We start from the raw sequence: 57,671 nt of genomic DNA, 5'->3' as shown, positions 1-57,671 counted from the left end.
GCGCTCGGCTACGTCGGTGCCGCCCTCGCCCTGGGCGCGGTGGCGCTGCTCGTCGGCGAGTTCTGGCCCGACTTCACGACCGCGGCCCAGCTGGTACTGATCGCGCTGCTCACCCTCGCGCTGCTCGGCGCCGGCCTGGCACTGCGCAGCACGGCGCGCGCGCCGTTGCAACGGCTGGCGAGCGTGCTGCTGCTCGGCACCGTCGTCGGTACCGGCTGGTTCGCCGGCCTGGTCGCCGGCGACCTCACCCGCCTGGACGAGGCGCAGGTCGCCCTCGTCGTCGGCGCCGCCGCGTTGGTGGCCGCACTCCCGCTGTACCTGATCCGTCGCCGCGCACTGGCGCAGCTGGCGATGCTCGGCGCCACGCTCGTGGTCGTCACGGCCGCGCTGAACCTGCCGGCACTGCCGCCACACGCCGGCTGGATCGGGCTGACCGTCGCGACGGTCGGTGGCGCCTGGTTCGTCCTCGGCGCCGGCGCGTGGCTCGAGCCGCGTCCCGTCGCCGAGGTGGCCGGCGCGGTCGTGGCCCTGCTCGCCTGCCAGGCCCCGTGGGAAGGCAGGGAGTGGCTGCTGCTCCTCCTCGGGGTCGTCCTCGCCGGTGGGCTGGTCGCGCTCGCGGTGCTGACCGACGCGCTGCATCTGCTGGTGGTCGGCGCGCTCGGACTGTTCCTCCTGGTGCCGCGGCTGGTGTTCGCGTGGTTCGGGGACGCCATCGGCGGTCCGGCCAGCATGCTGGTCGTCGGCCTCCTGCTGATCCTGCTTGCGGTCGGCATCGGTCGGGCCCGCCGCGAGATCGGCGACGCCGACGTCGGCGGGGAGGTGCCACGATGAGCACCGTGCTCGAGCGTCCTGGCACGCCGACGCCGGAGACCGGTCGGCGCAGCATCGGGCTGCTGGTGCTGGCCGGTGCACTCGTGCTCGTGGTCGTGACGCTCACGGTCCTGTTCGGCCTCGAGCGCCCGCCGGCGCTGTCCGCGCTCGCCGACGAGCCGGACCCGGCGCCGCCGGCGGCCGTGGCCTGGATGGCCTGGGAGAACGAGGAGTCCTGCATCCACGTCGCGCAGCCGACCGGTCCCGTCGCCACACCCTGGTGCAGCCCGGAAGGGGCCGAGATCGCCGGCTGGACCGACGACGGTGACGTCCTCGTCCGTGTCTGGGACGGCGCGACGCGGCTGCGCTCCGTCGACCCGGCGAACGGGCAGGTCACGGGCCAGCATGCAGACACCACCGACGAGCCGCTCGGCGAGTCGGCCGCCGTCTGGACCGAGCGAGACGGCGACACCCTGATCGTCCACGACGCCACCACGGACGCGCAGGTCTGGCGGGTGCGTGCCCCCGACCGCTACCGGATCGAGACGTCGGCGTACGCGCCCGGCGAGGATTGGCTGGCGATGGTCGACACGGCCGGCCGGCTGCTGGTCGCCCCGAGCGACGGCAGCGTCCCGCCGCGGGTCTGGGCGTCGGACGTGCCACCGTGGCCGGGGGTCGCGTGGGAGGGTGGCGGCCGGACCGGTTGACCGCCCGTCGTGCTACCTCGACGTCACCGGTGCCATGCGCGCCGGTGACGTCGACATGGAGCCCACTGGACACCCGTCGCTACGCTCGGCGGGTCCACGCGCCCCGCCCCGTCTCGCCCGTCGGCCGAGTACCCGGGCGCGCGTCCTGAACCGTCCTCCCGGGGAGCACGACGCCGTGAGCGAGTTGCCGAAGGCCTACGACCCGGCCGCGGTCGAGCCGGAGCTGTACGACGACTGGCTGCGAGCGGGCCTGTTCCACGCCGAGCCCGACGGCTCCACCGTGCCGCCCCACGGCGAGGGTGCCCCCTACTCGATCGTGATCCCGCCGCCCAACGTCACGGGCTCGCTGCACATCGGCCACGCGCTGGACAACAGCATCCAGGACGTGCTGATCCGCCGGGCACGCATGCAGGGCCGCAACGCGGTGTGGATCCCGGGAACCGACCACGCCGGCATCGCGACCCAGAACGTCGTGGAGAAGCAGCTGGCCGCCGAGGGCACCGACCGGCACGCGCTGGGCCGCGAGGCGTTCGTCGAACGCACCTGGCAGTGGCGCGAGGAGTCCGGTGGGATGATCCTGCGCCAGCTGCGCAAGCTGGGCGCGTCCTGCGACTGGGAGCGCGAGGCCTTCACGTTCGACGACACCCGCTCGCGCGCCGTGCGCGAGGTCTTCGTCACCCTGTACGAGCAGGGCCTGATCTACCGCGGCAACCGGCTCATCAACTGGTGCCCCCGCTGCCACACCGCGCTGTCGGACATCGAGGTGGAGCACGAGGAGACGGTCGGCGAGCTGGCCCGCTTCCGCTACCCGCTCGTCCCGACCGACGCGGACCCCGAGCCCGGGTTCGTCGAGGTGGCCACGACCCGCGCGGAGACGATGCTGGGCGACACCGCGATCGCCGTGCACCCCGACGACGAGCGCTACCGCGCCCTGGTCGGCCGCCAGGTGCACCACCCGTTCCAGGACCGCACGCTGCCGATCGTCGCCGACGACTACGTCGACCCGGAGTTCGGCTCCGGGGCGGTGAAGATCACCCCGGCCCACGACCCGAACGACTACGCGATCGCCCAGCGTCACGACCTGCAGGTCATCGACATCATGGACGACGCGGCGGCGCTCACCGACGTGGTGGGGGAGCGCTTCGCCGGCCTGGACCGGTTCGACGCCCGCCGCGAGGTCAAGACGGCTCTGGACGAGCTGGGGCTGCTGGTCGGCGTCGAGCCGCACACCCACGCGGTCGGCCACTGCGAGCGCTGCAAGACGGTCGTCGAGCCGCGCCTGTCGGACCAGTGGTTCGTCGCCGTCCGCCCGTTGGCGGAGAAGGCCGCCCAGGCGATCCGCGACGGCCGCACCGTGTTCGTGCCGGAGAGCCGCACCAAGCCGTTCCTGGAGTGGCTCGACAACCTGCACGACTGGTGCATCTCCCGCCAGATCTGGTGGGGGCACCGCATCCCCGCCTGGTACGGACCGGACGGGCAGATCGAGGTGTCGCGCACCGACCTCGACCGCGAGGGCTGGGTCCAGGACGAGGACGTGCTCGACACCTGGTTCAGCTCGCAGCTGTGGCCGTTCACGACCATGGGTTGGGAGGGACCGGACACACGGACCCCGGAGTTCGAGACCTGGTTCCCGACCTCCGTGCTGGTCACCGGCTACGACATCAACACCTTCTGGGTCAGCCGCATGCTGATGATCAGCCTGTGGCTGCACGACGAGGTGCCCTTCCGGGTCGTGCACAACCACGGACTCGTGCGCGACGAGTTCGGCAAGAAGATGTCGAAGTCGTTCGGCAACGTCATCGACCCGCTCGACCTCGTCGACAAGTACGGCGCCGACGCGACCCGGTTCGCGTTGCTGCGCTCGGCCGCGCCCGGCACCGACGTACCGATGGCCGAGGAATGGGTCGAGGGCGCCAAGCGGTTCGCCAACAAGCTCTGGAACGCCGGCCGGTTCGCCCTGAGCAACCTCGACGGCACCCGGCCGGACGAGCTGCCCCCACCGGCGTCGTTCACGCTGGAGGATCGCTGGATCCTGTCGCGGTTGGAAGCCGTCCGGGCCGAGGTCGATGCCGCCTACGACGCCTACGACTGGCCGGTCGTGTCCCGCACGCTCTACCACTTCGCGTGGGACGAGCTCGCCGACTGGTACCTCGAGGCCGTCAAGGTCCGCCTCTACGGCGACGACCCGGCCGCGGCGGAGGTCGCGCGGCAGGTGCTGGCCGTGGTGCTCGACGACCTACTGCGCCTGCTGGCCCCGGTGATGCCGTTCGTGACCGAGGCGCTGTGGCGGGCGCTGACCGGCGCCGAGGGCGGCAGCCGGTCGCTGATGGTCGCCCCCTGGCCGCAGGCGCGTGCGACGGCCGACCCGGAGGCGGAGCGCGACTTCGCTGTGCTGCAGGACCTCGTCACCGAGGTGCGCAAGTTCCGTTCGCAGAACGGCATCGCGCCCTCCGCCCGGTTCGCGATCACGCTGGCGACCCACCAGCGGGCCGTGATCGAGGCGCAGGAACCGCTGGTCACCGCTCTTGCCGGTTTGTCCGAGCTGCGCTTCGTGGACGCCCTCGAGGAGCGCGCGGGTACCTCGACGATCGTGTTCGCGGCCGGCAGCGCGCAGGTGGAGCTGGCCGGACTGATCGACGTCGCGGCCGAACTCGGGCGCCTGGAGAAGGAGCTCGCGCGGGCCGAGGGCGAGCTCGCCCGGGTCGAGGGCAAGCTCGGCAACACCGCGTTCGTGGAGCGTGCGCCGGCCGACGTCGTCGCCCGCGAGCAGGCCCGCCGCGAGGACCTGCACGTCCAGATCGGACAGCTGCAGGAACGGGTCGACGCCCTCAGCGCCATGTCCGACTGACCCCCGGGTGACGGCCTCCGGACGGGTTGACCGGTCGAGCTACCCACCCGTAAGTTACGGCGACGTAGCTTTCGTCGACCGGAGTCGCGCATGGCCACCGCCCGTCTGACCGACCGAGACCTGCTGTCCGAGCTCGAGCCGGTCGCGGAGGCCGAACTCCGCCGCCACGAGCAGATCGCGGACGAGTGGTTCCCGCACGACTACATCCCGTACTCGGTGGGGCGCGACTTCGACAAGGATCCCTGGACGCCGGACCAGTCGCGGCTGACGGGGGTGGCCCAGATCGCGTTCGAGGTGAACCTGCTCACCGAGGACAACCTGCCCAGCTACCACCGCGAGATCCACGAGCTGTTCGCGCACGGCGACGGCGCCTGGATCAACTGGATCCACCGCTGGACCGCGGAGGAGGGCCGGCACTCGATCGTGCTGCGCGACTACCTCGTCGTCACGCGCGCGCTCGACCCGTACGAGCTCGAGCGCAACCGCATGCAGCAGGTGATGACCGGCTACGACCGCGACGGCAAGGACACCCTGCGGGGGATGGCCTACGTGTCGTTCCAGGAGCTCGCGACCCGCATCAGCCACCGCAACACCGGCCGCTACAGCGACGACCCGGTCGCGGACCGGATCATGGCGCGGATCTCCAAGGACGAGAACCTGCACATGATCTTCTACCGCAACCTGCTGTCGGCCTCGATGCGTGTCGACCCCTCGGCGGCCATGGAGGCGATCGCGGCCGAGGTGATGGGCTTCGAGATGCCCGGCAGCGGCATGAAGGACTTCCAGCGCAAGGCGGTGCAGATCGCCAACGCCCAGATCTACGACCTGCGAGTCCACCACGACGAGGTCGTGTGGCCGCTGCTGCGCCACTGGAAGGTGTTCGAGCTCGAGGGCCTCGACGCCGCCGCGGAGCAGGCCCGCGAGCAGCTCGCCGGCTTCCTCGAGGGCCTCGACCAGCTCGCGACCCGGCACGAGGAGAAGCGGGCGGCACGGGCGGCACGGCAGGCGGCCGCACGCGCCTGACGGCGACGCGCGCCGCCAGCTGGCGGCGTGCAGCGACGGGCATACGACACGGGCGGTCACCACCGGCAGCCCGGCCCCGGCCCGGTCGGCGGTGCACTCGGCAGCCACTAGCCTCGATGGGGTTGGCACCCGACACCCGAGGCCCGTCCTTGCCACCGACCGATCCCGCCTTCGCCCGCGCCCTGGAGGCGCTCGGCTCGCGCGGCCCCGGCCGCATGGTCCCCGACCTGTCCCGGATCACGCGCCTGGCCCAGATGCTCGGCGACCCGCAGCTGGCCTACCCCTCGGTGCACGTCACCGGGACCAACGGCAAGGGCTCGGTCGTGCGGATGGTCGGGGCGCTGTGCTCGGCCGCGGGCCTGTCGGCCGGCACCTACACCTCGCCGCACCTGCAGACCGTGCGCGAACGGCTGTCGCTGGCCGGCCGCCACATCTCCGAGGCCCGGTTCGCGGCCGTGCACGACGAGGTGGCCGTCCTGACCGACCTGCTCGACCAGGCGGCCGTGGAGGCCACCGGCCCCGACGCCGACCGGGTCACCTTCTTCGAGCAGCTGACCGCCATGGCCTACTGGTGGTTCGCCGACGTCCCGGTCGACGTCGGCGTCTTCGAGGTCGGCATGGGCGGGCGCTGGGACGCGACCAATCTCGTCCGCGGCGACGTCGCGGTCATCAACGAGATCGACGTCGACCACCCGCAGCTCGGCGGCACGCCGGTCGAGGTGGCGCGTGAGAAGGTCGGCATCATCAAGCCCGGCTCGCACGTCGTCTCGGCGCGCCAGCACCCCGACGTGGCCGACGTCGTCGAGGCGACCGCCGCCGAACACGGCGCCACGCTGTGGTGGGCTGGCCGTGACTTCGAGGTCGTCGACCGCAGGGTGGCCGTCGGAGGCCAGCTGCTGACGCTGCGGGTGGGGGAGCGGCTGCTCGACGACGTGCTGCTGCCGCTGTTCGGCGAGCACCAGGCCCGCAACGCCGCCCTGGCGCTGGCGGCGTTCGTGGGTTTGACCGGCGACAGCTTCGCGGCCATGGACGACGACGTGGTCCGTCACGGCCTGGGTGCCGCGGCCGTGCCCGGTCGGCTGGAGATCGTCAACCGGGAACCGACCGTCGTGCTCGACGGCGCCCACAACCCGCACGGCGCCGAGGCGTCGGCGGCGGCGCTCGGCGAGTCGTTCGGATTCCGCGAGCTGATCCTCGTGGTCGCCTGCCTCGAGGACAAGGACATCGCCGGCATCCTGCGGGCCTTCCGTGACGTCGCCTCGCACGTGATCGTCACCCACGTCGACAGCCCCCGGGCCGCCAGCCTCGGCCACATGCGGGACGCCGCCGAGGAGGTCTGGGAGGGCACCGGCACGCCGGTCGAGGTGGCCGACGACGTCACGTCGGCGCTGGACCTGGCCGAGGCCGTCGCCGGCGAGTTCGACGGGATCCTCGTGGCCGGCTCGCTACACACCGTCGGGGCGGCGCGCGACCGCTACCTACCGGTCGTGGACAGCGGTGACGAGGTGGTGCGCGAGCCCGACGACGAGGACGACGACGCCGACGGCGGGCTGGCCGCGGAGGCCGACGAGCTGTCGGCGCTGCTGGCCGACGACGACGCCCTGCAGGAGGCCCTCGACCGCCTGATCGACGAGGACCGCTGACCGCCCGGCGCGGCGCGTTGCCGGGGGCCCTCGACTTGTGGCCGGGGGCGCCGCCGGGCAACCTGCCCCGCCGACCCACCCCCGCCGCCACCTCGGCGGTGTCGCGCTGCCCTTCTTCTTCGACCCAGGAGCCTCCCGTGGCCAACGAACGCACCCTCATCCTCGTCAAGCCCGACGGCGTCCAGCGCGGCCTCGTCGGCGAGGTGATCGCCCGCATCGAGCGCAAGGGCTACACCCTCGAGGCCCTGGAGCTGCGCACCCTCGCGCGGGCGACCGCCGAGGAGCACTACGCCGAGCACACCGACAAGCCCTTCTTCGGCGAGCTCGTCGACTTCATCACGTCCGGCCCGCTGGTCGCCATGTGCGTCGCCGGCGAGGGCGCCATCGCCGGGATGCGCACGCTGATGGGCGCGACCAACCCGCTCGAGGCCACGCCGGGCAGCATCCGTGGCGACTTCGCCACCGTGATCGGCGAGAACATCGTCCACGGTTCCGACAGCGTCGACAGCGCCAAGCGCGAGCTGGGCATCTTCTTCCCCGACCGCTTCTGAGGCCGGCCGGGCCGGCGCTCGCGGCGCCGGGCCCCGACCCCGATGCGTGCATCCTGACACGCCCGAGCGGCAGGTCCGGATGCACGCATCGCCGTTTTCCCCAGCGCCGCGCGTGCCCGATCCGCCGTCGCGCACGCCGTGCGGCAGGCTGCCGCCCGCCACGCGACGCCGACCACGACGGGGGAACGGATGAGTACGACATGGGCCGTGGGTGCGCCGGACGGACGGGTCGGGGAACTGGCGCCCTGCCTCGCGTGCGGGCCCGACCCGTTCGTCCCGGGCGACCGTCAGCGCATCGCGGTCACCAGTCCGGAGACCGCCGCCGACCTGCTGGTGCCACGCGTCGCCTTCCGCGACCGCGAACGCTGCGTCGCCGCGTTCCTCGACACCAAGCACCGCGTCCTGCGGGTGTCGACCATCAGCATCGGCTCCGTCGACCACACGTTCATGTCGCCCAGGGACGTCTTCCGCGATGCCCTGCTCGCCAACGCGTCGGCACTGGTGCTCGCCCACAACCACCCGTCGGGCGACCCGGAGCCGTCCCGGGACGACCAGGCGGTGACCCGGCGGCTGGCGCGCGCCGGCGAACTGGTCGGGGTGCAGCTGCTCGACCACCTCGTCGTCGGTGGGCCGGACTGGGTCAGCCTCGCCCGCAGGGGCACGATCTGACGGGTTCCCGGCGCGGCCCGGACGGACGGGACGCGCGCGGCGCCGTCACCGGGACGCGGGTCCTGCCGGCAGGTGTTAGCATCCTCGCGGCCCGCGGGGCGTACGCTCGGTGCGTGCGTCTCGGAGTGGCACACGGCTCCCGCTCGCCGTCGGCGTCAGCGGCCGTCGCATCCCCCTGATCCCCCGAGCCCGGCAGGTCTCCCCGTGGCTGCGAACATCGGCAACACCTTCCAGTTCCTCGGTCGCGACATGGCCGTGGACCTCGGCACCGCCAACACCCTGGTCTACGTCCGGGGTCGTGGCATCGTGCTCAACGAGCCCTCCGTGGTGGCGATCAACACCAAGAACGGTGCGATCCTGGCCGTGGGCGCCGAGGCCAAGCGCATGATCGGCCGCACGCCGGGCCACATCATGGCGATCCGGCCCCTGAAGGACGGCGTCATCGCCGACTTCGACGTGACCGAGAAGATGCTGCGCTACTTCATCCAGGCGGTGCACAAGCGCCGGTTCCTGGCGAAGCCGCGCGTCGTCGTCTGCGTCCCGTCCGGCATCACCGGGGTCGAGCAGCGCGCGGTCGAGGAGGCCACCATCCAGGCCGGCGCCCGCGCCGCCTACATCATCGAGGAGCCGATGGCCGCGGCCATCGGCTCGGGCCTGCCGGTCCACGAGCCGGCCGGCAACATGGTCGTCGACATCGGCGGTGGCACCACCGAGGTGGCGGTCATCTCCCTCGGCGGCATCGTGACCAGCCAGTCGATCCGCATCGGCGGTGACGAGCTCGACGACGCGATCATCTCCTACATCAAGAAGGAGTACTCGCTGATGCTCGGCGAGCGCACCGCCGAGGAGATCAAGATGGCGATCGGCTCGGCGTTCCCGCTGGCCGACGAGCCGCATGCGGAGATCCGGGGCCGCGACCTCGTCTCCGGCCTGCCGAAGACGATCATCGTGTCCGCCGACGAGATCCGGAAGGCGATCGAGGAGCCCGTCAACGCCGTCATCGACGCGGTGAAGAACACCCTCGACAAGACGCCGCCGGAGCTGGCCGCCGACATCATGGACAAGGGCATCGTCCTCACCGGCGGTGGTGGGCTGCTGCGGGGCCTCGACGAGCGCCTCAAGCACGAGACCGGCATGCCCATCCACATCACGGAGAACCCGCTCTCCTCGGTCGCGATCGGCTCGGGCAAGTGCCTCGAGGAGTTCGAAGCCCTCAAGAAGGTGCTGATCTCCTCCTCGCGTCACTGATCCGCGCCGGTGTTCCAGCGTCGACGTGCGCGTGCGCTGCTCGTCGTCCTCGTCCTGCTGTCGCTGGTGCTCGTCACCGTCGACTTCCGCTCGGGTGACGACGGCCCGCTCGACCGCCTGCGGGGCGGGCTGACGGCCGTGCTCCGCCCGATCCAGGACGGGCTGGTCACGCTCGTGCGCCCGGTCGGGGACGCTGCCGGCTCGGTCGCCGACCTCTTCCGTGCCCGCTCGGAGAACGAGCGGCTGCGCGCCCAGGTCGACGAGCTGCGCGAACGGCGGCGTTCGGTCGCCGACGTCGAGCGCGAGAACGAGGAACTGCGCGAGCTGCTGGGCATGCGCGAGGGGACCGGCGTCGAGGCCGTCGCCGCGCGCGTGGTCGCGCTCGGCCCGACCGGCTTCGAGTGGACGGTCGTCATCGACGTCGGGACCGACGACGGCGTCGAACGCGACATGCCGGTCGTCAACGGCGACGGTCTGGTCGGGCGCGTCATCCAGGTCGAACGCAACGCCGCCCGGGTGCTGCTGGCCATCGACCCCAACTTCGGTGCGCCGGCCCGCCACGCCGCCAACGGCGAGACCGGCACGGTCATCGGCCGCGGGGGTGACCCGATGCTGTTCCAGCCGTTCGACCCGGAGGCGCAGATCGAGGTCGGCGACGAGATCGTCACCTCCGCATACCAGTCCGGCGCGTTCCCCGGCGGCATCCCCATCGGCAGCGTGGCCTCCGTCGGTGAGGTGACCGCCGGGCTCGTCCTCGACGTCCAGATCCAGCCGTTCGTGGACTTCACCCGCATCCACCACGTGCTGGTCGTCACCAGCGAGCCCGTCGTCGAACTGCCGCCGTTCGAACTGTCACCCGACCCGGAGTTCACCCCGCCACCCGGCCCGCCCACCGCGGAACAGGACGAGGGCGACGAAGACGACGACGAGGCGGACCCGGACGCCGACGGGTCCGACGGGTCCGACGGTGACGACGCGGAGGCCCAGGCCGACGACGAGGACGGCACGTGATCCTGCGCGTCCTGGTCGTAGGACTGCTCCTCGTCACCGCCGCGGTCCTGCAGACCGCCCTGTTCCCGTTCTTCACGCTGGCCGGCTTCCGGCCCGACCTGCTGCTGCTCGTGACGCTCGCGGTCGGCCTGCGCGACGGCCCGCTGGCCGGGCTGCGCGTCGGCTTCGCCGCCGGCCTGCTCACCGACCTGCTGGTCAGCGAATCACCCGTCGGGCTCGCCGCACTGGTCTACACCGCCATCGGCTTCACCGTCGGCCTCGCCCGCCCCTACCTGGCGCCCGAGTCCATCACCGCACCGGTCATCCTCGCGTTCCTCTCCGGACTGCTCGGCACCGCCGCCTACGGGGTCGTCGCGCTCCTGCTCGGCGAGGACCGCACCACCCCGCTGATGCTCGCCCAGGCCTCCGTCGCCGTCGCGCTCTACAACACCCTGCTCGCCCCCATCGTCCTCGGCGCGGTGCGCCGCCTGTCCGACCGTTTCCCTTTGAGCGGCCCCGGCGTGCTCGATTGATTCTGCGGCCGGTTCCTTACCTGGGTGTGCACTCTTCCGCGCGCATGGTCGATTCGAACCGTCACCGGCCGCGGTCGGTGTCGCCGATGGCGGGAATGGACACGCGGGCCCGTCACCGGCCGCGGTCCGTGTACCCGGTGGCGTTCAGCCAGGCGCAGCGTTCGGCACGTGGGGGCGAACCGTCACCGGCCGCGCCGTGAAATCTCCGTGAAGGCCGGGGGACGTCGGCGTGCGGCGGGGAACACCGGCCGTCTGCGGTGCGTTTGATCCCCGCTGGTACCGTTCGTGTCGCCGGTCACGAACCGGTCAGCGGGCCCGCGGGTCAGCTCCATCTCCTGCACGCTTTCGCACCCCTCCGTGAGCCGCATGGCGAACAACGACTCCTCGCCCGCACTGCGCCTGACGTTCCTGACGGTCCTCGTGATCGCGCTGTTCGTCGCGCTGTTCTCGCGCCTGTGGTTCCTACAGGTGCTCGCCGGTGACCGCTTCGCCGAGCTGGCCGACGGCAACCGGCTGCGGACCGTCTTCGTCGAGGCGCCCCGCGGCCGCATGCTCGACCGCGACGGCGACGAGCTGGTCAAGAACCGTCCCGCGCTGACCATCAGCGCCGACCGCCAGCTGCTGCTCGACGGCAACGGCGAACCCACCGACGAGACCGCGGAGAAGGTGCTCGAGCGGCTCTCGCAGCTGCTCGACCTCGACCGCGAGGAGATCGTCGGGAGGATGACGAGCCAGCACTACAGCCCGCTCGGCCACATCCCGATCGCCTTCGACGTCACCGAGGAGGTCGTCTTCGCGGTCCGCACCCAGCAGGAGCTGTTCCCCGGCGTCATCGCCGAGGTCCTGCCGGTGCGCACCTACCCGCACGGGCAGTTGGCGGCCCACCTCGTCGGCTACCTCAACCAGATCAGCCAGGAGGAACTGGCCGACCCCGCCTTCGCGGACTACCGCGGCGGCGAGCAGGTCGGCCGCACCGGCCTGGAGAACGTCTACGAGGCCGACCTGCGCGGCCGCTCCGGGCGCCGCACCCTCGAGGTGACCGCGCGCAACACGGTCGTCGACGTCGTCCGCGAGACCGAGCCGCAGCCCGGCAACGACCTTGTGACCTCCCTCGACCTCGACCTCCAGCAGGCCGTGGAGACCCTGCTCGAGGACGGCATCGTCGCCAGCCGCGAGGACATCCACACCTACAGCGGCCGCAACCTGCCGTCGGTGGCCGGCTCCGCGGTCGTGCTGGAGGCGCAGACCGGTCGCGTGCTCGCCATGGCCTCCTACCCGACCTTCGACCCCAGCGAGTTCGTCGGCGGGCTGTCCACCGAGTACGCGCGCTACCTGTTCCCGAACCTCGCCGAGGGCGACGAGGACACCCACGCGCCGATGCTCAACCGGGCCATCCAGGGCGAGTACCCGCCCGGCTCGGTGTTCAAGACCGTCACCGGCGCGGCCTACATGGAGGCCGGGCTCGTCGGCCCCAACACGCCGGTGGACTGCCCGGGCAGCTACTCCGTCGGCGGGATCACGTTCCGCAACTGGAACCCCGCCGCCGAGGGGGCCATGGCCCTCGACCGGGCGCTGATGCGCTCGTGCGACACCTACTTCTACGAGCTGGCCTACCGCCAGTGGCAGCGCGAGCAGAACCAGGACGAGCCGGACGAGATCCTGCCGCAGGTCGCCGAGCGCTTCGGCTTCGGCAAGCGCCTCGGCATCGACCTGCCGTCGGAGCTCGCCGGCCACATCCCCAGCCGCGAGCTCAAGTACAACAACTGGCTCGAGCGGCGCGACCTGTGGTGCGCCCAGGCCGAGGAGGCCGAGCCGGGCTCGTACCGGCGGGCCGTGCTGGAGGACAACTGCACCTCCGGTGGCACGTGGCGTGGTGGAGACGCCGTCAACACCTCCATCGGGCAGGGCGAGATCCTCGTGACGCCGCTGCAGATCGCGGCCCACTACGCCGCGATCGCCAACGGCGGCACCCTCTACCAGCCGCTGCTCGGGCGGCAGGTCGTCACGCCCACCGGCGAGGTCGTGCGCGAGATCGAGGCGGAGACGATCAGCGAACTCGACCTCGACGACGCCGAGATGGCCGCGATCCAGCGCGGCCTGCGCGACGTCGTGATGCACGAGCGCGGCACCGCCCACGGCGCGTTCACGCGCGGCACGCCGTTCCCGCTCGACGAGATCCCGGTCGCGGGCAAGACCGGCACCGCCGAGCTGAAGCCGAAGGTGCCCTACGCCTGGTTCGCCGCCTACGCCCCGGCCGACGACCCCGAGTACGTCGTGGTCGTCAACGTCGAGGAAGGCGGCGGCGGCTCACAGACGGCCGCGCCCATCGCCCGCAACATCTTCGAGCACCTGTTCGACATCACCGACGCCGAGGACGCCGAGTTCGAAGCCGGCGACGCCATCTACGACTGACGGGAGGGGGTGAGCATGGAGGTCGGATTCGGCCAGGACCGCGCCGAGAAGATGATGCGCGAGCGCGTCCAGGCCCGCTGGATGGACGCCTACGCGCCGGTGAAGCACCTCGACCCGATCCTGGTGCTCACCGCCCTGGCGCTGACCGGCCTCGGCCTGGTCATGATCTACAGCGCCAAGCTGGCGGCCCTCCAGCAGCAGGGCCTGCCGTCGACGCTGTACGTCAGCCGGCAGCTGATGGCGCTGGTGCTCGGCATCGTCGTCCTGGTCGGGGCCGCGGTCATCGACTACCGCCATCTGCGCAGCTACGCCGCGGTGCTCTACGTCGCGTCGCTGGCGTTCCTGGTGCTGGTGCTCACCCCGCTGGGCACGGCCCGGGGTGGCTCGCAGCGCTGGATCGTGCTGGGCGGCTTCCAGCTCCAGCCCTCCGAGGTCGCCAAGGTCGCCGTCCTGGTCGCGGTCGCCGCCTGGATCCACGAACGCCGGGGCGAACCGTGGCTGCCCACGGTCGGGATCTCCCTCGTGCTGACCCTGCTCCCGATGGGACTGGTCTTCCTCCAGCCCGACCTCGGCACCTCGATCGTGTTCGTGTGGTTGCTCGCGATCCTGTTCCTGGTGGGCAGCGTGCCGGCCCGCTACCTGATCGCCCTGGGGGCCGCCGGCATCGGCGCGATCGTCTTCGCCCTCACCCAGGACCTGCTCGACCAGTACCAGCTCAACCGGCTGACCGCGTTCGCGCGCGCCGGTGACCCGAGCCTGGACCGCACCCTGCGGTTCCAGACCGAACAGTCCGAGATCGCCATCGGCTCCGGGCAGGTGTTCGGCAAGGGCCTGTTCCAGGGCACGCAGACCGCGCTGGCGTTCGTGCCGGAGAACCACACCGACTTCATCTTCACGGTCGTCGGCGAGGAGTTCGGTTTCCTCGGCGCCAGCGTGGTGCTCGCCCTGTTCCTGATCCTGATCTGGCGTGGGCTGCGGATCGCGGTGCTGTCCAAGGACCTGTTCGGGACGCTGCTCGCGTCGGGCGTCGTCGCCATGCTGGCCCTGCAGGTGTTCATCAATGTGGGCATGAACGTCGGCATCATGCCCGTGACCGGCATCCCGCTGCCGTTCGTCAGCTACGGCGGCACCTCGCTGATCGTGTGGTTCGGCCTGATCGGACTGCTCCTCAACGTCCACATGCGACGGTTCTGATCACTTGACCGCCACCCGACTGCCGACGGAGCCCCCGCGGTTCCGACTGTCGAGGACCGCGCTGGCCGGCGGCTTCCTCGGCTTCTTCGTGTCCGGCGGCGTGGCCGCGCTGTACGGCCCGTCGGCGCCGGCGTTCCGACGCCTGTTCGACGTCAGCGAGTTCGTCTCCGGCCTGCCCGCGTCGGTCCACCCGCTGGCCGCGATGGTGGGCGTGCTCACCTGGGCCGCCGTCAGCCGGCGTGGCGGCCGGGCACGATTGCTCGGACTGGGCGTGGCCGTCCTGGGCGTCGGCGGGCTGGCGGCCGCCGCCGCACCGTCGATGCTGCTGGTGCTGGCGGCCACCGTCGTGCTGGGCGCGGGTTTCGGGTTGCTGTCCAACGGCATGAACTCGGTCTATCCGCGCGACACCGGCCGCCGCACGCCGATGGTCGTCGCCTGCATGCACGGCGTCTTCGGGGTCGGTGCCGTCAGCCTGCCGCTGCTGCTGTCGGTGGCCGGCCACCGTGTGGCGTTCGCGGTCGTCGGCGTGGCGGCGCTCGCCGCGATCCCCTTGATGAGGACCACCTCGACGCCGCCGCGCCCCGCCATGGACCCGATGGGCCGGACGGCGCCGCGCCGGCACGTCGTGGCGTTCTCGCTCGTGTTCGGCCTGTACGTGGCCGCGGAGGCGGCCACCGCCACGTGGCTGGCGACCTACGTCGAGTTCCGCGGCTGGGACGCGGGCGCCGCGGCACGGTGGACGTCCGGGTTCTGGCTGGCGATCACCGGGGGGCGGTTCCTGTTCGCCCTGGTGCTCGCGCGCGTGCGTCCCGGCCGTCTCGTGCAGGTCGTCCTGCCGCTGGCCGCGATCGCGCTGGCGCTGGCGAGCGTGCCCGCCCTGGCGCCCTACGCGTTCGTGGCCGCCGGCTTGTGCTTCGCGCCGGTGTTCCCGACCGCCATGGTGTGGCTGCCCCGGGCGCTGCCGGACGCGGCCGGTGCGACCACCGCGGCGGTGCTCGCGGCGCTGGTCGGGGCCAGCGTCACGCCCTTCGTCGTCGGGGCCGTCGGCTCGGCGCTGGGGCTGGCCACGATCCCGCTCAGCCTGGCGGCCGTGGCGCTGCTCGCCAGCGGCGTCGCGCTGGCGATCGGCCGGCGCTTCGGGCCCGGCTGACGGCCGTCCGGCGATCGGCACGGCCCCGGCGTGACGGGCGCGTGGCCGGCCGCGTGCGGCCCGGGAGGCCGTTGGTACGCTGCCACCGACGTTCGGACCCCGGCTCCGTGGCGCACGTCGCCGACACCCGGGGTTTCCGCCTCTCGGGTGCGCCGCCGACGTCCACCACGTCCGGGTCCGGCCGCACCCTCCACCCGGTCCCGGAGGCCTCATGCTCGGCACCGCGCCGACGATGTCCGTCCCGGCCACGCCCGCACGCGGGGCGCGGGCCGCCTTCCGTCGTCCAGGTGACGCCGCCACGGTGCCGCCCGGCTACTACGAGGTGCTCGAGCCGCTGCTGCCGCAGGTGCGCAAGCCGGCCCAGTACGTCGGGGGTGAGCACAACCAGGTCGTCACGCCCTGGCTGGCGGCGCAGACCCGCTGGCTGCTGTGCTACCCCGACACCTATGAGGTGGGCCAGCCCAACCAGGGCATCCAGATCCTCTACGAGCTCCTCAACGAGCGCGCCACCGCCCTGGCCGAGCGGGCGTACGCGCCGTGGACCGACCTCGAGGCGCTGATGCGCGAGCAGGGGATCCCGGCGTTCTCGCTGGAGTCGCACCGGCCGGTGTGGGCCTTCGACGTCTTCGGGGTGTCCCTGCCGCACGAGCTCGGGCACACCAACCTGCTGAACCTGCTCGACCTCGGTGGCGTGCCGATCCACGCCGACCGGCGCACCGCCGAGGACCCGATCGTGCTGGTCGGGGGACACGCCGCCTACAACCCCGAGCCGCTCGCGCCGTTCGTCGACGCGGCCGTGATGGGCGACGGCGAGCAGGTCACGCTGGAGATCGACGACGTCGTGCGGGCCTGGAAGGCCGCCGGCGGCAGCGACCGCCGCCAGCTGCTTCGCGAGCTGGCCCGGGTCGAGGGCGTCTACGTCCCGGCCTTCTACGAGCCGCGCTACACGCCGGACGGGCGACTGAAGCAGACCGTCCCGATCGAGTCGGGCGTCCCGACCATCGTGCCCAAGCGCACGATCCAGGACCTCGAGGAGTGGCAGTACCCGCAGAAGCAGATCGTCCCCATGACGGAGACGGTCCACGAGCGCTTCAGCGTGGAGATCTTCCGTGGCTGCACGCGCGGCTGCCGGTTCTGCCAGGCCGGCATGATCACCCGCCCCGTCCGCGAGCGCCGCCCGGAGACGATCCAGAAGCTGGTCGAGGAGGGCGTCCGCAACACCGGCTTCGAGGAGGTCGGGCTGCTGTCGCTGTCCTCCGCCGACCACTCCGCGATCGGACCGGTGGCGCGTGACCTCGCCGACGCCTACGAGGGCACGGTCACCTCGCTGTCGCTGCCCTCGACGCGCGTCGACGCGTTCAACGTGACGCTGTCCAACGAACTGTCGCGCAACGGCCGGCGCACCGGCCTCACGTTCGCGCCCGAGGCCGGCTCCGAGCGGATGCGCGCCGTCATCAACAAGATGGTGTCCGAGGCGGACCTGCTGCGTACGGCCGAGGTCGCGTTCAGCGAGGGATGGCGGCACATCAAGCTCTATTTCATGGTGGGGCTGCCGACCGAGCGCGACGAGGACGTCCTCGCGATCGCCGACCTCGGGATCAAGACCTACGAGATCGCGCGCCGTCACGGCCGTGCCAACAAGGTGACCATCTCCGTCGGCGGGTTCGTGCCCAAGCCGCACACCCCCTTCCAGTGGGCCGCGCAGGACTCGCCCGAGGAGATCAAGCGCAAGCTGTCGCTGATCCGCCACGCCATCAAGGACCACGGCGGCCTGAAACTGCGCACCAACGACCCCGAGGAAGGGGTCATCGAAGGCCTGCTCGCGCGCGGTGACCGCCGGGTCGCCGCGGCCGTGGAGCGCGCCTGGCGCCTGGGCGCCCGGTTCGACGGCTGGCACGAGATGCCGACCCTCGACACCTGGCGGCAGGCCATGGCGGAGACCGACGTCTCGCTCGAGTGGTACAGCCACCGCGAGCGCGACGAGAAGGAAGCCCTGCCCTGGGACCACCTCGACAGCGGCCTGGAGAAGTCCTGGCTGTGGGAGGACTGGCAGGACGCGCGGTCGGACAAGCAACTCGACGACTGCCGCTGGTCCCCTTGCTACGACTGCGGCGTGTGCCCCGGTCTGAGCATCCAGCACGACACCGGCTACACCGGCGGCTTCCAGCTTCCCGTGCTGCCGTCGCACCTGGGCGGCAAGGACACCCTTCCGACCACCCCCGAACGCTACGCCTCCGGCGGCTAGGGTCCCGCCGCGTCCCGCTCTTGGGGCGCGGAGCACCCCGACACCGTCGGCTGGGTGCGGCGAGGTGCCGCACCCCGACGACCTGGAGGACCCGTGCAGCAGCAACGGATCCGCATCCGGTGGACCAAGACCGGTCGCACGCGCTTCGTCTCGGCGCGCGACCTGACGTCCATCTGGGAGCGGGCGCTGCGCCGGGTCGACCTCCCGATCGCCTATTCCGAGGGGTTCACACCCCACGCGAAGGTGTCGTTCCCCGATGCGCTGTCGGTGGGCTACCAGTCCACCGGTGAGTACGCGGAGTTGACCTTCGCCGTGCCGATCGTCCCGGCCCGGGACCTGGCACGACTGTCCGCGACCCTCCCCGAGGGCATGGACATCACGACCTTCCTGGAAGTGCCCGATGGCGCGCCGAAGCTGGCGCGCATGCTTCGGGCCACGCTCTGGGAGCAGGAATGGCTCAGTGCCGATGCCGCCGCCCTGGCGGACCTGCTCCGGCGACGCGGCGACGAGCTGCTCGCGGCCGAGCACGCCGAGGTCGTCCGACACCGCCCTGACGGCGACCGGACGATCGACGTGCGACCCGCGGTACTCGCCCTCGCCGTCTCGCACCGCGCCGAGCCCGGCGGCAACGACGCCGCGGCCGGCGTGCGCACCGTCCTGCGTGCGGTGCTCCGCAACGACGGCCCCACCGTTCGACCCCACGACCTGCTGTCCGCGCTCTCGCACGGCGACGTCGCCGACCCGCCGACCACCCGACGGGTGGCACAGGGCGAGCACGTGCCCGAGGGACTGCGTGAGGCCCTCAGTGGCCAGGTCGAACCGTTGGCCCTGGATGTCGATGCGGAGGCCGCCTGACCAAGCGAGCCACCAAGTGACCGACCCGACCGATCGAGACATCCCCGGCACCGAGGAGTCCAAGGAAAGCCCCACCCGCAGTCGCTCCCGCTCCCGCAGCAGCGCCTCCACGTCGCGTACCCGCACGCGCCGTCGCTCGACCGATGCGGCGCCGGCCGACCGCGACACCGCCTCGGAGTCGCCCGCGGCAGCCGAGGCGCCGACGAAGGACCGTGCCGAGGACGCGCCCGGCCGCGGGTCCGAGGACCAGTCCGGCGGGCAGGCCACCTCCGCCGGCGCCGAGGGTGACCGGACCGACGCCGCCGACGGCGACGACGCCTCCCGTTCGCGCAGCCGTGGCGGGCGAGGCCGTAAGGGCGGGCGCCGTTCGCCGTCCGCGGCCGACCGTGACGCGGCGGACGCGCCCGACGACGCCGGGGTGAAGCGCGACGCCGGCGCGAAGGGCGACGGCGCGAAGGGCGGCGGCGCGAAGGGCGACGACCTCGCGAAGGGCGACGCCGACGTGGCCGGCGACGGCGCCGGGGCGGCCGCCGACGCCCGGCAGGACCGCGATCCGTCGTCGGACGGCGAGGACGACGGCGAGTCCGGCGGCAGCGGACGCCGCCGACGGCGCCGCGGCCGGCGTGGCCGCGGTGGCCGTGGGCGCGGCCGCGGCGGCAACGGCGGGGCCGGTGCCGAGGCGGAGGCAGGCAAGGACACCAGCGGCGACGACGACGCCGCCTCGGCCGACGACGCCCGCGACGACGGCGCTGGCGAGAAGAAGCGCGGGAAGGCCGCGGGGGAGCGGTCCGATCGCGGCGATGGCGCGAGCAAGGACGACGCCGGCAACGGCGGCGGCACCGACGACGAGTCCGTCGAGGCCGCGATGGCCAAGGGCGGCACCCGCCTGGCCGCGAAGCGCTCCCGTCGCAGCAACGGCGGCAACGGCTCGCGCGGCGGCAACGGCCGCGGTCGCTCCCAGCGCCCCGGCGGCGTGCCCGAGGAGGTGCGCCGGGCGATCCTGGAGGGGCCGCCTCGGACCATGCTCGTGACGGCCCGCAAGGACCGCACGCAGATCGCGGTCCTGGAGGACCGCACCGTCGTGGAGCACTACGTCACCCGCAAGGAGGACGTGACCTACGTCGGCAACATCTACATGGCACGCGTGCAGAACGTGCTGCCCGGGATGGAGGCCGCGTTCCTCGACATCGGCAAGGGCCGCAACGGCGTCCTGTACGCCGGCGAGGTGCTCTACGACGAGCTCGACCTCGAGGAGGGCGACGAGGAACGCATCGAGAACGTGCTCAAGCCGGGTCAGAAGGTGCTCGTGCAGGTCACCAAGGACCCGATGGGCTCCAAGGGCCCGCGCCTGACCATGCACCTGTCCCTCGCTGGCCGCTACATGGTCCTGGCGCCCAACTCCGACCTGTTCGGCATCTCGCGCAAGCTCACCGACCGCGAGCGCGACCGCCTGCGCAAGGTCGTCAAGAAGGTCAAGCCGACCGAGCACGGCGTCATCGTGCGCACCGCGGCCGAGGGTGCCACCGACGAGCAGATCACGGCCGACCTCGAACGGCTGCTGGCCAAGTGGCAGCGCGTCGAGGAAGCCGCGGACAAGGCCAAGGCCCTGACCGCGGTCTACGAGGAGCCGCCGCTGGTCGTCAAGGTCATCCGGGACAACTTCGGGCCCGAGTTCGAGCGCTGCATCGTCGACGACGAGGACCTCTACCACCAGGTCCGCGACTACCTCGACGAGGTCGCCCCGGAGCTGCTCGACAAGGTCGAGCTGTACGGCGCCCCCACCACCGACGCCCGCGCCAAGGCCGCCGGTGCCCCGTCGGCGGACGGCGCCAGCGCCGCCGACGACGCCGAGGCCGAGGCCGCACCCGGCCGCGGCGACGCCGAGGCAGCCGGCGACGGCAAGGCCGGCGAGGGGCAGGCCGACGACCAGAGCGCCGGCGACGGCGGGCCGACCGCCGACGGCGAGGCTCGGCCAGCTGCCGGGACCATCGACCTCGAGGCCGCACGCGAACGCCGCAAGGACCTCCCGGCGCTGTTCGAGGCCTACGACGTCTCCGACCAGCTGCGCAAGGCGATGGGCAAGAAGGTCTGGCTGCCCTCCGGTGGCTACCTCATCATCGAGACCACCGAGGCGATGAAGGTCATCGACGTCAACACCGGCAAGTTCACCGGTGGCAGCGACACCAACCTCGAGGAGGTCGTGCTCAAGACCAACCTCGAGGCCGCCGACGAGATCGTCCGCCAGCTGCGCCTCCGCGACATGGGCGGGATCATCGTCATCGACTTCATCGACATGTTGCTCAAGTCCAACCAGGAACAGGTCGTGCGTCGCCTCAAGCGCGAACTGCTGCGCGACCGGACAAAGACCCGCGTCTCCGACGTCTCCAAGCTCGGCCTCGTCCAGATGACCCGCAAGAACGTCAGCCAGGGCCTCGTGGAATCCTTCAGCCACACCTGCAAGGAGTGCGAAGGCCGCGGCCTCGTCAGCGAACTGGAGTGACGCTCTTCCTGCCGCCGGTTCCTCGTCGGCCTCGGCGGGGAACCGGCGGCTGGCGGGCCGTGACCGTCACCAGCGGCGGCGCTGCGGCCGTGACCGTCACCGGCGGCGGGCGCTGCGCGCGCCGGTCCGTGGCCGTTGCTGACGCAAGCGACCTCGCGGCCGACGGGTGCCTCGACGTGGTCGGACGACCGGGGGCGGCGGCCATGACGGGCGAGCGCGACGGACGGGACACGGCGGGCATCACGACCCGCCTCGTCCTCGCGTACGTCCGCCGCCACGGCGGCGAACAGGCGGTGCACGACGTCCTCGCCCTCGCCGGCGTCCCCCACACCCAGGCCGAACTCGAGGACGAGCGGACCTGGTCCACCTACGAGACCAAGGTCGCGCTGTTCACGGCGGCCGACGCGGTGCTCGGCGACCCCGACGTGGGTCGCCACGTCGGCGAGGCACTCCTGGACGAGCAGGTCGGCGCTGCGCTGCGGCTGGTCATCGGCGCACTCGGCAGCCCGCAACAGGTCCTGCGCAGCGTCGCCAAGGCCCAGGTCAAGTTCTCCGCCAGCGCCACGATGCACGCCCGCGACGTCGGTCGCGGGCACGGCACGGTCGCCTACCGACTGCACCCGCCGCGCGCGCCCAGTCGCTACGACTGCGACTACACGCGCGGCCTGCTCACGCAGGTGACGGTGCTGTTCGGGCTCCCGCCGGCGCGGATCGAGCACCGCGAGTGCCAGGTCGCCGGCGCCGACGCCTGCGTCTTCGAGATGGCGTGGAACCCGCGGCGGCGTCTGGGCGGCCGGCGGGCGGTCGACCCGGCGGCGACCTTCGAGCTCGCGGCGCTGCGCGAACAGGTCGTGGACCTGCAGCGCACGGTCGCCGACCTGGTCTCCTCGGACGACCTCGACGAGGTGCTCGGTCGCATCGCCACGCGCGCGAGCGCCGCCGTCCGTGCGCAGCGCTACCTGCTGGCCGTCGACCTGCCCAGCGAGGACGCGCCGCGCGTGATCGGCGACGGCTTCGACCCGGCCCGCGCCGCCGAGCTCGGTCGCCGACTGCTCGCCGGGGCCGACGAGGTGGCCGGCCCCGAGCGGCTGACCGCCGAGGTCACCGCCGCCGGCGTGCGCTACGGCTGGCTCGCCGCGGAGCTGCCGGAGGGCGAGGGGTTCCTGCCGGCCGAGCAGGACCAGCTCGACGCCTACGCCGGTCTGGCCGCCACGGCTCTTACCCGTGCCCGTGCGCTGGCCGACGCCCGTGCCCGCGGCGCCCGGGCCGAGGCGCTGCTGGAACTGGCGCACGGGCTCGCACAGGAGCACACCGAGCTGGGCGCGGCCCGCCGGGTCGCCGAGGCGATCCCCACGGTCGTCGGCGCGGAGCGGTCGGCGCTGCTGCTGTGGGACGAGACCGCCGCTTGCCTGCGCGCGACCGCCGTGCACGGCTTCGGCGACAAGACCGAGGCGCTGCTGGCCCTCACGGTCGACGTCGACGACACGCCGCTGGTCGCCGAGGCGCTGCGGGACTGGCGGCCGCGGGTGCTGGCCGCGACCGACGACGACCCCTGGATCCGGACCACGCTCACGCTCTTCGACGCCGAGGTGGCGCTCGCCGCGCCCATCACCGTGCACGGCACCTACCTCGGCGCCGTCTACGCGTGCTGGACCCGCCGGACCGGGGCACCCGTCGGCGACGAGGGCACCCGCCGGGCGCTCAGCAGCCTCGCCGACCAGGCCGGCACCGCCATCTCCGGGCTGCGCCTGCTCGCCGAGGCACGCCACGCCGCCACGCACGACGCGCTGACGGGCCTGGCCAACCGCGTGCTGTTCGCCAGCCACCTCGACCAGGCCATCGCGGGCGGCGTCGCCTCGCGTGCCAGCGCCGACGCGGTCTGCTTCATCGACCTCGACGCCTTCAAGGGCGTCAACGACCGCCACGGCCACGCCGTCGGCGACGAACTGCTGGTCGCCGTCGCCGCCCGGATCCGGGCGACGGTCCGCGCCGGCGACGTCGTCGCGCGGCTGTCGGGCGACGAGTTCGGGGTGCTCCTGCGGCGGCTGCGCACGCGGCAGGACGCCGAGGTGGTCGCCGCCGCGCTCGTGGACGCCCTCGCCGAGCCGTTCGCGCTGCGCACCACCGAGGTGCGGATCGGTGGCAGCGTCGGGGTGGCCTTCGTGGCCGACGGTGCCGACGCCGAGGACCTGCTGCGGCGGGCCGACGAGGCGATGTACGCCGCCAAGGCCGAGCGTGGCACCTATCGCCTGGCATTCGACGGTTGCCGAACCTGACGTCGTGGCCGTCGAGAGGCGTCGAACCCACCGGGTAGTCTCGCTCGGGTGAGCGCCGTGACCTCCCGCCCGACCCCACGCGCCCGCGACGGCATCGTCCGTCGCGGCGCCGTCGTGATCGCCCAGGCCCTGCGGTCGGCCCCCAAGCCGTTCGCCTGGGGCATGGGCGGCTCCGCCGTGTACGCCGGGATGACGGTCGCTTCGTCGCTCGTGCTCGGGTGGGTGACCGACAACGTCATCCTGCCGGCCTTCGACGCCGGCCAGGTCGACCGCGGCCTGGTCGCGACGGCGATGGCCGCGATCGTCGCCGTCGCCACCCTCAAGGCGATCGGCGTGTTCGGGCGCCGCTTCGGTGCCTACGTGGCCCAGTACGGCCTGCAGGCCGACTACCGCCGCAGGGTGACGCGTCGCTACCTGGAACTGCCGATCGCCTGGCACCGTCGCCACCCGACCGGCGAACTGCTGTCCAACGCCAACGCGGACGTGGAGTCGGCCTTCTTCGTCGCCGCCCCGCTGCCGATGGCGTTCGGGGCGTCGCTGCTGCTCGTGATCACCGCTGGCCTGCTGGTGTTCACCGACCCGTTCCTGGCGGCGATCGGCTTCTCGGTCGGTCCCCTGCTCGGCCTGGCGAACTGGTACTACCAGCGCAAGATGCGCTACGCCGCCACCGTGGCGCAGCAGGCCCGCGCAGACGTGTCCGAGGTTGCCCACGAGTCGTTCGACGCGGCCCTGGTCGTGAAGACGATGGGCCGGGAGGCCGCCGAGGCCGACAAGTTCCGCGGCATCTCCGAGGACCTGCGCGACAAGATGATCGTGGTCGGGCGCCTGCGGGCCTTCTTCGACCCCGTCATCGAGGCGCTGCCCAACGTCGGCATCCTGCTCGTGCTGCTGGTCGGCTCCATGCGCGTGCGCGACGGCGCCATCAACGCCGGAGCGCTCATCACGTTCGCCTACCTGTTCCGACTGGTCGCCCTGCCCATCCGCGTCTTCGGGTGGCTGCTGGGCGAACTGCCCCGCGCCATCGTGGGCTGGGACCGTGTGCAGCGCGTGCTGACCGCCGTCGGCGACATGGTCTACGGCCGCCACCGCGACACCCGCGACGGCGGGGCGCGCACCGGGCTGGACGACGTCAGCTACCTGCACCCGAGCAGCGACCGCGAGGACCTGTCGGCGGGCAGCCCCGACCTCGCCGCCGGCCGGCCCGAGGTGGAACCGGTCGCCGGCCAGACCCCGCCCCAGGCCGGCGAGGCCCTCGACCTCGAGGGACCGACCACCCGCGGCGTCGAGGGGGTGACCTTCGACGTCGAGGCGGGCCGCACCGTCGCGCTGGTCGGCCCCACCGGGTCGGGCAAGTCGACCGTCGCCGCCCTGCTGGTGCGGCTCTACGACCCCGACCGGGGCGTGGTCAGCTTCGACGGTCGCGACGTGCGCGACCTCGATCGCGACCGGCTGGCCAGCGACGTCGCGATCGTGTTCCAGGAGGCGTTCCTCTTCGACGACACCGTGCGCGAGAACATCACGCTCGGGGGCGACTACACCGACGCCGAGGTCGAGGCGGCCGCCCGGCTCGCCCAGGCCCACGACTTCGTGATGAAGCTCGACGCGGGCTACGACACCGAGGTGGGCGAGCGCGGCGCCAGCCTGTCCGGCGGTCAGCGCCAGCGGATCGCGCTGGCCCGGGCCCTCATCCGCAAGCCGCGGCTGCTGGTGCTCGACGACGCCACCTCTGCCGTCGACCCGTCGGTGGAGTCGGAGATCCTGCGCGGGCTGTCCGACGCCGCCCTGCCCTCGACCGTGATCGTCGTCGCCTACCGGCGCGGGTCGATCGCCCTGGCCGACGAGGTCGTGTTCGTCCGCGACGGCCGCATCGACGGGCGCGGCAGACACGACGACCTGCTGCGCGAGGTGCCCGCGTACGCCGCCCTCGTCACCGCCTACGAGGAGCAGGCCCGCGAGGCGGACGCCGAACGCCGCCAGCACGCCGGGGACGGGGTCGTCCGATGAGCGCGACCACGACACCGCCGCGCGCCCCCGGGGACCAGCACGTCGACGGGGCCTGGAGGACGCTGGTCAGGGGCATCTCGCTGAGCCCGGAGCTGCGCATCGGGCTGCCGGGCACGCTGCTGCTCGCGCTGGTCGCGACCGCCGGCCGGGCCATCGTGCCGATCGCCGTGCAGCGCACCATCGACGACGGCCTGGGCGGCACCGGCGGCGGTGTCGACATCGCCGCCGTCGCCAACGCGGTCGTGCTGGCCGGCGTCGCCGTCGTGGTCACCGCGCTCGCCAGCGGCTGGATGAACTGGCGCCTGGCCAGCGTGGTGGAGACGGCGCTGTCCAACCTGCGCGTCCGGGCGTTCCGCCACATCCACGACCTGTCGATGCTCCACCAGGCGACCCAGCAGCGCGGCACGCTGACCGCACGGGTGACGACCGACATCGACGAGATCAGCCGGTTCATGCAGTGGGCCGGCCTGAACCTCATCACCGCCACCGGGCAGCTGACCGTCTCCTTGCTGGTGATGCTGTACTACTCGTGGCAGCTGACGGTCGTCGTGCTGGTCGTGTTCGTGCCGTTCCTGTTCGCCGCGCGCTGGTTCCAGGTCCGGCTCACCACGGCGTACCTGGCCGTGCGCGAGCGGGTCGGCCGGATGCTCGGGGCGCTCGCGGAGACGGTCGTCGGCGCCCCGGTCGTGCGTGCCTACGGCATCGAACGTCGCACCCAGCGGCGCCTGGACGAGCGCATCGAGGACCACCGCCGGGCCGCGCTGCGGGCCGGCAAGCTCTCCGCCGTGTTCTCCGGCAGCGGCGAGGTGTTCGCCGGTATCGCGACGGCCGCGGTCGTGCTCGCCGGCGTCGTCCTCGGCGTCGACGACCAGGTCACGCCGGGCACCGTGCTGGCGTTCCTGTTCCTCATCGCGCTGTTCGTCGAGCCGGTGCTGATGGCGACCGAGGTCATCAACGAGGGGCAGACTGCCGTGGCCGGCTGGCGCCGCGTCCTCGACGTCCTCGACCTCGACCCCGACGTCGCCGACCCGGGCGAGGAGGGCGTCGAGCTGCCGAAGGGCCCGATCGGGGTCACGTTCGAGCACGTGTCGTTCCGCTACCCGCGGCCCGGTGAGACGGGCCGCAACGCCACCGGCCCGCAGGTGCTGCACGACGTCCACCTCGACATCGCCCCCCAGACCCGCGTCGCCGTGGTCGGCGAGACCGGGTCGGGCAAGACCACCTTCGCGAAGCTGCTCACCCGCCTGATGGACCCCTCCGAGGGGCGCGTGCTGCTGGCGGGCACCCCGCTCGACCGGGTGCGCTTCGACTCGCTGCGCCGCCGCGTCGTGATGGTGCCGCAGGACGGCATGCTGTTCGACGGGACCATCGCCGACAACGTGCGGCAGGGGCGCCCGTCGATCGACGACGAGGACCTCGAGCTCGCGATGGTGGAGCTCGGCCTGGCCGACTGGGTCGCGGAGCTGCCCCAGCACCTGCGGACACCGGTCGGCGAGCGGGGCAACGCGCTGTCGGCCGGCGAGCGCCAACTGGTCGCGCTGGCGCGCGCCTACGTCGCCAACCCCGACCTGCTGGTGCTCGACGAGGCCACCTCGGCGGTGGACCCGGCCACCGAGGTCCGCCTGCAGCGGGCGCTGGTGGGCCTCACCAGCGGGCGCACCACCATCACGATCGCCCACCGGCTGTCGACCGCGGAGGCCGCCGACGAGGTGCTGGTGTTCGACGCCGGCCGGGTGGTCGAGCGCGGCCCGCACCGCGAGCTCGTCGACGCGGGCGGCGTCTATGCCGGGCTCCACGCCAGCTGGCGGGCCGGCACCTCCAGCTGATCCTCGCCGTGCCGTGGGCCGGTGCCGGGGCCGCCCGGGCGCTGGCTACCCTCGCCGGCGCCTCCCTCGCCTCGGGGGAGTGGTGTCGGGCAAGGAGTCACCGTGACGGCGAGCATGACGGGCACCCTGGCCATCCCGGAGCCGCAGGACGGCGTTCCCGCGACGTCCCGCGAGGACCTGGACGCCGCGCTCGCCACGCTGCGCGAACGCGCCGCGGCCTGGGTCGCGACCGACATCGATCAGCGGCTGGAGCTGCTGGCCGAACTGGTCGACGACACGCTCGACGCCGCCCCGGCGTGGACGCTGGCGGCCGCCGAGGCCAAGGGGCTGCGCCGCGACTCGCCGCTGATGGGCGAGGACTGGATCTCGGGACCGGTGGTGCTGCTGCGCAACCTGCGCCTGCTCGCCCGCAGCCTCGAGCAGATCCGCGACACGGGGCGCCCGCGTCCGCCGTCGCTGGAGGTCGCCCCCAGCGGCCAGGTCGTCGCCAAGGTGTTCCCCGCCGACCTCGAGGACCAGCTGCTGTTCACCGGCTTCACGGGCGAGGTCCGCCTGCAGCCGCACGTCTCGCTCGACGAGGCCGAGGCGCGCATGGGCCGGGTCTACCGCGACCCGGAGGCGTCCGAGCCGGCCGTGTCACTGGTGCTCGGCGCCGGCAACGTCTCCTCGATCGGGCCGATGGACGCCCTGTACGAGCTGTTCGCACGCAACCGGGTCGTCCTGCTCAAGATGAACCCGGTCAACGAGCACCTCGGCGCGCACGTCGCCGCGGCGCTGCAGCCGCTGGTGCGCGAAGGCTTCCTGCGCATCGTGTACGGCGGCGGCGACGTCGGCCGCCACCTCACCCACCACCAGCAGGTCGACGCGATCCACATCACCGGTTCCAACCGGACCCACGACGCCATCGTGTTCGGTACCGGCGAGGAGGGCGAGCGCCGCAAGGCCGCCGGCGAGCCGCTGCTGGACAAGCCGATCACGTCCGAGCTCGGCAACGTCAGCCCCGTCATCGTGGTGCCGGGCCCGTGGAGCGACAAGGACGTCGCCTTCCACGGGGACAACATCGCCTCCATGCTGGTCAACAACGCCGGGTTCAACTGCGTCGCCGCCCGCATGGTGATCCAGCACCGGCAGTGGGCCAGGCGCCGCAAGCTCGTCAACGCGATCCGCGACTCGCTGCGCCGCGCCGAGCCGCGGGTGCCCTACTACCCGGGCGCCGTCGACCGCTGGCGCGAGTTCACCGGTGCGCACCCGACCGCCGAGTGGTACGGCGAGGCGCCGGACGACGGCGGGGACCGGCTGCCGTTCACGTTCATCCCCGACCTCGATCCGAGGAACCTCGACGACGTCGCCTTCACGACCGAGGCGTTCTGCGGCGTGTTCGGCGAGGTCGCGCTCGACGCGCCGCGGACGGTCGGCGACTACCTCGACGCCGCCGTGGAGTTCTGCAACGAGACGCTGTGGGGGACCCTGTCGGCCTCGATCATCGTCCACCCGGAGTCGCTGCGCGACCCGGAGATCGCGGCCGCCGTCGAACGCGCCATCGACCGGCTGCGCTACGGCTCGGTGGTGGTCAACCACTGGTCGGCGGTGGCCTACGGGATGGTCAGCACCACGTGGGGCGCCTACCCGGGCGCGACGCCGCAGGACATCCAGTCCGGTCGCGGCGTGGTGCACAACAGCTACCTGCTCGAGGACGTGGAGAAGTCGGTCGTCCGCGGCCCGTTCCGGCCGCCGATGAAGCCGGTGTGGTTCCACACCCACCGCGGGCTGGCCAAGCTGGCGCCGAAGCTGGCCGAGTTCACCGCCACCGGCGACCGGGGCCTGCTGCCGTCGATCCTCTGGCACGCCGCACGCGGCTGAGCGCGTGGCCGCGTCGCGGCCGGGTCGCAACCTCGAGGTGGGTCAGACGGCCGTCAGCGAGACCAGCCGCCAGACGCCGGGGTCCTCGGGCTCGGCGGCGTCGCAGGACACCAGCCGCGGCCGGCCGGTCGGCTCCTCGACGACCTCGGCTTCATACGCACGCCCCTGGACGTCGAGGTGGACGCGGTGGTGGCCGCCCGCCAGCGGCTGAACGTCGCCGGCGACGACGCCGCCCAGCGCGTCCACGTCGAGCTTCGTGCGTCCGAGCACGTCCGCCGCCTGCGCCGCACGCGACAGCCCCGACCGTCCCCGGGCGGAGGGCACGTCCAGGCGGTCGGCCGCCAGCAGGTCGACGACCCGGACCGCGCCCGCGACGTCCAGCCCGCCGTGGACGTTGCCGTGTGGCAGCACCACCAGGTTGCCGGCGTACCGGTGCCCGCCCACGTGCGAGACCTCCCACGTCTGTGACGGGTGCAGCGCGGCCAGCGTGTCGGCGATCGGACGCCCGTAGGTCGCGCAGCAGCGGTCACGCTTGCCGTGCGTGCACACGAGGTAGCGCGGTTCGGTGACCCGCCGGCCCAGCCCCGGCGGCGTGGGCGACAGGCACACGGCCGGGTCCAGGTCGGCCACCTCCTCGACGTCCGCGACCTCCACGACCTCCAGCCACGGTTCGTCGCCGGTGTGCGCGAGCAGCACCGTTCGCGGGGCGCCGTGGCGGGACCGCCCCTCGCGGTGGCTCGGCCGCCGGATCACCTGCAGCCGGACGTCGAGGTCCGTGACGGTGGTCTGCAGCGCCGCCCCGACATGCTCGGGAAGACCGGACTCGCGCACGGCGTCACGGCCCCAGGCGCCGGACTGCTCGACGCAGAACCAGCCCAGCGCGGTCGGTGCCGACCCGGCCAGCGGTTCGTCGGCGCGGCGGGTGTGGTCGGCGCAGGTGGCACGCACGGGGCACCTTCGCAGGGGCGGGGGCGACGGGGGAGCGCCGGGCACGTCGGTGGTGCCGCGGGCAGCGGTCAGGATACGGCGGCCGGTTGACCGCTCACGCACCGCCCGGGTACCTTCTCGCGACGCGCGTTGCCCGACGCGGCTGCTCGCGCGCCCGTCTCGCCCCTCGCCCGGCGCCCCGGTCCTGTACGACCGACTCGCCACGCCTTGTGCGCTGGCACGTGGCCGGAAAGGGTTCCCGGGACCGGGACGGGTATTCCAGAGCGACCTTTCACGTCCACCTCGCCTCGTGCTCGGGGCGGCAGCAGATCCAGGAGGCCACCGTGTACGCGGTCATCGCCACGGGCGGCAAGCAGTACCGGGTCCAGCCCGGCCAGGAAGTCACCATCGAGAAGCTGACCGGTGCGGTCGGGGACGCCGTCGAGCTCACCCCGCTGCTCGTCGTCGGCGACGACGGTGACGTCACCACCGGCGGTGACCTCGACGGGCGGTCGGTCAAGGCGACCATCACCGGCCACGACAAGGGCAAGCGCATCCGGGTGTTCACCTACAAGAACAAGTCCCGGCAGCACAAGCGGCGGGGGCACCGTCAGCACCGGACGACCGTCCGCATCGAGGAGATCTGACATGGCGCACAAGAAGGGCGGCGGCTCGTCCAACAACGGCCGCGACTCCAACGCGAAGCGTCTCGGCGTGAAGAAGTACGGCGGCGAGACCGTCCGCGCCGGTGGCATCCTGGTTCGTCAGCGCGGCACGAAGATCCACCCCGGCGAGAACGTCGGCCGCGGTGGGGACGACACGCTGTTCGCGCTGGCCGACGGCGCGGTGAGCTTCCACAAGACCCGCACGCGCACCACGGTTTCGGTCCTGCCGACCCAGGACTGACACCGGCGGGAGCGCGAAGCATCCGTGAGCGAGGGCGGCCCCGACGGGCCGCCCCGTTCGCTTTCGTCCTCGACCCTGCCTTCCGATCCGGAGCCGCACCCGTGGAGACTCCCAGCTTCGTCGACGAGTGCACGGTCCACGTGCGCGGCGGCGACGGCGGCAACGGCTCGGTGTCGATGCGCCGCGAGGCCCACGTGCCCCGCGGCGGGCCCGACGGCGGTGACGGTGGCCGCGGCGGTGACGTGGTGTTCGTGGCCGACCGCAACACGACCTCGCTGCTCGACCTGCACCGCTCCCCGCACCGCCGCGGTGGTAACGGCGGTCACGGGTCGGGCATGAACCGCACGGGCGCGGAAGGTCGCGACGAGGTGATCACGGTCCCGCTCGGCACGGTCGTGCGCGACCGTGAGTCCGGGGCGGTGCTCGCCGACCTGGTCGCGGACGGTCAGCGCTGGGTGGCCGGCCGCGGCGGACGTGGCGGCCGCGGCAACGCCGCCTTCGCGACCCGCTATCGCCGCGTGCCGCGGTTCGCCGAGCGCGGCGAGAAGGTCCGCGACCGCTCGTTGCGGCTCGAGCTCAAGATGATCGCCGACGTGGGGCTGGTGGGCTTCCCGTCCGCCGGCAAGTCGTCGCTGGTCGCCCGCCTGTCGTCTGCCAAGCCACGCGTCGAGGCATGGCCGTTCACGACCCTCACCCCGCACCTCGGCGTCATGCGCGGCGGCGAGGACGGCGACGGTCAGCCGATCGACGTGGTGCTCGCCGACGTGCCCGGTCTGATCGAGGGCGCGGCCGAGGGCAAGGGGCTGGGCATCCGGTTCCTGCGCCACATCGAGCGTTGCCTCGTGCTCCTGCACGTGCTGGACGCCGTGCCGATGGAGCCCGACCGCGACCCGATCCGTGACCTCGCCGTCCTGCGCGACGAACTGCGCCGCCACGACCCCACGTTGCTGCAGCGCCCCCAGCTCGTCGTCCTCAACAAGGTCGACCTCCCGGACGGGCGCGCGATGGCCGAGCTCGTCGTCGAGCAGCTCGAGGCCGCCGGCGAGCAGGTGCTGCAGGTGTCGGCCGTGTCCGGCGCCGGCCTGGATCCGCTGCGCTACCGCCTCGGCGCCATGGTCGCCGCCGAACGGGCGGCCCGCGGCGAGGTCCTGGTCGAGGCGGCCGCGCCGGACCGGGAGGTCGTGCTGCGACTGACCTCACGCGAACGGGACTTCGAGGTGACGTCCACCGACGACGGCTACCAGGTCCTCGGCGATCGCGTCGAGCGTTGGGTCCAGATGCTGCCGCTCGACGACTGGGAGGCGGTGCGCTACCTGCAGGGCCGCCTCCGTCGCGCCGGGGTGGAGAAGGCCCTGATCGAGGCCGGCGCCCGCAAGGGCGACGACGTCGTCATCGGTGAGATGGTGTTCGAGTTCGACCCGGACCTCGACGACCTGCCGGCCGAGGAACGTGACGCCATCCTCGCCGGCGAGCAGGATCCCGAGGACGACGTCGACGCCGCGGCCGAGCCGACCGACGCCGAGCCCGGCGCCGACGACCAGGCCCCGTCGTGAGCGGCTCGACGCGCGTCGAGGTCGGACGGTGACGCCGGCACGTGGCGGCGGGCCACGGTTCGCCCGCCCCGACCTCGCCGTCGTGAAGGTCGGGTCGTCGTCGCTGCGGGGTGAGGACGGCCAGCTCGACCGTGCCCAGGTGGCCGCGGTCGCGGAGCAGCTCGTCGCGGCGCAGGACGCCGGCACGCGGCTCGTGCTCGTCTCGTCGGGCGCCGTCGCGGCCGGCATGGGGCTCATCGGTTTGGAACGCCGGCCGGTGGATCTGCCGACGCTGCAGGCCTGCGCCGCACTGGGCCAGGGCGTGCTCATCCACGAGTACCAGCGCGTGCTGTCCAGGCACGGCCGCGCCGCGGCGCAGATCCTGCTCAGCCAGGACGACTTCGTGCGCCGTGGCCACTATCTCAACGCCCGCACGACGCTGCGGCGGTTGCTCGAGCTCGGCACGTTGCCGGTCATCAACGAGAACGACGCCGTCGCCACCGAGGAGCTGTCGTACGGGGACAACGACTACCTCGCCGCCCTGGTCGCCTCCATGCTCGACGCGCAGCTGCTCGTGCTGCTCAGCGACGTCGACGGGCTCTACGACGGCGATCCGCGCACGTCGCCAGAAGCCGCACTGGTCGACCGCGTCGACGATGTCGACGCGCTGGACGAGGCCTCCATCGGCGGCGTCGGCTCGTACGTCGGCTCGGGCGGGATGCGTACCAAGGTCGGCTCCGCGCGGGTGGCGGTGCGCTCGGCGGCCCACGCCGTGGTCGCCAACGCCCGCCGCCCCGACGTGCTGGGCGACGTGCTCGCCGGCGAGCACGTGGGGACCTGGTTCGTCGCCCAGCCCCAGCGTCTGGAGGCGCGACGGCTCTGGATCGGCTTCGCGCTGCGCACCCACGGGCAGGTGCAGGTCAACGAAGGCGCCGTTCACGCGCTGCGCGTCGGCGGCGCCTCCCTGCTGTCCGTCGGGGTCGTCGGCACGGTGGGGGAGTTCGCTGCCGGCGACGCCGTCGAGGTGGTCGACGCGGACGGTCGTGCCGTCGCCCGCGGTCTGACCAACTACTCGGCCGGCGACCTGCAACGCATCGCCGGGCGTTCGACGGCCGACGCGGCCGAGACCTTCGGGTCCGGCTTCGCGCGCGAGGTCATCCACCGCGACGACCTGGTCGTCTTCTGACCGATCCGCGGCTGTCCGCTGGAGCGGGCGGTCGTCCGCTCCCGGGCCGGTGAACGCGGCGAGGGGGCGCCGAGTCGGCGCCCCCTCGCGGTCATCCGCTGCGGTGTCCGGTCAGAGCGTGTCCGCCAGTTCCCGCAGTGCGTCGCGCAGGCCCTGCTCGACGCTGCTGTCGCCCAACTGGTTCGACACGGCGCGCAGCTGCGCGGCGGCGTTGCGACGCTGCGCGGCGTTGTTCGCCTGCGTCGCCGCCTCGGCACGATCGACGAACTTCGCGACGTTGGCGTCGATCTCGGCTGCAAGCACGTCCTGTCGCTGCGCGGCCGAGTGCCAGGCACGAACGGTCGTGAACGACGCCGGCCAGGTGTACTCGACCTGCGCCTGGGCGTTGTGCTCCGACAGCTCGGCCGACACGGCGGCGGCGATCTCTACCTCGTTCAGGTGCTCACTCGGCGTCAGGCCGAACGAGTCGAAACCGAGGAAGATCTCGTTGCCGTAGATCGCGCCGTTGTACCAGTAGGCCGACCAGTACCCACCCTGGTGGAAGACCTCCGGGTGGTAGGGCCCACGGTCGAAGAACGCGATCTCGACCGGGTTGGACGAGTCGGTGAAGTCGAACACCGACACGCCACCCTCGTACCACGCCTGGGCCATGATGTCGCGGCCCGGGACCGGGATGAGGTTGCCGTTGTGGGCCACGCAGGTCTCGTTGTCGGCCTGCACGTTCGGCACCTTGTAGTAACTCGCGAACTCGAGCCTGCCATCGACGATGTCGAAGATGGCGTTCGCGCCCCAGTTGTCCGGGTCCTGCGGCCGGCAGCGCGCACCGACGCCACCGCCCCACTCGTCGGTGAAGACGACCTTGGTCCCGTCGTTGCTGATCGTCGCCGAGTGCCAGTAGGCGAAGTTCGGGTCGAGCACCTCGTCGATACGCACCGGGTTGCGGGGGTCGGAGATGTCGATGAGGATGCCGTTGCCCTCACAGGCGCCGGCGGCCAGGCCGATCTCCGGGTACGCGGTGATGTCGTGGCAGGCGTCGGTCGCCGCCGTGTTCTGCGTGCCGGGACCGTGGTTGCCACCCGGCCACAGACCGGCCGGGCTGCCCGTCACCGGGTCGGCCATCAGACGCGCCTCGTTGATGATCGCCGCGTCCTCGGGAGCGTCCAGCGGCACCTCGATGACCTCGACCTGGAAGCGCGAGGTCGCGATCGGGTTGCCGTCGGCGTCGAGGTAGGCCGAGGCCTGGTTGGAGTTGGTCGGGTTGGTGCAGCCGGCAAGTTGGGTCGCGGGGCGAACACCGGCGGTGCCGGAGACGTACACGTAGACGGTGTCGTCGTCGTTCAGGTCCTCGACGACCGTGTGGGTGTGCGAACCGCGACAGGTCTGCACGCCCGCCACGTACTGCGGGTTCTCGAGGTCGGAGATGTCGAAGATCCGCACCCCACGGAAGACCGGCTGCGAGGCGTCGTTGTTGCAGCCCAGACGCGCCGACGTCGACTCGACGGACTGGAACAGCAGGTCGCCGTAGACCGAGACGTCGCCCTGACCGCCGACGCAGTTGACGATCGTCTCGAGCACCGGGTTGGCCGGGTCGGACACGTCGTAGATGCCGAAGCCCCGGTAGTTGCCGGAGATGGCGTGGTCGCCGGTGAAGGCGAGGTCGGAGTTGATGTTGCTGTAGTTGAAGGCGGCTGCGGCCGATTCCTGCCCGGCAGCGTTCGTCCACGCCGGCTTGGGGCGGTTGGCCAGGAACTCCATGTTCGACGCTGCCGTCGCGGCGTCGGCATTCGGCACCGTGAAGGCGTTGCCGCCCGAGGTTGCATCCGAGCCAGGTGCCAGACCCTCGCGCGGGTCGGCGTCCTGGGCGACGGCGCCGGCCGGCAGCGTCATCACCAACATCGACACGGCGGCAGCCAGGGCCACCAGCCGTCGTCTCCGGCCCCCGCTCGTTCTCGCGCTGCTTCTCACGTACGTCTCTCCTTCGCAGGAATCGCGCTCCACAACGACGAAGGGGCACGCCGCCCCGTCCACGAGAGGACCGGCGGCACGCCCCGATTCGTCGTCATCCGCTCTCTCCCGGGTGCTGATGACGACAGCGGGCAACGTAGTCCGGGCGACAGGACAACGGTCCCTGGCCGTGGAACCAGCGCACGCGGGCGGCAGTTCGGAACGCCGGAGGGGCGGCGCTCGCGCGCCGCCCCTCCATGGTGCTCAGCCGCGGGTCACCGCAGCGTGTCGGACAGCTCCGAAAGGGCGTTCTTCAGCCCCTGCTCGACGCTGCTGTCGCCGAGCTGGTTGCCGACCGCCTTCAGCAGCGCGGCGTCGTTCCGGCGCTGCGCGGCGTTCTTGCTGTCGGCCGACTTCTCGGAGCGGTCGATGAACTTGGTCAGGTTGGCGTCCGTCTCCGCGCTCAGCACGCCCTGCCGCTGCGCGGCCGAGTGCCAGGCACGGACGGTGGTGAAGGTCGCCGGCCAGACGAGACGCTCCTGGCCCTGGACGTTGTACTCGTCGAACTGGACCTGCTTCGCGGCCGCGATCTCGACCTCGTTCAGGAACTCGGACGTCGTCAGGTCGAAGACGTCGAAGCCGCGCCCGATCTCGTTGCCGTACATGTAGCCGTTGTGCCAGTACGTCGACCAGAACCCGCCGGTCTGCAGCGAAGTCGGGTGGTTCGGGCCGCGGTCGAAGTAGGCGATCTCCACGGGGTTCTTCGAGTCGGTGAAGTCGAACACCGTGGTCCCGCCCTGGTACCAGGCCTGGACCATGATGTCTCGGCCGGGGACCGGGATCAGCGAGCCGTTGTGGGCGACGCAGTTCTCCTGGTTGGTCTGGACCATCGGCAGCTTGAAGTAGGAGGCGAACTCCATCTTCAGGCCCTCATTGGTCTCGACGATGTCGAACAGTGCGTTGGCGCCCCAAGTCAGGGGGTCGGTCGCCCGGCACCGGGCACCGGAGCCGCCACCCCACTCGTCGGTGAAGATGACCTTGGTGCCGTCGTTGTTGAACGTCGCCGAGTGCCAGTAGGCGAAGTTGTAGTCCTCGACCGCGTCGATGCGGCGCGGGTTCGCCGGGTCGGTGATGTCGATCAGCAGCCCGCGTCCCTGGCAGGCACCTGCCGCCAGGCCGATCTGCGGGTAGGCCGTGATGTCGTGGCAGGTGGAGGCCTGCGACGCGCTCTGACCACCCGGCTCACGCCCACTGCCCTCGGGGTACAGCGGTTGCGGGTTGCTCGGCGGGAAGGCGTTCAGCGACCCGTTGGCGTGATCGTCCTCGCAGGAGTTGTCACCGCAGAACGAGAAGATGCGCGCGTTGCGGTTGACGATCGCCGCGGCGTCCGGGTCGTCCAGCGGCACCTTGATCACGGTCACGGAGAAGTTGTCCGTGTCGCGATTCAGCAGCGAACTGGCGCCCGTGCAGTTGAACGGCGGCTCGGCCGCAGCACGGATACCGGCCGTCCCGGACACGTAGACGTAGACGTTGTCGTCGTCGTTCGGGTCTTCCACGATGGTGTGGGTGTGCGAGCCCTTGCAGGTCTGCACGCCATTGAGCTGGACCGGGTTGTCGATGTCGCTGATGTCCCAGATGCGGACACCGCGGAACCGGTTCGCCGACGTGACGCCGCCGGAGGTGCAGTCGATCTTGGCGCTGGTCGCCTCGACCGACATGAACAGCAGGTCGCCGTAGACCGACACGTCGTTCTGGCTGCCAGGGCAGATGATGGAGGTTCGCAGTTGCGGCTCGGTCGGGTCCGACACGTCGTAGACGTTGAACCCGTTGTAGTTGCCGGAGATCACGTAGTCGCCGGTGAAGGCCAGGTCCGAGTTCGTGTTCGCGCCCGGCGCCAGCGGCAGGCTCGCGAGCTTCTCCAGGTTCAGGATGGCCTGGCCCGCCGTCTCACCGGGGCCGGCCTGCAGCCCGACGCGCGGGTCGTCGGTGGTCGGGAACTGCGGCGCTTCGGCGCTCTCCGACGCCTCGAAGCTCTCGAAGCCGAAGTCGGCGTCCTCCTGCTCTTCGGCCGGCATGGTGTCCGCCGCCGCCGGCAGTGCGCCGGCGAACAGCGACGTCGCAGCCAGGGCCGCGAACAGCAAACGTCCCGTGCGCCTCCGCACGGGACGAGACAATGGCACTCTCATTCGTGTACACCCTCCCAGGTGTGCCCCCCGTGCCGACGTCTCGTGGCTCCCTCAGCCGCGTGCGATCCCCGCGCCGGTTGACGACCGCGGGTCTCGTACGGAGACGCGCTGAAGCTAGTCTGAAGTCGAGGTCGGATGGTGGCATCGGGGGCACGAAGCGCACACTGGGAGAGGTTTGCATGAATCGTGGTTCTGCCGTTCTGGCCGGTTTCGCGGCGCTGCTCGTGGGCGTCGCCGGGTGCACGTCGGCCGACGACACCACCGCGGCGGCGCAGCCGCGGATCATCCAGCCGGGCGCGCCGGGTGAACCGAGTCGGGAGCTCACCCCCGAGGAGGCGGCCGAGGCGGTCAAGCCGCCCGAGCACACGGAGGCGGACATCGCCTTCATGCAGGGCATGATCCCGCATCACGCGCAGGCGCTGCGCATGACGCGACTCGTGGAAGACCGCACCGAGCGCGAGGACCTGCCGCTGTTCGCCGAGCGAATGGACATCTCGCAGGAGGACGAGATCGACCTCATGCGCCGCTGGCTCGAGGCGCGCGACGCCGAGGTGCCGAGCCTGCTCGCCGAGCACGAGGGCCACGAGGGCGAATTGATGCCCGGCATGCTCACCGAGGAGGAGTTCGCCGAACTCGAGGCCGCCACCGGTGAGGAGTTCGACCGGCTGTTCCTCGAGTACATGATGCGTCACCACGCGGGGGCGCTGCAGATGGTCGAGGAGCTGTTCGCCTCCGACGGCGGTCAGGAGCCGGAGATCTCGCAGTTCGCCAACCACGTCGTCAGCGATCAGCAGATCGAGATGAGCCGCATGGCGCAGATGCTCGACGAGATGGACCAGGGCTGACGTCAGCCTTCGGCGGCGGCCCGTGCCGTCGCCGCGTCGGGTGCGATGCCGAGGCGCACGACGCCGTCGTCGCAGCTGAGCGTCGCGTGCTGGGCGGGCATCAGGAAGGACTGCACGGCACCCTCGCGGGTGTTGGTGGCCTCGGGGAACGCCGCCGTGTACCAGCTCGCGAGGTCGTCGCAGAGCGTCCCGCGGGCATCGCCGAAGACCAGCGCGACGGCGCTGTCGGTGCCATCGGCGTACACGGCGGCCTGCCCGCCGGCCCAGGCGGCGGCCGATCGGCGCGGGTCGGGCAGGGCTTTGGCCTCGTCGCCGCCGGGCGCCTCGAACAGCCACAGCAGCTGGGCCGCACCGAACTCGTCGGACAGGACCGTCTCGTGGCCGTCGGGTGCCGCCGGGACCTCCAGCTCGCGCGGCACCGCGGCCGCGTCGCCGTAGAGGATCTCCGCCGTCGTCTCCGGCAGGTCGGCGTAGGCCGCGTCCACGCCTGACCAGCCGTCCTGGAGCCAGCGGTCACAGACCCAGTCCAGCCCCTCGGTGTAGGGGAAGAGCAACTCGCGCTGCAGGTAGACCGGCACGCCGTCGAGGCCGGCCTGGGCACGGGCGGCGTCGTCGCCGGTGGCCGCCGCGATCTGGTCCTGCACCGGGATGTTGGCCAGCGCCCACTGGTTCATGAACAGGGTGGCGTCGCCCTCGACCACGGCCTGGGCGGCCAGGACGCGGTCGCTGCCCTCGAACGCCTCCAGGTCCGGCAGGCCGAGGGCCTGGTCGGCCAGGGCGTGCTGCAGCTCGTGGGCGAGGGTGATCTTGTCCAGCGTGCCGACCTGCCCGTCGTCGGGCACGCGCACGACCAGCTCACCGGTGTCGGGCACGTAGAACCCGGCGACCTGCTCGTCGAGCAACTGCCGCCGCACCGTGGGCAGGTCCGTGCTGGCCGGTACCGCACCCAGCGCGACCAGCAGCCGTTGGTAGGCGTCGTCGCGGGCCGGGTCGGCATCGTCCTCGAGCAACTCGTCCAGCCGTGCCTGTACCTCGGAGGTCGTGAGGAAGTCCACCTCGACGGGGTCGGTCCAGGTCAGCTCGCGGTCGTCGGCCACCTGCGGGACCAGTGCCTCGACGAGGTCGTCGGGATCCTCCGGCAGCGTCGACGTGGACTCCCCGGCCGGGTCCTGGCCACCGAGGAGTCCGCCCAGGTCGCCGAGCAGGCTGTCACCCTCCAGGAGCCCGCTGAGGCCCTCCTCGCCGAAGAGCCCTTCCCGGCCGCCGAACGCCCCGAGTCCGGCACCTTCGTCGGGGACCAGACACGCCGCACCGGGGGCGTCTCCGCCACCCAGCAGGCCGCCCGCGTCCCCGTCGCCGCCCAGCAGCCCGCCGAGCAGGCCCTCGAGACCGCCGCCCTCACCGCCCAGGAGTCCGTCGAGCAGGCCCTGCAGCCCGCCGTCTCCGTCGCCGGCGCGCCCGGATTCCAGCTCCCGGACGCGATCCTGGAGCTGCTCCACCTCGACGGCCAGCGCGTCGGCCCGTGCCTCGGCCGCCGCCGCGCGGCGGGTCTGCACGACCAGCCCGACGCTGGTGGCGACCAGCGCCACCACGGTGACGCCGGCGAGGAACGGCAGGACCCAGGAACGCATGACGGTCGAGGGTAGACCGGTTCGGCCCCGCTCAGGTGTCGATGCTGTCCGGACTGTGGACGCTGTCGGGGCTGTCCGCCGGCGCCGGCGCGGTGCGCGAGGTCGTGGCCGGGGCGGTGCTGGTCGTCGCCGAGTCGTCGTCGGGCGAGGCGATGGACGCCGGTGTCGCCGGTGTCGCCAGTGTCGCCGGTGTCGCCGGTGTCGCCGGTGTCTCGCCCGGTGTGGCCGGCGTCTCGGCGGTCACCGGTGTGGCCGGGGTCGGCGGCGTCGGCACCCGCTCGAGCAGGTCCGGCGGGACGATCACGGCGTCGAGGGAGCCGGTCACCGGCGGATCGGCGTCCGGCCCCGGCGCCACCTGCGCGGCGAGGACGTCGAGGTCGATCGGTTCGATGGCCTCGGCGGAGGGGCGGTGCAGCGCCAGGGCGCCGGCGCCGATGCTGGCCGCGGCCGTGACCACCGAGGCGACCTGCCACCGTCGTGGGGTGTCCACGGGATCCTCCTCAGCCGGGCCGGCGCACGCGCAGCGTGGGCCGCGTCTCGTCGGCGTCGGCGGGCAGGCGCAGCGTGTCCTCGCCGACGGACTCCGCGGCCGGCGCCGGCCCGGCCAGCCGCGTCGTCGACCCGGCCCCACCCTCGACCGACGCCTCGACGGTCGCCTCGAGCGGCCCCGGGAGCAGTTCCTCGTCATGGGCGGCGGGCTGCCACGGCAGGTGCAGGGCGACCCGCGTTCCCCACGTGCCGGTGTCGAGCTCCACCTCGCCGCCGTGCGCGTCCACGACCGCCTTCACGACGCTCAGGCCGAGGCCGGTCGAGGACGGGGCGTCGCCGGCCCGCACGAACGGGGCGAAGACCTGGTCGCGGATGGGCTCGGGGATGCCGTCGCCGTCGTCCTGGACGGCGATCACGACCCGGTCCGGACGCAGGTCGGCGTCGACCGTGATGACCACGTCGGCGGGCGTGTGCACGCCGGCATTGTTGACGAGGTTCAGCACCGCCTGCGACAGCCGGTCGGGGTCGGCGAGCAGCGTCACGGGTGGCGGCGGGTGGATGCGCACCCGGCGGCCGTGTTCGGTGCCGGCCAGCTTGAGCTCGAGCTCCTCGAACCACTGCACCAGCTCGAACTCGCGCGGCCGGGTGAAGTCCTCCATCCCGGAGCGCGCGATCGCCATGAGGTCGTCGACGAGCCGCCCCATCCGGCGCAACTCGTCCTGCAGGATGGCGATCGTCTCCGCCGTCAGCTCCGGGTCGTCGGGCCCGACCGCCTGCAACATCTCCAGGTGGCCGCGGCCGATGGTGATGGGCGTGCGCAGCTCGTGGCCGATGCTGGCCATGAACTCGCGCTGCTGCGCCGAGGCACGGTCCAGACGGTCGAGCATGGTGTTGAACTCGCGGGCGAGCACGCCCACCTCGTCGTCGGTGTCGAGCTCTTCGACCCGCGCGTCCAGCGACCGCAGGTTCGTGGTGCGGGCCGCGGCGGCCAGCGCACCGAGTGGTGTCAGGGCTCGCCACAGCGTCGCGGACAGCAGGATGCCGCCGAGCAGCAGCGACACGCCGGCGGCCGCGGCCACCAGGCCCGCGGCCTCCAGCGCCTCGCTGCGCACCGGCGCCAGCGGCGAGACGATCTGCAGCGTCCCGACCTGTTCGCCGCCGAGCAGGATCGGCACCGTGGAGGTGCGTACCTCGCCGGCCTCGGTGTCGATCGTCTCGCGCACGTTGAGCCGGCCCTGCGGCAGCGCGTTGTTCCGGTACAGCGGCTCGAGCTCCGGCGGGCCGTTGGCCGCGGCCAGGCGGTCGCCGTCGGCCAGCGTCACGATCGCCCAGTACGACGGCGTGGAGGGGTTGAGCTGCAGGTAGCGGGTCACGGCCGCGCGCAGCGCCTCGGTGGGTTCGGCCTGCGGCTCGTCGGCCCGCACCTCGGCGAGCAGCTCGGAGATCGACAGGCTGAACCGCTCCTGCTCACGGGCGATGACGACATCGATGTCGCGCCGCCCGTCCTGCAGCAGCAGCTCGTACGCCAGCACGGCCGCGACGGCCAGGCTGATCACGAACACCGCCATCGCCGTGGCGGGGACGCGGACCCGCAGCGAGCGCAGCGACCGCAGCACGCCGGCCATGTCAGCCGGATCCCGTGCCGGCCGGGGCGCCGGCGTCGGCCCGCAGGCGGTAGCCGGCCCCGCGGACGGTCTCGATGAGGTCCTTGCGCAGCTTGCGTCGCAGGTAGCCGACATACACCTCGACGACGTTGGAGCCGGGGTCGAAGTCGTAGCCCCAGACCCGGTCCATCAACTGCACCTGCGACAGCACCTGGTTGGGGTGGCGCATGAACGTCTCCAGCAGCGCGAACTCGCGGGCCGTCAGGGTGACCTCGCGACCGCCGAGCCGGGCGGTGCGGCTGCGCAGGTCGAGGGTGAGGTCGCCGATCTCGAGTTCCGTGGCGTTGCGCTGGTCGCGCGAGCGCAGGCGCGCGTGGATGCGGGCAAGCAGCTCCACGAAGCTGAACGGCTTGGTGACGTAGTCGTCGGCGCCGTTGTTGAGGTTGCGGACCCGGTCCTCCACGGCGTCGCGGGCGGTCAGGATGATGACGGGGACGTCCGGCCGCCGCTGGCGCAACCGGCGCAGCACGTCCTCGCCGGACATGCCGGGCAGCATGAGGTCGAGGACGACCAGGTCCACGTCCTCGTTGCAGGCCAGCGCGTAGCCGGTCTCGCCGTCGGGAGCCACCTGTACGGCGAAGCCCTCGGCTTTCAGGCCGCGCTCCACGAAGGCGGCGATGCGGGCTTCGTCCTCGACGATCAACACGTTCATGCCCGCCAGTGTGCAGGACGGGCGACGCTCGGGTCGCCTACCTGAGAACCTTCTCATGTCGCCCTCAGGCCCGGCTCACCGCGGCGACCGAGCCTGCATCGTGGTGACGACCGACCGAGGACGACCCGTGTCCGTGCAACCCCCGCCGGTGACCGACCCGCTGGCCGCCGCCCGCCACCTCGAGGGGCCCGAGGCCGTCGAGGTGCTGCGGGAGGCGGCCCGACACGCCGGCGCGCGCCTCGTCGAGGCGACGCTGCGCAGCGTCCACCAGCGCCCGGGCCGCGCCGTCTCGCACGTCTACGCCGCCACGCTCGAGGCCGACGGCACCCGCCGCGAGGTGCTGCTGGTCGTGCACGCCGATGCCCGCGCCCTTCCCCCCGGCACGTTCGTGCTGCGGCGCGGTGAGGACCAGCTGGCGGTGTGGCGGTTCCCGCACGACCCGTTCCTGCCCGGCCTGCCGTCGGCGATCGACCACGGCCGTGTCCGCGAGCTGCTGGACGGGTTGCAGGGACCCCCGGGCACGGTGGGCCTGCGCACGCGTGCCTACCGGCCGACCCGCCGGGCGGTCGTCGAGGTGACCGTGACCGACCCGGAGGATGCCGGCACGGACGTCACCGGCCGGGTCCTGTACCTGAAGGTCCTGGCCGGCCGGCGCGCCGAGGAGCTGGCTGGCATCCACCGCCAGCTGCAGGAACACGTGCCCGTGCCGCGCGTGATCGGGGTCGCCGCCCGGCAGGGGATCGTGGCGTTGCAGGCCCTGCCCGGCGCGACCCTGCGGGAGGCGCTGGTGTCGGGTCGCTCGCTGCCCGGCCCGGCGGCCCTGGTCGAGCTGTCGCAGCGGTTCGCCGCCAGCGGGTTGACCAGCCGACGGGACCCGCGCGCCTTCGCGGACCCGACCCGCCACCTCGACTTCCTCGCTGGCGTCGTGCCGGCCGCGGCCGCCGATCTGCGGCGCCTGGCCGCCGAGGTGGCCGATCTCGACGCCCCGCTCGTGCCCGTCCACGGCGACCTCCACGACGGGCAGTTGTTGCTGGAGGACGGCGAGGTGACCGGCCTGCTCGACGTCGACGGCTCGGGCACGGGACACCTCGCGACCGACGCCGGCAACCTCGTCGCCCACCTCGAGGTCGTCGGACACGTCTGGCCGACCATCGCCGTCCGGGCGTCCGCGTACGCGGCGCAGGTCGCCGAGGCCTACCGCCCACTGGTGGGCGACCGGGCGCTGCGACTGGCGACGGCCGGCGCGTGGCTGGCCCTGGCCACCGGCCCGCACCGGGCACAGGATCCCGGCTGGCGGACGGAGACCGAGGTCCGCATCGCCCGCGCCTTCGCCGTCACCGCGGACTGACGAGCACGCCCGCGGTGCTGGACCGGACGAACCGGGAGACCTCGTCGACCCGGAACAGCACGATGCCCCGCGGGGGGCGCGGGGCACGGGAAGGGCGGGGCATCGTGTCCTGGGCCGTCCTGGGCCCGGGAGGTGGTCAGCTGTCGTTCGAGGCCGGCGAGTCGACGGAGTCGGGGCTGTCCGCGCTCGGCGGCGAGGCCGGGCTGGGCGGCGACGCGACGCTTCCCGGGGAGTCGGGCGACGCGTGCTTCGTCCGGGTCTCCTGGCGGGTGCGCGAGTCGTCGCTGCGGGTCTCGGTCCGGGTCCGGGTCTCCGAGCGGGCCTCGTCCGGCGAGTCGATGGAGGCGGCGCTGGCGGGCGAGGCCGGGGAGGCCGGGCTGTCCGGCGTCGGCGGCGTGGCCGGGGAGGCGGGGGACCCGCTGGTGTCGGGCGAGCCGCTGGTGTCGGGCGAGCCGCTGGTGTCCGGGGACCCGCTGGTGTCCGGGGACCCGCTGGTGTCGGGCGAGCCGCTGGTGTCGGTGCCGTCGACGCCGCGGTCGTCGGCGATGCGCTCACCGAGCGTCGACTCCGTGTCCAGGTCGATGGCGGCGGGCGCCTGCGTCGGGCCGGCGACGGCGGCCGACAGCCCGAACGCGCCAGCGGCGAGCGCCGCCGTGGCGGCCGTGGCCGTCACCGTCTTCCAGCGTGAGAGGTGCTTCATGGGGTGGTCTCCTCGAAGTTGTGGTCACACGATGCCGAGGCCGGCTGAGCGGTTCCTGGGCCGAAGCTGAGAAGCGTCTCAGCAGCCGTCCGGTGCCTCTCGAGTCGCTGACCTGGCACCGACTCGATGCCTGCAGCGTGCGGGGCCGGGCTGTGGCGGCGGTGAGCCGGTCCTGAGAAGTGGCGATGACCGGGCTGAGTCGCCTCTCAGGCGATCGGGCGTGCCGGCCCGGGCTCCCACGTCAACCAGCGACCGTGGTCGTCCACCTCGGCGGCGACCTGGTCCTCACGTCGCCCGTCGCGCCAGGCGCTGCGGCCCAGCCACGAGCGTGCCCGCCCGTCGCGAACGGTCCCGGGCACCAGCCCGCCGCTCTCCATGCCGATGCGGTCGAGGTCGCGACGTGACCCGAGCTCGGCCAGGGCCGCCTCGAACGCCTTGCGAGCGTCCGGTTCGAGGTAGGCCAACACCCAGCTGTGGGTGACGACGAGGTGGGCGTCGGCCGGCGCCGCAGCCGCCACCTCGGCCAGCGCGTCGACGGCGTCGCCGGTGTGCAGTGGCACCGGGTCGGCGGTGGCGACGTCCAGCGCAGCCCGCAGCCGCTGCAACCGGTCGATCTGCTCCGGCCACACGCAGGCCTGCAGCCAGGCGCGCTCGCGCGGGTCGGTGACGTCGACGGGCGCGGCGTCCAGCCCGCTCCGCCACCCGACGTCGGGCACCGCGTCGAGCGGTGGTACGCCGGTGACCTCGCAGCGCAGCCGCACGCGGGCATCCTCGGGCCCCAGCACGCGGGTCGCGGCGTCGCCGACGAACTCGTGCCGGTAGTGCTCCAGCCGCAGGTTCAGCCCCGCCGAGGTGCCGACGTCCAGCCACGCCAACGGGCGGGCCACCGACTGCTGGACCCAGCGCAGGGCCACCAGCAGCGCGCTGCTGCGGCCGACCTCGTTGGTCTGGGTGCGCCGCGTGCCGACGCGGTGTTCGACCGCGGCGCGATGGGTGAGCACCGTGCGCCGGAACGTCGGCCACGGGTCGGCGTCCGCGAGGGTGCGGCGGCCGCCGGCGCTGGGGTACCAGGCCGCCAGGTCGGGCGCATCGCCGGCCAGCACGAGGTCGTGGACGGCGGCGAACAGCAGCGTCGGATGGGCCAGCCCGGCGGTCGGCGCGGCGGTCAGCAGCTCTGCCACCTCGGGGTCGTCGGCCGCGCGCCGGGCCAGGTGCGCGTACAGCGGCGAGCGGTCCTCGCAGGCGGCGGCGAAGCCGCGCAGGCGGTCGGGCAGCGGTCGGGCCTCGGAGGCCACGGTCAGCGCTGCGTGTCGAGCAGCAGCTTGCCGATCGTCCGCCGCTCGCGCAGGTCGCGGTGGGCCTGGGCCGCGTCGCCCAGCGCGTAGGTCCCGCCCACCACCGGGCGCAGGTCGCCGGCGGCAGTCAGGTCGAGCAGTTCGCGCATCGGCGTGGCCAGGTGACGCTGCGGGTCGCGCATGGCGTGGGCGAGCCAGAACCCGATGACGCCCCGCGAGCGCTGCATCAGTGCGCCCGGCTCGACCGGCGAGGGCGGCCGGCGCGAGGCCATGCCGTAGAACACCAGCCGGCCGAAGGGCGCCAGCGCCGCGAGGCTCGCGTCGGTCGTGGCGCCGCCGACCATCTCCAGCACCACGTCGACCTTGCCGCCGTTGGCCTCCTCGATGGCGCCCTTCAGGTCGTCGGCGCCGGCGTCGACGACCACGTCCGCGCCGAGGTCGAGCGCCAGTTCCCGCTTGTCCGGCGACGACGCGACGGCGATGACTCGGCCGGCGCCCCAACGCTTGGCGAGCTGCACGGCGAGGCTGCCGACGCCGCCGGCGGCCGCGTGCACGACCACCGACTCGCCGGGTTGCAGGTGTGCCGAGGTGCGCAGCAGGTGCCAGGCGGTCGTGCCCTGGAGGACCAGCGCGAGGGCGGCGCCGTCGTCGACCGCGTCCGGCACGTCGAAGGCCAGCGGTTCGGCCGCCAGGGCCCGTTCGGCGTACCCGCCGCCGGCCAGCAGCGCCACCACGCGGCGGCCGTCGCCGGTCGTGCCGACGACCTCGGCGCCCGGCACCAGCGGCAGGCTCGCGGGTGCCAGGTAGGAGTTCTCCGCCTGGTGCGTGTCGGCGTAGTTGATGCCGGCGTGGGCGACGTCGACGACGACGGTGCCGGGCGCCGCCTCGGGTTCCGGCTGGTCGTCGACCAGCCGGAGGACCTCGGGACCGCCGAACTCGGTGATACGGATGGCACGCAAGAGGATGGCTCCTGTCGGGACGGGTGGGGAGGACGGGGAGGGAGACTGGAAGGCTCAGCCGGCCTTGGTGACGTCGGCGACCTCGGCCCCGACGGCGGCGATCAGGTCGGCGGGCGACAGCAGCAGCGACACCCCGTGGGCGCCGCCGCCGACCGCGATCCGGTCCGCCGCGGCCGCCTCGGCGTCGACGACGACCGGGAGCGGTCGGGTGGTGCCCAGCGGCGTGATCGTCCCGCGCTCGTAGCCGGTCACCGACCTGGCTTCGTCGGCGTCCGGGAGCGACAGGCGCGAGACGCCGAGGTGCGCCCGCAGCTTCGGCCAGTCCAGCTGCCGCGGGCCCGGGACCAGGACCAGCAGGTGGTCGTCCTCGGCGCGGCGCACGACCAGCGTCTTGCACAGCCGCTCGACGGGCACGCCGATGCGGTCGGCCGCCTCCTCGACGCTGCGGGCACGTTCGATGACGCGTACCTCGTGGTCCAGGCCGAGCGCCTCGGCGGCGGCGATCGCGGGGGTGTGTGGCAGGTCGGTCACGTCTCGCCCTTCTCGTCCTCGACGGCGGCGCGTTCCTGGCGGGACTCGACGAAGAAGGCGCCGAGGGAGCCCGCCAGCGACGCGAACACCACCAGTGCGTAGGTCGACAGCACCAGGCTCAGCAGCCGTCCCGCCAGCGTGACGGGCGTGTAGATCACGTTCGAGGCGATCGCCAGGTTGGCCGCCCAGTACAGCGCGTCGCCGAGGGAGGTCAGCGCCCCTTCGCGGTCGCGTTCGATGACGTAGAGCAGCTGTCCGCCGCCGAACGTCACGATGCCGGTCATCACCGCCAGGAACTGCAGCCGTCCCGTCAGCAGGCCGCGGGCCGTCCCGACCGCCCGGTACGACGAGCCGACGACGCGGGCCGCCGGCAGGACTCGCACCACCCGCAACGCACGCGCGATCCGCAGCACCCGCAGGACCGGCAGGACCAGGAACAGCAGCGAGGGCCAGTGCCGGCGCAGGAACCGAAGCGGATGCCCCGACACCACCAGCTTCAGCAGGAACTCCGCGACGAACACGCCCCAGATGACGTTGCCGGTCGTGGCCAGCGCCGGGCGCACGGCCCCGGGTGCCACGAGCTCGTAGGCGACCAGCGCCGCCCACACGACGGCCAGGACCGCCATCGGCACGTCGAGTCGCTGCTCCAGGACGGCCGCGAGCCGCTCGCGCGGGGTCGGTTCCTCGTCCGGGTCGGGCGCGAGGGTGTCGGCGGTGGCGCTCACGCAGCACCCGGCTCAGGGCACCAGCAGCAGCTTGCCGGCGGTGCGCCCCGACTCCAGGTCGATGTGAGCCTGCTGGACCTGGTCGAGGGGATAGCGGTCGTGGACGTGCACCTCCAGCTGGCCCTGCCCGACGAGCTCGAACAACGCGCCCGCCCGCCACTCCAGCGTGTCGCGGTCGGCCACGTGGTGGAACAGCGTGGGGCGCGTGAAGAACAGCGACCCCTTCTTGTTGAAGATCTGCGGGTCCTGGGGTGGAACCGGACCCGAGGACGCGCCGTAGAGCACCATCATCCCGCGCGGGCGGAGGCTGTCGAGCGACGACTCCCAGGTGTCGGCACCCACGGAGTCGTACACCACGTCCACGCCGTGGCCGTCCGTCAGCTCACGGACGGTCTTGGCGATGTCCACGTCGCGGTACCGGATCACCTCGTCCGCGCCCAGGCGGCGGGCCTCGGCCTCCTTCTCGTCGGTCGAGGTGCAGGCCAGGACACGGGCCTCACGGCGCTTGGCGAGCTGGACCAGCAGGCGTCCCACGCCGCCGGCTGCGGCATAGACCAGCGCCGTGTCGTCGCTGCCGAGCTTGTAGGTGGAGCTCGACAGGTAGTGGGCCGTCAGCCCCTGCAACATCAGCGCCGCCGCGACGTCGAGGTCGACGTCGTCTGGCACGGACACGGTGCGGTCCGCGTCGACCGCCACCAGCTGCGCGTACGAGCCGAGCTGGTCGGTCCAGGCCACACGCTCGCCCTCGCGGCGGTGCTCGACGCCCTCACCGACGGCGCGGACGACGCCGGAACCCTCCAACCCGAGACCGCTCGGCAGGTCCATCGGGTAGCTGCCGCTGCGCTGGTAGGTGTCGATGAAGTTGACGCCGGCCGCCGCCACCTCGACGAGCACTTCGCCGGGGCCGGGGCGAGGGTCCTCGACGTCCTCCAGCTGCAGGACCTCGGGTCCGCCGGTCTCGTGGAATCGCACGGCACGCACGGTCACTGGGTCTCCTCGTCGGCTTCGCGGCTCACGCTAGTCCGGTGCCGCCGTTTTCGGACCGGTCGCGGACCCGGTGACGGGTACGGTGCCGCGCCCGCCCGCGAGGAGCCCCGTGGTGACCATCCGCCCCGACGCGTCATTGGCGCTCATCGCCCACGACGCCCGCAAGGACGACCTGGTCGCGCTCGCCGCGCGTCGCAGGGACGACCTCGTGCGGTTCCCGCTGCTGGCGACCGGGACCACCGGCGGGCGCGTCGCCGAAGCCACCGGGCTGCCGGTCGAGCGGGTGGAGTCGGGCCCGGTCGGCGGCGACGTGCAGATCGGCGCCCGCCTCGTCGACGGCGGCGTACGCGCCGTGCTGTTCCTGCGCGATCCGATGACCGCACACCCGCACGAGCCCGACATCCAGGCGCTGCTCAAGCTCTGCGACATCCACGGGGTGCCGCTGGCCACCAACCTCGTGACGGCCGAGCTGATCCTCGACGCGCTCGTCGACCTCCTCGACGAGGCCGAGCGCCGATGACACCCCCGGGAGGGCGTGGACACGACGGCCGGCGCGTCGGCACCGGCACCTGTGCCGGCGTACCGGTCGAGCTCGACGTCCACGTCGCCGGCCCCGAAGACCCCGCTGCCGAGGTCGTCCTCCTCGTCGAGGGGCTGGGCATGCAACGGGTCGACTGGCCGGCCGAGCTGCTGGCCGGGTTGCACGCCGCCGGGTACCGGACGCTCACGATGGACAACCGCGACGCCGGCCGTTCCACGGTGCTGCCGGGCCGGGTGCACGACCTGCCCCGCGGCGCCGACGGCTGGCCCGTGCCGCCCTACGGGCTGGCCGACCTCGCCGACGACCTGGTCGCCGTCCTCGACGCGGTGGGTGTGGCCGAGGCACACGTCGTCGGCCGTTCCATGGGCGGGATGGTCGCCCAGCACCTCGCCCTGGCGCACGCCGAGCGGGTGCGGTCGCTGACGTCGCTGATGTCGACGACCGGGGCCCGTGACGTCGGGCAGGTGCACGAGGACGCCAAGTGGGTGCTGACCACCCCGCCGCCCACCGACGACCTCGACGCCTACCTCGCCTACGTGCTCGCCAAGGAGGAGGCGGTCGGCAGTCCCGGGCACGTCGACCCCGAGGTGGTGCGCCGGCGCGCGACGCTGACGTGGCAGCGTGGCGTGCACCCGCACGGCACGGCGCGCCAACTGCTGGCGGTCCGCGCCGACGGTGACCGCACCGACCGCCTCGCCGACGTCACCGCCCCGACGCTGGTCGTGCACGGCGACCGCGACCCGCTCATCGACGTGTCCGGCGGCCACGCGACCGCGAAGGCCGTCCCCGACGCCCGACTGGAGGTCGTCGACGGCATGGGGCACGACCTGCCCGCAGCGTTCGTCGAGCAGGCCGTGCTCCCGCTGCTCCTCGACCACCTCGCGGCGTCGGCGGTCTGATCGGACGCCGCCGGCTGGGGCGGACGGTCGGTGCCGGTTGGTCGCTCCGGCGGGGACTGCCGTAGCCTGCTGGTGAGCCGCCGGCCGGTGCCGTGTGCCGGCGCCTTCCCTGGTCAACTCCGCCGACGCGAAGGCGTGTCCGTGTCCAGCACCCCGAGCGAGTTCAGCGGGGTCGTCGACGTCCGCAAGCGGCTCTCGGACGTCGGCTACCTCCCCGACGAGTCGATCGAGACCGTCACCTACCTCGCCGAGCGGCTGCGCAAGCCCGTCCTCGTGGAGGGGCCGGCCGGTGTCGGCAAGACCGAACTCGCCAAGGCGGTCGCCGAGGCGCGCGGGGCCGAATTGATCCGGCTGCAGTGCTACGAGGGCCTGGACGAGGCCAAGGCGCTGTACGAGTGGAACTACAAGAAGCAGCTGCTGCGGATCACCCACGCACGCGGCGGTGACGCGAAGGCGGGCGAGAGCTGGGACGAGGTCGAGGACGACCTGTTCGGCGAGGACTACCTGCTCGAACGGCCGCTGCTGCGGGCGCTGCGCCACCCCGGTGACGTCGTGCTGCTCATCGACGAGGTCGACAAGGTCGACTTCGAGTTCGAGGCCCTGCTGCTGGAGATCCTGTCGGACTTCCAGGTCACCATCCCGGAGCTCGGGACCGTCCGCGGCAGCCGTCACCCCTTCGTGGTGCTCACCTCCAACAACACGCGCGAGCTCTCGGAAGCCCTCAAGCGCCGCTGTCTGTACCTCCACCTCGACTACCCGAGCGTGGAGCGCGAGAAGCAGATCGTGCTGTCCCGCGTCCCCGAGGCCCCGGAGCACCTCACCGACCAGCTGGTGCGGATCGTCCGCAGCCTGCGGCAGCTGGAGCTCAAGAAGCCGCCGTCGATCTCCGAGACGCTGGACTGGGCCCGGACGCTGCTCGAGCTCGGCTTCGACAGCATCGACGAGAGTGTCGCGCGCGGCACCATGAACGTGCTGCTGAAGTACCAGCAGGACGTGGAGAAGGCGGTCGGGCACCTGCGGTTGCCGCCGCGCCCCGAGATGAACTGACGGCGGGACCAGGTGAGTGACTCCCCGTCGGCCCCGGCCGACCTCGACCCGAGCCCCGGACGCACCGACGACCCGCTGTCGGCCGACCGGCGCGTGCTGATCGTCGGCGCCGCCTCCATGGTGGCGCTGATCCTCGTCGGCGTCGTCAGCGCGGCCGTGTTCACCCGTTCGGCCTGCGCCGGCATCGACCCCGAGCCCATCCTGCCGCGCACGGCCGGGACCGACCTCGACGCGGTGCTGGCGGAGGGGCTGCCCGACCTCTTCGACGACGAACGCGCCGCGCTGGCCAGCTACCTCAACGGCACGCTCGCGAGCCGGCTGGGACCGGTGGCCGCCGCGGCGGACGTCACCGGTGCGCAGTCCCTGGCCGTCGTCGGCGGTCCCGACGGCGACCTGGTGGCGGCGATCGGCCGGACGACGACGGTGCTGGACGCCGCCGACGCCGAGGTGCGCGACACCGCCGAGGTGGGTGACGGCACGATCGTCGGCGACGGGGCGACGCTGTACTCGCTCGCGCTCACGAACCCGATGACCGGCCAGACCGACGCCATCGTCCCGGTCGACGTGCGCCTCGACGGCGGCGACTGCCTCGACACCGCCACCGTCGGCACCTCGTTCGCGTTCCATCTCAGCGCCGGCGACGGTCAGCTGCTCCTCTTCCGCGTCGAGGAGGACGGCGAGTTCCCGCAGCTCGAGCTGCGCGACGCCCAGCAGGGGCAGGTCTGGATCAGTGCGCTCGACGTGCCGGAGATCCCGCCCGGTGTCACCGGTGAGCGCCTGGACGCGGCCATGGGCTCCCAACTGGTGGTGCTCGGGCGCCGGACCGCCGCCGACGAGGCTGCACCGGTCGTCAGCGCCTTCGACCGTGCCACGGGCGACCCCATGTGGGCCGTCGACCTCGACGACCTGGAGGGCGCGGCGCCCGACGGTGACTCGCCCGTCTGGGCCGACGTGCTGACGGTGAGCGACGAGGGGGCGTTGGTCGCGCTCAGCCGCGAAGACGACCGGGACGTCAGCAGCCTCGTCGCGCTGGACGTCGCCGACGGCAGCGTGCGCTGGGCCCGGGAGGCGGAGGCGGCGACACCCGTTTCGGCGGGCCTCGCACCCGATGCCGGCATCGCGGTGGTGCTGGACGCCGGCGGCGAGGTGGTCGCCCGGCAGCTCGCGGCGTCGGACGGCGAATCGCTGGGTGAGATCCGTGTCGCCGATCCGGACGGTGCCGGCTTCGACGGTCGTGCCGGCATCGCCGAGGCGCCGCAGGGCACGTTCGCCGCGATGGGGGGCGGGCTGGCGATCCTCGGGACCGAGGAGAACGCCGTCCTGGAGAGCGGCATCACCGAGGTGCTGATGACTGACGTCGTCACCGTCGACGATCATGTCGTCGTCCTCCTGCGCAGCGACGACGGCGCCGTCGCCGTCACCTACGGCAGCTGACGCCAGGCGGCGACCGCGGCAACCAGCGGGCTGCGCGTGCAACTCGCCGGCGCCGTCATGACGGCATGCGCTCCACCTCCGGTTCTCCACAGTTCGCGGACGACTCATCGGGACCGTGTCACAGGCATCGCCGATACTGGGTCGATGCTTCGCACCGTCCCCACTCCGTCGCTGTCGGCCGCTCCGGCCGGCCAAATCGGCGCGGTTCGTGTCACACCCGTCGCCGATACTGGGTCGATGCTTCGCACAGCTTCCGCTCCGTCGCTGTCGGCCGCTCCGGCCGGCCGCTACGGGGCTGCCGGTGGGGCCGCGCGTCGGGGGGCGCGGCCGCACACGGTCGGTCGGGTGCTGGCGGCCGATCACGGTGCCGGCTATCGCACGGATGCGTCCTCGAGCACGGATCCGGCTGGCGACGCCGTCGATGCCGCGTCGGTGACGACACCTGCGGCTGCGCGCGAGCCGGCGGCTGTGGCCGACCGCTTGGACGCGTTTCCGGTGTTGGCGGAGGTGCCGGGGCTGGCCGGGATGCTCGACGAGCTGCGCTTGGTCGATCGGCTGCTCGCCTCGGTGTTGGACACGATCATCCAGCTCCAGGACAGCTCCGCAGTCGAAACCTTGACGGGGGTGCCGTTGGAGCAGTGGCTGCTGAGCGAGGCCCGCCGCACGTCCGCGGATCGGCGGATGCTGCTGACCGCCGCTGAGGTGCTGCGGCGGCTGCCCGGCCTGAAGGCGGCGTTCGATCAGGCCCGGATCTCGTGGGCGCAGCTGCGGATCATCGCGCTGGAAGTGCAGCGGCTGCCGCGCCGGCTGGATGGCCTGCTGGACGCCGCGGTCGACGAGCTGGTCGACCGGTTGGAGGGCGCGGACCCGGATGCCGTGTCCGGGTTGGTCCGGTGGCTGGCCGCCGATCTGACCGCCACCGACCCCGAAGAACCTGACGAGGGTGTCGACGAGCCGGCGGAGATGCTGGTGCTCCAGCCGCGGCTGGACGGCACCGGCGGCCGGTTCTTCGGACAGGCAGGCGCGGCCAACTTCGCGCTGCTCGAGGCCGCCACCGACCCCGGCCGGGCCGGTCCGGCCACCAAACCCGGGATCGGGCATGACCCGGATCCGGACCAGGTCCGGCAGGCGTCGGCCGATCGGGGCCGGCGCCGGTTCGAGAAGCTGATCGACCTGCTCGAGGCCGGCGCGACCGGCGACGGCGGCGGGCGGGTGCCGGTCAAGGTGTTGCTGCGTGTCTCGTACGACACCCTGCTCGACACCGGCCGGCTGCCGGCCGAGCTGTTGACCCGCCTGTCCGGCGGCCGGCTGCAGCTCACCTCCGTGGCGGCGCGGCGGCTGCTCGACCAACGCGGAACCGAGCTGCGGGCCATCGTCGTCGACGACGCCGGCCAGGTCCTCGGGGTCGGCCGGACCCGCCGGTTGCCGCCCGGTTGGCTGTCCGACGCCGTGCTGGCGGTCCAGGACACCTGCAGCGAACCCGGCTGCCAGGTCGCTGCGCTGGCCTGCGATCTGGATCACGCCCGCCCCTGGCATCCGGTCCGGCCTGGCGATGTGCCGGGGCGTACCGACATCGATGAGCTGGCGCCGGTGTGCCGGCCCACCAACCACACCAAGGAGACCGCCGGCTGGATCGTCACCCAGACCGCCGACGGCGTCCGGATCTGGCACCACCCGAGAAGCGGATTGCGGATCCGGGCCCTGCCCGGCACCACCCGCATCTCCCTGCCGACCGCACCCGTCGACTGGGGCCCGTCCGGCGGCACCGACCCGCCCGCAGCACCACGCGGCTCGTCACGCGGCGGTCTCGACCTGCCGGGCGCGCCTCGCGACGGGCCGACCGGTGGTGCCGGTCCGTCCACCGTGCCTGGTGGCACGGACCCGCCGGCCCGATCTGGCAAGGCGCCGAGCACCGGTGCCGACCCGTCTGCCGTGCCCGGCGACACGCCCAGCGCTGGCTGCGATCCACCCGCCGGCCGCAGGCTCAGGCAATTCGTCGATCCTGGGGACACCATCCCGTTCTGACGCGTGCCAACCGCGGCGCGGCCAGACTCGGATCACGTACGTCATCTGCCCACCACGCCGACCCGCCTCCCGCGGGACGTCGCGTGGTGGGCTCGACGTGCGTGCTGGCGTCATCATGCCCCGCGGTGGCGGTGTGCCGGTGTGCCGGATCTCCCCGACCGGCGTCGGGTCGTAGGCTGGTGTCGATCGAGGAGGACGAGGTGGACGAGCGCGTCGCGCAGGTGCTGGCCGACGGACCGCCGCCGCTGAACGGGTTCCTCCAGCGTGTCCTCGACTTCGTCCAGGCGCTGCGGCGCGCCGGCGTCGGCGCCACCCAGTCCGAGGCCATCGACGCCGTGCGTGCCCTGCCGCACCTCGACCTGCTGGACCGCGCGCAGCTCCGCGAGGCGCTCGCGGCGGTGACGGTGACCTCGCAGACCCACCGTCGCGCGTTCGACGACCTGTTCGAGCTGTACTTCCCGGCCCGTCGCGCCGAGCCCGACGACACGCCGCCGGTCACCGACGAACCCGCCGACGAGCTGGATCCCGACGACTACCTCAGCGACCTCCTCGACCGGCTGATGGAGGGCGACGACGAGGCCATCCGACAGATGGCACGCCTGGCGGTCGAGCAGTTCGGACGGGTGGAGGGTCGCGACGGCGGCGTTTCCTACTTCCAGTACAAGGTGTTCCGCGCGGTCGACCTCCAGCAGCTGCTGCGCGACATGCTGGCGCGCGCCGTCGACGACGAGGACCGGCTGACGCCGCTGCAGGAGCGGCTGTACCGCGACGAGTTCGAGGCCCGGCTGCGTGCCTTCCAACAGGAGGTCGAGGCCGAGATCCGGCGGCGCGCCGCGGCCCAGCGCGGCCTCGAGCAGGTCGCCGACCGCATGACGCGACCGCCGGTGGAGGAACTCGACTTCTTCCATCTGTCCGCCGAGGACCAGGCGCAGCTGCGCGCACAGATCCGTCCGCTGGCCCGCAAGCTCGCGACCCGCGTGTCGGTCAAGCGCAAGCACGGCAAGGACGGCCGGCTCGACGTCCGCCGCACCGTGCGTCAGTCGCTGTCCACCGGCGGCGTGCCCTTCGACCCCATGTTCCGGCCACGCCGGCCGCACAAGCCCGAGCTGTTCGTCATCTGTGACGTGTCGGGTTCGGTCGCGTCGTTCGCGCGATTCACGCTGATGCTCGTGCACGCGTTGCAGGAGCAGTTCAGCAAGGTGCGTTCGTTCGCGTTCATCGACACGCTCGACGAGGTGACCGCGCTGTTCGAGCAGGGCGACGCCGCCGACGCCATGAAACGCATGATGTCCGAGGCCGAACTCGTCTGGCTCGACGGCCACTCCGACTACGGCCATTCCCTCGAGCGCTTCCACGCCGAGTATGCCCGCGACATCAGCCCGCGTTCGACGGTGCTGATCCTCGGCGACGCCCGCAACAACTACCGCCAGGCCAATGCCTGGGTGCTGCAGGACCTGCAGCGACGTGCACGCCGCGTGTTCTGGCTCAACCCCGAGCCGATCCAGTTCTGGGACACCGGCGACTCGATCTCGTCCTCGTACGGCCGGTTCGTCGAGGAGATGGTCGAGGTGCGCAACCTCAAGCAGCTGGCCGGCTTCGTGGAGCGCATCGCGTAGCGGCGCCGATCTGCGTGCCGACCGTGCGCCGCGGTGCCGTCTTCCGGGGGCGCCGCGTCGAGCCCCGAGGAAGCCCACCAATCGGATGCAGGGTGCACGTGGACTCGGGCGCGGCCGCCCGGCTGGCGCACGTCGCCGTGGTCACGGCGGCCGTCGGCGTCGTGCTGAGCCTTCTCCTCGGTGCCGGCACGGCTCGGGCCGCCGAGGGGGAGGACCCTGCCGCGAAGGAGGTGGCGGGAACGGCGATCCGACTCGCTG

General features: G+C 72.8%; 45 protein-coding genes and 2 pseudogenes (2 of these 47 running past the window's edge). 34 read left to right on the top strand and 13 right to left on the bottom strand.

What is annotated here, in order from left to right; all coding sequences use genetic code 11:
* From ACERM0_RS11685 to ACERM0_RS11585, 21 genes and pseudogenes are all read left to right on the top strand, one after another.
* Positions 1 to 831, top strand: the 3' portion of a protein-coding gene (locus tag ACERM0_RS11685) for a DUF2157 domain-containing protein (protein ID WP_373678770.1). Its footprint begins 162 nt before the window's first position; 831 of the gene's 993 nt are visible here — the last part of the coding sequence; its start codon lies beyond the left edge, outside the window; it ends in the stop codon at positions 829 to 831.
* Positions 828 to 1,517 (top strand): hypothetical protein, encoded by a 690-nt coding sequence (locus ACERM0_RS11680; RefSeq protein WP_373678769.1) that lies wholly within the window; start codon positions 828 to 830, stop codon positions 1,515 to 1,517. Before ACERM0_RS11685 ends, ACERM0_RS11680 begins: the two co-directional genes overlap by 4 nt.
* A gap of 175 nt (positions 1,518 to 1,692) precedes the next feature.
* The gene (locus ACERM0_RS11675; protein WP_373678768.1) at positions 1,693 to 4,365 is read left to right on the top strand and encodes a valine--tRNA ligase; all 2,673 of its coding nucleotides are present in this window, start codon (positions 1,693 to 1,695) and stop codon (positions 4,363 to 4,365) included.
* 90 nt (positions 4,366 to 4,455) lie between these two features.
* Complete coding sequence (locus ACERM0_RS11670; protein WP_373678767.1) at positions 4,456 to 5,388, top strand: acyl-ACP desaturase; 933 nt, start codon at positions 4,456 to 4,458, stop codon at positions 5,386 to 5,388.
* A gap of 122 nt (positions 5,389 to 5,510) precedes the next feature.
* The gene (locus tag ACERM0_RS11665) at positions 5,511 to 7,031 is read left to right on the top strand and encodes a folylpolyglutamate synthase/dihydrofolate synthase family protein (RefSeq protein WP_373678766.1); all 1,521 of its coding nucleotides are present in this window, start codon (positions 5,511 to 5,513) and stop codon (positions 7,029 to 7,031) included.
* A 137-nt stretch (positions 7,032 to 7,168) separates the two neighbouring features.
* Complete coding sequence (ndk, locus tag ACERM0_RS11660) at positions 7,169 to 7,582, top strand: nucleoside-diphosphate kinase (RefSeq protein ID WP_373678765.1); 414 nt, start codon at positions 7,169 to 7,171, stop codon at positions 7,580 to 7,582.
* A 189-nt stretch (positions 7,583 to 7,771) separates the two neighbouring features.
* Positions 7,772 to 8,251 carry a RadC family protein gene (locus ACERM0_RS11655; RefSeq protein ID WP_373678764.1) on the top strand — a complete coding sequence of 160 codons (480 nt, stop codon included), beginning with the start codon at positions 7,772 to 7,774 and terminating at the stop codon, positions 8,249 to 8,251.
* A 216-nt stretch (positions 8,252 to 8,467) separates the two neighbouring features.
* Positions 8,468 to 9,499, top strand: coding sequence for a rod shape-determining protein (locus tag ACERM0_RS11650; RefSeq protein ID WP_373678881.1), 1,032 nt, complete (start codon positions 8,468 to 8,470; stop codon positions 9,497 to 9,499).
* Positions 9,500 to 9,508: 9 nt separating this feature from the next.
* Positions 9,509 to 10,510, top strand: a complete 1,002-nt coding sequence (mreC, locus tag ACERM0_RS11645; protein ID WP_373678763.1) for a rod shape-determining protein MreC — start codon at positions 9,509 to 9,511, stop codon at positions 10,508 to 10,510.
* Complete coding sequence (gene mreD / locus ACERM0_RS11640) at positions 10,507 to 11,022, top strand: rod shape-determining protein MreD (protein WP_373678762.1); 516 nt, start codon at positions 10,507 to 10,509, stop codon at positions 11,020 to 11,022. The genes mreC and mreD overlap by 4 nt, the downstream gene beginning before the upstream one ends.
* Positions 11,023 to 11,388: 366 nt before the next feature.
* Positions 11,389 to 13,434 (top strand): penicillin-binding protein 2, encoded by a 2,046-nt coding sequence (gene mrdA / locus ACERM0_RS11635; RefSeq protein WP_373678880.1) that lies wholly within the window; start codon positions 11,389 to 11,391, stop codon positions 13,432 to 13,434.
* A gap of 15 nt (positions 13,435 to 13,449) precedes the next feature.
* A complete protein-coding gene (rodA, locus tag ACERM0_RS11630) occupies positions 13,450 to 14,628 on the top strand; it encodes a rod shape-determining protein RodA (protein WP_373678761.1) in 1,179 nt (392 codons plus the stop codon).
* Positions 14,629 to 14,632: 4 nt separating this feature from the next.
* Positions 14,633 to 15,778 (top strand): sugar MFS transporter, encoded by a 1,146-nt coding sequence (locus ACERM0_RS11625; protein ID WP_373678760.1) that lies wholly within the window; start codon positions 14,633 to 14,635, stop codon positions 15,776 to 15,778.
* A gap of 211 nt (positions 15,779 to 15,989) precedes the next feature.
* Entirely contained in the window at positions 15,990 to 18,023 is a 2,034-nt protein-coding gene (locus tag ACERM0_RS11620; RefSeq protein ID WP_373678759.1) for a TIGR03960 family B12-binding radical SAM protein, read from the top strand.
* Between the two features lie 93 nt (positions 18,024 to 18,116).
* Positions 18,117 to 18,878, top strand: coding sequence for a TIGR03936 family radical SAM-associated protein (locus ACERM0_RS11615; protein ID WP_373678758.1), 762 nt, complete (start codon positions 18,117 to 18,119; stop codon positions 18,876 to 18,878).
* Positions 18,856 to 20,640, top strand: a pseudogene (locus ACERM0_RS11610) (ribonuclease E/G); the annotation flags it as partial. The gene ACERM0_RS11615 and the pseudogene ACERM0_RS11610, both read left to right, overlap by 23 nt.
* 297 nt (positions 20,641 to 20,937) lie before the next feature.
* Positions 20,938 to 21,361, top strand: a pseudogene (locus ACERM0_RS11605) (ribonuclease E/G); the annotation flags it as partial.
* Positions 21,362 to 21,437: 76 nt separating this feature from the next.
* Positions 21,438 to 23,654 carry a diguanylate cyclase domain-containing protein gene (locus ACERM0_RS11600; protein ID WP_373678757.1) on the top strand — a complete coding sequence of 739 codons (2,217 nt, stop codon included), beginning with the start codon at positions 21,438 to 21,440 and terminating at the stop codon, positions 23,652 to 23,654.
* Between the two features lie 48 nt (positions 23,655 to 23,702).
* Entirely contained in the window at positions 23,703 to 25,658 is a 1,956-nt protein-coding gene (locus tag ACERM0_RS11595) for an ABC transporter ATP-binding protein (protein ID WP_373678756.1), read from the top strand.
* Complete coding sequence (locus tag ACERM0_RS11590) at positions 25,655 to 27,484, top strand: ABC transporter ATP-binding protein (protein ID WP_373678755.1); 1,830 nt, start codon at positions 25,655 to 25,657, stop codon at positions 27,482 to 27,484. The genes ACERM0_RS11595 and ACERM0_RS11590 overlap by 4 nt, the downstream gene beginning before the upstream one ends.
* Before the next feature lie 102 nt (positions 27,485 to 27,586).
* On the top strand, positions 27,587 to 29,344 hold the full coding sequence (locus ACERM0_RS11585) for an aldehyde dehydrogenase family protein (protein ID WP_373678754.1): 1,758 nt from the start codon (positions 27,587 to 27,589) through the stop codon (positions 29,342 to 29,344).
* Between the two features lie 42 nt (positions 29,345 to 29,386).
* Here ACERM0_RS11585 and ACERM0_RS11580 read toward each other — a convergent pair whose 3' ends face one another.
* Positions 29,387 to 30,292 carry a sucrase ferredoxin gene (locus tag ACERM0_RS11580; RefSeq protein ID WP_373678753.1) on the bottom strand — a complete coding sequence of 302 codons (906 nt, stop codon included), beginning with the start codon at positions 30,290 to 30,292 and terminating at the stop codon, positions 29,387 to 29,389.
* Positions 30,293 to 30,615: 323 nt separating this feature from the next.
* On the opposite strand from ACERM0_RS11580, the gene rplU reads away from it, so the two are divergent.
* The 4 genes from rplU (at position 30,616) to proB (ending at position 33,895) form a co-directional block, all read left to right on the top strand.
* Positions 30,616 to 30,918, top strand: a complete 303-nt coding sequence (gene rplU / locus ACERM0_RS11575; protein WP_373678752.1) for a 50S ribosomal protein L21 — start codon at positions 30,616 to 30,618, stop codon at positions 30,916 to 30,918.
* Between the two features lies 1 nt (position 30,919).
* Positions 30,920 to 31,177, top strand: coding sequence for a 50S ribosomal protein L27 (rpmA, locus tag ACERM0_RS11570; protein WP_373678751.1), 258 nt, complete (start codon positions 30,920 to 30,922; stop codon positions 31,175 to 31,177).
* 101 nt (positions 31,178 to 31,278) lie between these two features.
* Positions 31,279 to 32,730, top strand: a complete 1,452-nt coding sequence (obgE, locus tag ACERM0_RS11565; protein ID WP_373678750.1) for a GTPase ObgE — start codon at positions 31,279 to 31,281, stop codon at positions 32,728 to 32,730.
* Between the two features lie 28 nt (positions 32,731 to 32,758).
* Positions 32,759 to 33,895, top strand: a complete 1,137-nt coding sequence (proB, locus tag ACERM0_RS11560) for a glutamate 5-kinase (protein ID WP_373678749.1) — start codon at positions 32,759 to 32,761, stop codon at positions 33,893 to 33,895.
* A gap of 111 nt (positions 33,896 to 34,006) precedes the next feature.
* On the opposite strand, the gene ACERM0_RS11555 is transcribed toward proB, so the two are convergent.
* Both ACERM0_RS11555 and ACERM0_RS11550 read right to left on the bottom strand, forming a co-directional pair.
* Positions 34,007 to 35,815 (bottom strand): LVIVD repeat-containing protein, encoded by a 1,809-nt coding sequence (locus tag ACERM0_RS11555; RefSeq protein ID WP_373678748.1) that lies wholly within the window; start codon positions 35,813 to 35,815, stop codon positions 34,007 to 34,009.
* A gap of 299 nt (positions 35,816 to 36,114) precedes the next feature.
* A complete protein-coding gene (locus ACERM0_RS11550; protein WP_373678747.1) occupies positions 36,115 to 38,001 on the bottom strand; it encodes an LVIVD repeat-containing protein in 1,887 nt (628 codons plus the stop codon).
* 203 nt (positions 38,002 to 38,204) lie between these two features.
* On the opposite strand from ACERM0_RS11550, the gene ACERM0_RS11545 reads away from it, so the two are divergent.
* Complete coding sequence (locus ACERM0_RS11545; protein WP_373678746.1) at positions 38,205 to 38,870, top strand: DUF305 domain-containing protein; 666 nt, start codon at positions 38,205 to 38,207, stop codon at positions 38,868 to 38,870.
* A gap of 2 nt (positions 38,871 to 38,872) precedes the next feature.
* Here ACERM0_RS11545 and ACERM0_RS11540 read toward each other — a convergent pair whose 3' ends face one another.
* From ACERM0_RS11540 to ACERM0_RS11525, 4 genes are read right to left on the bottom strand one after another with little or no spacing between them, the layout of a single operon-like run.
* Positions 38,873 to 40,501 (bottom strand): hypothetical protein, encoded by a 1,629-nt coding sequence (locus ACERM0_RS11540; protein WP_373678745.1) that lies wholly within the window; start codon positions 40,499 to 40,501, stop codon positions 38,873 to 38,875.
* 31 nt (positions 40,502 to 40,532) lie between these two features.
* Positions 40,533 to 40,991, bottom strand: a complete 459-nt coding sequence (locus tag ACERM0_RS11535; RefSeq protein ID WP_373678744.1) for a hypothetical protein — start codon at positions 40,989 to 40,991, stop codon at positions 40,533 to 40,535.
* Positions 40,992 to 41,001: 10 nt separating this feature from the next.
* Complete coding sequence (locus ACERM0_RS11530) at positions 41,002 to 42,615, bottom strand: ATP-binding protein (protein WP_373678743.1); 1,614 nt, start codon at positions 42,613 to 42,615, stop codon at positions 41,002 to 41,004.
* A 1-nt stretch (position 42,616) separates the two neighbouring features.
* Positions 42,617 to 43,306, bottom strand: coding sequence for a response regulator transcription factor (locus ACERM0_RS11525; RefSeq protein ID WP_373678742.1), 690 nt, complete (start codon positions 43,304 to 43,306; stop codon positions 42,617 to 42,619).
* A gap of 127 nt (positions 43,307 to 43,433) precedes the next feature.
* On the opposite strand from ACERM0_RS11525, the gene ACERM0_RS11520 reads away from it, so the two are divergent.
* Positions 43,434 to 44,654 (top strand): phosphotransferase, encoded by a 1,221-nt coding sequence (locus tag ACERM0_RS11520; protein ID WP_373678741.1) that lies wholly within the window; start codon positions 43,434 to 43,436, stop codon positions 44,652 to 44,654.
* Between the two features lie 136 nt (positions 44,655 to 44,790).
* Here the strand turns inward: ACERM0_RS11520 and ACERM0_RS11515 are convergent, their stop codons facing one another.
* From ACERM0_RS11515 to ACERM0_RS11490, 6 genes are all read right to left on the bottom strand, one after another.
* A complete protein-coding gene (locus ACERM0_RS11515; protein WP_373678740.1) occupies positions 44,791 to 45,354 on the bottom strand; it encodes a hypothetical protein in 564 nt (187 codons plus the stop codon).
* Positions 45,355 to 45,560: 206 nt separating this feature from the next.
* The gene (locus tag ACERM0_RS11510; RefSeq protein WP_373678739.1) at positions 45,561 to 46,649 is read right to left on the bottom strand and encodes a DUF2332 domain-containing protein; all 1,089 of its coding nucleotides are present in this window, start codon (positions 46,647 to 46,649) and stop codon (positions 45,561 to 45,563) included.
* A 2-nt stretch (positions 46,650 to 46,651) separates the two neighbouring features.
* Positions 46,652 to 47,608, bottom strand: a complete 957-nt coding sequence (locus tag ACERM0_RS11505; protein WP_373678738.1) for a zinc-binding alcohol dehydrogenase family protein — start codon at positions 47,606 to 47,608, stop codon at positions 46,652 to 46,654.
* A gap of 54 nt (positions 47,609 to 47,662) precedes the next feature.
* Positions 47,663 to 48,139, bottom strand: coding sequence for an aminoacyl-tRNA deacylase (locus tag ACERM0_RS11500; RefSeq protein WP_373678737.1), 477 nt, complete (start codon positions 48,137 to 48,139; stop codon positions 47,663 to 47,665).
* Positions 48,136 to 48,864 carry an ion transporter gene (locus tag ACERM0_RS11495; protein ID WP_373678736.1) on the bottom strand — a complete coding sequence of 243 codons (729 nt, stop codon included), beginning with the start codon at positions 48,862 to 48,864 and terminating at the stop codon, positions 48,136 to 48,138. Before ACERM0_RS11495 ends, ACERM0_RS11500 begins: the two co-directional genes overlap by 4 nt.
* Before the next feature lie 12 nt (positions 48,865 to 48,876).
* Positions 48,877 to 49,845 carry a quinone oxidoreductase gene (locus ACERM0_RS11490; protein WP_373678879.1) on the bottom strand — a complete coding sequence of 323 codons (969 nt, stop codon included), beginning with the start codon at positions 49,843 to 49,845 and terminating at the stop codon, positions 48,877 to 48,879.
* 118 nt (positions 49,846 to 49,963) lie between these two features.
* Here ACERM0_RS11490 and ACERM0_RS11485 point away from each other — a divergent pair, with 118 nt between their 5' ends.
* The 7 genes from ACERM0_RS11485 to ACERM0_RS11455 all read left to right on the top strand — a co-directional run.
* Positions 49,964 to 50,371, top strand: a complete 408-nt coding sequence (locus tag ACERM0_RS11485; RefSeq protein ID WP_373678735.1) for a methylglyoxal synthase — start codon at positions 49,964 to 49,966, stop codon at positions 50,369 to 50,371.
* Entirely contained in the window at positions 50,368 to 51,291 is a 924-nt protein-coding gene (locus ACERM0_RS11480) for an alpha/beta fold hydrolase (protein WP_373678734.1), read from the top strand. The genes ACERM0_RS11485 and ACERM0_RS11480 overlap by 4 nt, the downstream gene beginning before the upstream one ends.
* A gap of 141 nt (positions 51,292 to 51,432) precedes the next feature.
* Complete coding sequence (locus tag ACERM0_RS11475; RefSeq protein WP_373678733.1) at positions 51,433 to 52,338, top strand: AAA family ATPase; 906 nt, start codon at positions 51,433 to 51,435, stop codon at positions 52,336 to 52,338.
* 12 nt (positions 52,339 to 52,350) lie between these two features.
* Positions 52,351 to 53,772, top strand: coding sequence for a hypothetical protein (locus ACERM0_RS11470; protein WP_373678732.1), 1,422 nt, complete (start codon positions 52,351 to 52,353; stop codon positions 53,770 to 53,772).
* Between the two features lie 468 nt (positions 53,773 to 54,240).
* The gene (locus ACERM0_RS11465) at positions 54,241 to 55,797 is read left to right on the top strand and encodes a DUF222 domain-containing protein (RefSeq protein ID WP_373678731.1); all 1,557 of its coding nucleotides are present in this window, start codon (positions 54,241 to 54,243) and stop codon (positions 55,795 to 55,797) included.
* Between the two features lie 179 nt (positions 55,798 to 55,976).
* A complete protein-coding gene (locus ACERM0_RS11460; RefSeq protein ID WP_373678730.1) occupies positions 55,977 to 57,413 on the top strand; it encodes a VWA domain-containing protein in 1,437 nt (478 codons plus the stop codon).
* A gap of 92 nt (positions 57,414 to 57,505) precedes the next feature.
* Positions 57,506 to 57,671, top strand: the 5' end (the start) of a protein-coding gene (locus ACERM0_RS11455) for a hypothetical protein (protein WP_373678729.1). 227 nt of this gene lie beyond the right edge of the window; 166 of the gene's 393 nt are visible here — the first part of the coding sequence; it begins with the start codon at positions 57,506 to 57,508; its stop codon lies beyond the right edge, outside the window.

Origin of the sequence: Egicoccus sp. AB-alg2 (assembly GCF_041821065.1) — a bacterium.
In the GTDB taxonomy this organism is placed as follows: Bacteria; Actinomycetota; Nitriliruptoria; order Nitriliruptorales; family Nitriliruptoraceae; genus Egicoccus.
The sequence above is the reverse complement of the archived record's forward strand: the minus strand, read 5'-3'. Positions and strand labels throughout refer to the sequence as shown.

Bases quoted from the DNA above. Each gene is read 5' to 3' on its own strand.
- ACERM0_RS11530 (WP_373678743.1), bottom strand. From the start codon at position 42,615: ATGGCCGGCGTGCTGCGGTCGCTGCGCTCGCTGCGGGTCCGCGTCCCC.
- ACERM0_RS11545 (WP_373678746.1), top strand. From the start codon at position 38,205: ATGAATCGTGGTTCTGCCGTTCTGGCCGGTTTCGCGGCGCTGCTCGTG.
- ACERM0_RS11655 (WP_373678764.1), top strand. From the start codon at position 7,772: ATGAGTACGACATGGGCCGTGGGTGCGCCGGACGGACGGGTCGGGGAA.
- mrdA (WP_373678880.1), top strand. From the start codon at position 11,389: ATGGCGAACAACGACTCCTCGCCCGCACTGCGCCTGACGTTCCTGACG.
- rodA (WP_373678761.1), top strand. From the start codon at position 13,450: ATGGAGGTCGGATTCGGCCAGGACCGCGCCGAGAAGATGATGCGCGAG.
- ACERM0_RS11670 (WP_373678767.1), top strand. From the start codon at position 4,456: ATGGCCACCGCCCGTCTGACCGACCGAGACCTGCTGTCCGAGCTCGAG.
- ACERM0_RS11680 (WP_373678769.1), top strand. From the start codon at position 828: ATGAGCACCGTGCTCGAGCGTCCTGGCACGCCGACGCCGGAGACCGGT.
- ACERM0_RS11480 (WP_373678734.1), top strand. From the start codon at position 50,368: ATGACACCCCCGGGAGGGCGTGGACACGACGGCCGGCGCGTCGGCACC.
- ACERM0_RS11590 (WP_373678755.1), top strand. From the start codon at position 25,655: ATGAGCGCGACCACGACACCGCCGCGCGCCCCCGGGGACCAGCACGTC.
- rpmA (WP_373678751.1), top strand. From the start codon at position 30,920: ATGGCGCACAAGAAGGGCGGCGGCTCGTCCAACAACGGCCGCGACTCC.
- ACERM0_RS11620 (WP_373678759.1), top strand. From the start codon at position 15,990: ATGCTCGGCACCGCGCCGACGATGTCCGTCCCGGCCACGCCCGCACGC.
- ACERM0_RS11540 (WP_373678745.1), bottom strand. From the start codon at position 40,501: ATGCGTTCCTGGGTCCTGCCGTTCCTCGCCGGCGTCACCGTGGTGGCG.
- ACERM0_RS11525 (WP_373678742.1), bottom strand. From the start codon at position 43,306: ATGAACGTGTTGATCGTCGAGGACGAAGCCCGCATCGCCGCCTTCGTG.
- ACERM0_RS11515 (WP_373678740.1), bottom strand. From the start codon at position 45,354: ATGAAGCACCTCTCACGCTGGAAGACGGTGACGGCCACGGCCGCCACG.